32 protein-coding genes and 1 pseudogene are annotated in these 49,933 nt (G+C 71.5%); 17 read left to right on the forward strand and 16 right to left on the reverse strand.

What is annotated here, in order from left to right:
• Nucleotides 1–36: 36 nt before the first annotated feature.
• Nucleotides 37–930, forward strand: a complete 894-nt coding sequence (locus tag D7Y11_RS11545) for an isopenicillin N synthase family oxygenase (protein WP_126933715.1) — start codon at nt 37–39, stop codon at nt 928–930.
• A 7-nt stretch (nt 931–937) separates the two neighbouring features.
• Here D7Y11_RS11545 and D7Y11_RS11550 read toward each other — a convergent pair whose 3' ends face one another.
• The 3 genes from D7Y11_RS11550 to D7Y11_RS11560 form a co-directional block, all read right to left on the reverse strand.
• Nucleotides 938–1,579: an RNA polymerase sigma factor gene (locus tag D7Y11_RS11550; RefSeq protein ID WP_121752895.1), complete on the reverse strand. Its 642-nt coding sequence runs from the start codon at nt 1,577–1,579 to the stop codon at nt 938–940.
• An 89-nt stretch (nt 1,580–1,668) separates the two neighbouring features.
• Nucleotides 1,669–2,145: a redoxin domain-containing protein gene (locus tag D7Y11_RS11555; RefSeq protein ID WP_121752896.1), complete on the reverse strand. Its 477-nt coding sequence runs from the start codon at nt 2,143–2,145 to the stop codon at nt 1,669–1,671.
• Nucleotides 2,142–2,693, reverse strand: coding sequence for a carboxymuconolactone decarboxylase family protein (locus tag D7Y11_RS11560; protein ID WP_120553475.1), 552 nt, complete (start codon nt 2,691–2,693; stop codon nt 2,142–2,144). Before D7Y11_RS11560 ends, D7Y11_RS11555 begins: the two co-directional genes overlap by 4 nt.
• 276 nt (nt 2,694–2,969) lie before the next feature.
• Between D7Y11_RS11560 and D7Y11_RS11565 the strand changes: the two genes are divergently transcribed.
• From D7Y11_RS11565 to D7Y11_RS11600, 8 genes are all read left to right on the forward strand, one after another.
• A complete protein-coding gene (locus D7Y11_RS11565; RefSeq protein ID WP_126933717.1) occupies nt 2,970–3,545 on the forward strand; it encodes a carboxymuconolactone decarboxylase family protein in 576 nt (191 codons plus the stop codon).
• A gap of 202 nt (nt 3,546–3,747) precedes the next feature.
• Nucleotides 3,748–9,297 (forward strand): type I polyketide synthase, encoded by a 5,550-nt coding sequence (locus D7Y11_RS11570; protein ID WP_126933718.1) that lies wholly within the window; start codon nt 3,748–3,750, stop codon nt 9,295–9,297.
• A 2-nt stretch (nt 9,298–9,299) separates the two neighbouring features.
• Nucleotides 9,300–12,323, forward strand: a complete 3,024-nt coding sequence (locus tag D7Y11_RS11575) for a type I polyketide synthase (protein ID WP_126933719.1) — start codon at nt 9,300–9,302, stop codon at nt 12,321–12,323.
• Nucleotides 12,320–20,374 carry a non-ribosomal peptide synthetase/type I polyketide synthase gene (locus D7Y11_RS11580; protein ID WP_126933720.1) on the forward strand — a complete coding sequence of 2,685 codons (8,055 nt, stop codon included), beginning with the start codon at nt 12,320–12,322 and terminating at the stop codon, nt 20,372–20,374. Before D7Y11_RS11575 ends, D7Y11_RS11580 begins: the two co-directional genes overlap by 4 nt.
• Nucleotides 20,375–20,424: 50 nt before the next feature.
• On the forward strand, nt 20,425–21,375 hold the full coding sequence (locus D7Y11_RS11585) for a hypothetical protein (protein ID WP_120577158.1): 951 nt from the start codon (nt 20,425–20,427) through the stop codon (nt 21,373–21,375).
• A gap of 85 nt (nt 21,376–21,460) precedes the next feature.
• The gene (locus D7Y11_RS11590; RefSeq protein WP_126933721.1) at nt 21,461–22,759 is read left to right on the forward strand and encodes a hypothetical protein; all 1,299 of its coding nucleotides are present in this window, start codon (nt 21,461–21,463) and stop codon (nt 22,757–22,759) included.
• Nucleotides 22,756–24,033 carry a hypothetical protein gene (locus tag D7Y11_RS11595; RefSeq protein ID WP_199753719.1) on the forward strand — a complete coding sequence of 426 codons (1,278 nt, stop codon included), beginning with the start codon at nt 22,756–22,758 and terminating at the stop codon, nt 24,031–24,033. The genes D7Y11_RS11590 and D7Y11_RS11595 overlap by 4 nt, the downstream gene beginning before the upstream one ends.
• Nucleotides 24,030–24,725 (forward strand): c-type cytochrome, encoded by a 696-nt coding sequence (locus D7Y11_RS11600; protein WP_126933722.1) that lies wholly within the window; start codon nt 24,030–24,032, stop codon nt 24,723–24,725. The genes D7Y11_RS11595 and D7Y11_RS11600 overlap by 4 nt, the downstream gene beginning before the upstream one ends.
• A 5-nt stretch (nt 24,726–24,730) precedes the next feature.
• Here the strand turns inward: D7Y11_RS11600 and D7Y11_RS11605 are convergent, their stop codons facing one another.
• The 6 genes from D7Y11_RS11605 to D7Y11_RS11630 form a co-directional block, all read right to left on the reverse strand.
• Nucleotides 24,731–25,789, reverse strand: coding sequence for a ferritin-like domain-containing protein (locus D7Y11_RS11605; protein WP_233607262.1), 1,059 nt, complete (start codon nt 25,787–25,789; stop codon nt 24,731–24,733).
• Nucleotides 25,790–26,347: 558 nt separating this feature from the next.
• On the reverse strand, nt 26,348–27,598 hold the full coding sequence (locus D7Y11_RS11610; RefSeq protein WP_126933724.1) for a hydroxymethylglutaryl-CoA synthase family protein: 1,251 nt from the start codon (nt 27,596–27,598) through the stop codon (nt 26,348–26,350).
• Between the two features lie 42 nt (nt 27,599–27,640).
• Nucleotides 27,641–28,678: a zinc-binding dehydrogenase gene (locus D7Y11_RS11615; protein WP_126933725.1), complete on the reverse strand. Its 1,038-nt coding sequence runs from the start codon at nt 28,676–28,678 to the stop codon at nt 27,641–27,643.
• A 45-nt stretch (nt 28,679–28,723) separates the two neighbouring features.
• Nucleotides 28,724–29,467 carry a CoA-transferase subunit beta gene (locus D7Y11_RS11620; protein ID WP_121752904.1) on the reverse strand — a complete coding sequence of 248 codons (744 nt, stop codon included), beginning with the start codon at nt 29,465–29,467 and terminating at the stop codon, nt 28,724–28,726.
• The gene (locus D7Y11_RS11625; protein WP_126933726.1) at nt 29,467–30,267 is read right to left on the reverse strand and encodes a CoA transferase subunit A; all 801 of its coding nucleotides are present in this window, start codon (nt 30,265–30,267) and stop codon (nt 29,467–29,469) included. Before D7Y11_RS11625 ends, D7Y11_RS11620 begins: the two co-directional genes overlap by 1 nt.
• Nucleotides 30,264–30,965, reverse strand: coding sequence for a TetR/AcrR family transcriptional regulator (locus D7Y11_RS11630; RefSeq protein WP_121752906.1), 702 nt, complete (start codon nt 30,963–30,965; stop codon nt 30,264–30,266). The genes D7Y11_RS11625 and D7Y11_RS11630 overlap by 4 nt, the downstream gene beginning before the upstream one ends.
• 199 nt (nt 30,966–31,164) lie before the next feature.
• Between D7Y11_RS11630 and D7Y11_RS11635 the strand changes: the two genes are divergently transcribed.
• The 5 genes from D7Y11_RS11635 (at nt 31,165) to D7Y11_RS11655 (ending at nt 37,158) form a co-directional block, all read left to right on the forward strand.
• Complete coding sequence (locus D7Y11_RS11635) at nt 31,165–33,297, forward strand: ATP-binding protein (protein WP_121779954.1); 2,133 nt, start codon at nt 31,165–31,167, stop codon at nt 33,295–33,297.
• Nucleotides 33,287–34,645: a sigma-54 dependent transcriptional regulator gene (locus D7Y11_RS11640; protein WP_121760543.1), complete on the forward strand. Its 1,359-nt coding sequence runs from the start codon at nt 33,287–33,289 to the stop codon at nt 34,643–34,645. The genes D7Y11_RS11635 and D7Y11_RS11640 overlap by 11 nt, the downstream gene beginning before the upstream one ends.
• Nucleotides 34,646–34,751: 106 nt before the next feature.
• Entirely contained in the window at nt 34,752–36,185 is a 1,434-nt protein-coding gene (locus D7Y11_RS11645) for a HAMP domain-containing sensor histidine kinase (protein ID WP_126933727.1), read from the forward strand.
• Nucleotides 36,186–36,302: 117 nt separating this feature from the next.
• Nucleotides 36,303–36,665, forward strand: a complete 363-nt coding sequence (locus D7Y11_RS11650; protein WP_233597392.1) for a DNA-binding response regulator — start codon at nt 36,303–36,305, stop codon at nt 36,663–36,665.
• On the forward strand, nt 36,658–37,158 hold the full coding sequence (locus D7Y11_RS11655) for a DUF6232 family protein (RefSeq protein WP_126933728.1): 501 nt from the start codon (nt 36,658–36,660) through the stop codon (nt 37,156–37,158). The genes D7Y11_RS11650 and D7Y11_RS11655 overlap by 8 nt, the downstream gene beginning before the upstream one ends.
• Here the strand turns inward: D7Y11_RS11655 and D7Y11_RS11660 are convergent.
• The 4 genes from D7Y11_RS11660 to D7Y11_RS11675 form a co-directional block, all read right to left on the reverse strand.
• Nucleotides 37,109–38,140, reverse strand: coding sequence for an LLM class flavin-dependent oxidoreductase (locus D7Y11_RS11660; RefSeq protein WP_121752909.1), 1,032 nt, complete (start codon nt 38,138–38,140; stop codon nt 37,109–37,111). The genes D7Y11_RS11655 and D7Y11_RS11660 overlap by 50 nt on opposite strands.
• A 141-nt stretch (nt 38,141–38,281) precedes the next feature.
• Nucleotides 38,282–38,908 carry a response regulator transcription factor gene (locus D7Y11_RS44240; RefSeq protein WP_233607263.1) on the reverse strand — a complete coding sequence of 209 codons (627 nt, stop codon included), beginning with the start codon at nt 38,906–38,908 and terminating at the stop codon, nt 38,282–38,284.
• Between the two features lie 96 nt (nt 38,909–39,004).
• Entirely contained in the window at nt 39,005–39,394 is a 390-nt protein-coding gene (locus tag D7Y11_RS11670) for a response regulator (protein ID WP_120580329.1), read from the reverse strand.
• Nucleotides 39,395–39,550: 156 nt separating this feature from the next.
• A complete protein-coding gene (locus D7Y11_RS11675) occupies nt 39,551–39,961 on the reverse strand; it encodes a response regulator transcription factor (protein WP_126933729.1) in 411 nt (136 codons plus the stop codon).
• A 209-nt stretch (nt 39,962–40,170) separates the two neighbouring features.
• Between D7Y11_RS11675 and D7Y11_RS11680 the strand changes: the two genes are divergently transcribed.
• A complete protein-coding gene (locus tag D7Y11_RS11680) occupies nt 40,171–41,634 on the forward strand; it encodes a hypothetical protein (RefSeq protein ID WP_126933730.1) in 1,464 nt (487 codons plus the stop codon).
• Here D7Y11_RS11680 and D7Y11_RS11685 read toward each other — a convergent pair.
• From D7Y11_RS11685 to D7Y11_RS11695, 3 genes are read right to left on the reverse strand one after another with little or no spacing between them, the layout of a single operon-like run.
• Nucleotides 41,617–45,267, reverse strand: a complete 3,651-nt coding sequence (locus D7Y11_RS11685; protein WP_126933731.1) for a hypothetical protein — start codon at nt 45,265–45,267, stop codon at nt 41,617–41,619. The two genes, D7Y11_RS11680 and D7Y11_RS11685, sit on opposite strands and share 18 nt — an antisense overlap.
• Nucleotides 45,264–47,297, reverse strand: a complete 2,034-nt coding sequence (locus D7Y11_RS11690) for a CHAT domain-containing protein (RefSeq protein WP_126933732.1) — start codon at nt 47,295–47,297, stop codon at nt 45,264–45,266. The genes D7Y11_RS11685 and D7Y11_RS11690 overlap by 4 nt, the downstream gene beginning before the upstream one ends.
• A 50-nt stretch (nt 47,298–47,347) precedes the next feature.
• Nucleotides 47,348–48,523: a trypsin-like serine protease gene (locus D7Y11_RS11695; protein ID WP_120580324.1), complete on the reverse strand. Its 1,176-nt coding sequence runs from the start codon at nt 48,521–48,523 to the stop codon at nt 47,348–47,350.
• 186 nt (nt 48,524–48,709) lie between these two features.
• On the opposite strand from D7Y11_RS11695, the gene D7Y11_RS11700 reads away from it, so the two are divergent.
• Together D7Y11_RS11700 and D7Y11_RS11705 are read left to right on the forward strand one after the other, a co-directional pair.
• Nucleotides 48,710–49,297 (forward strand): PadR family transcriptional regulator, encoded by a 588-nt coding sequence (locus tag D7Y11_RS11700; protein ID WP_121752915.1) that lies wholly within the window; start codon nt 48,710–48,712, stop codon nt 49,295–49,297.
• Nucleotides 49,294–49,933 (forward strand): annotated as a pseudogene (locus D7Y11_RS11705) (apolipoprotein acyltransferase); the annotation flags it as partial. The gene D7Y11_RS11700 and the pseudogene D7Y11_RS11705, both read left to right, overlap by 4 nt.

Genomic DNA, 49,933 nt, shown 5'->3' on the forward strand with positions numbered 1-49,933 from the left:
GGGTGGGGCAACGCACTTCTGGCTAGAGTTCGCGCCATGGATACCGTGCCCCTCATCGATGTCCGAGCTCTCGTCGACCCCTCGTCGAGCCCCCAGGCCCGGAGGGAGGTCGCTGCTCGCATGGGCGCGGCCTGTCGGAACACTGGCTTCTTCTACGTCGTGGGCCATGGCGTGGACGTGGGGCTTCAAACCCGATTGGAGGCTCTGGCTCGGGACTTCTTCGCGCGGCCAGAGGAGGAGAAGCAGCGCGTGCGCGCCGGCACTCCGCTGCATGGACCCAACCTGTTCCCCCTTGAGCCGGACGGGCTGGGCGGCGCGGTGCTGGCGTACATGGCGGCGCTGACGTCGCTGGGACACACGTTGATGTCCGGCATCGCGCTCAGCCTGGACCTGGAGGCGGACTTCTTCGCCGCTCGGTACATGGCGGATCCGACGGTGCTGTTCCGCATCTTCAACTACCCGCCGGGCCCGGAGGTGGACGCGCAAGGGCTGCCGGTGTGGGGCGTGGGCGAGCACACCGACTACGGCGTGCTCACCATCCTCAAGCAGGACGACGCGGGCGGGCTCCAGGTGAAGACGCGCCAGGACGGGCACACGCGGTGGGTGGACGCGCCGCCGGTGGAGGACGCGTTCGTGTGCAACATCGGCGACATGCTCGACCGGATGACGCGCGGTGTGTACCGCTCCACGCCGCATCGGGTGCTCAACCGCGCCGGCCGTGACCGGCTGTCGCTGCCGTTCTTCTTCGACCCCGACTGGACGGCGGAGATCGCGGCCATCGACTCACCCGCTTTGAAGGACGCGGGCGCGGACGACCACGCGGAGCGGTGGGACCGGCAGAGCGTGCACTCTTTCCGGGGCACGTACGGGGCCTACCTGCTCGGAAAGGTGGGGAAGGTGTTCCCCGACCTGCGCGCGGAAGTGCTGTAGCGCTCGCTCAGGACTGCCGGAGGCGCTGGTCCCTGGCGGTGTCCTGCAGGGACCGCGGCGCGGTCTCCGCGGCGGCCATGTCAGGCGGCCCCGGGTCCTTCATCGCCAGCACCAGGCACTCCCGCAGGCGCTGGCGCGCGCGGAACAGGAGGATGCGGGCGTTCTCCGGCGAGATCTCCAGCAGCGTGGAGACCTCCTCGCCCGGACACTCGTCCAGGAGCCGGAGGCGGATCACCGCCTGCTGCATCTGCGACAACTGCTGGACACAGCGCACCAGGCTCACCCGCGCCTCCGCCTCCGCCACCAGCGTGTCCGCTGAAGGCAGGTCGGAGGCCACCTCGGACAATTCGATCTCGGTCGGCAGCGCCCGGCGCGCCAGCTTGCGCCGCTGATTCAGCGCGGCGTGGGCCACCAGCGTCGACAGAAGGCGCTCGACCTCGCTGGAGCGGGCCGACAGGGTCGTGGCCTCCGGCATCCGCAGGAAGGTGACGAAGGCGTCCTGGACGCAATCGAGCGCGTCCTCGGGAGGCAGACCCCGGCGCCTCGCGCTCGTCACCAGTCGCGCACGGTGCTGGTGGACGAGCAGGGTGATCCAGGAAAGGAACTGGGCGCGCTCGGTGGCGGCGTCCGGGGAGCTGTCATCAGGCATGGCTCCGCCATCCTAACCCCCTTCGGCGAAGGCCGCCGAAGGGGGAAGGCCGGAAGACCCGGATGACGCATGATGACTTGTGCCGTCGCCTAAACCGGGCGATGCGCCCCACGCGCGAGCGCGGTCATCAGCTCCTTCTCGTTGAAGCCCAGCGGCGGCAGGGCGGACTGCCTCCCGTAGACGACCTCTCGGGAGGGGGCCAGCAGCACGGTGCCGCTCGGTTGCAGCTTGCCCCAGAAGATCGGCTCCAGGCCCGCTTCCGCGTGCGTGCCCGTCCCGCTGGTCAGCACCGGCACCGGCACCCCCAGCCAGGTGGCCAGCTCCCGCGCCTCCTCGGGCCCATCCGGGATGACCGAGATCACCTTCGCCTGGTTCGCCGCGATGTCGCCCTGGCGCTTCGCCAGCGTCTTCAAGTGGTTGCGGCACACCGGACAGGCGGCGTTGCGGAGGAAGAACACCACCGCCGCCTCGCCGCCCATGGCCTCGCCCAGCCGCGTGGGCTTGCCTGCCCCGTCCCGCAACTCCAGGTCGGGAAAGCGGGCCCCGGGCTCGAAGGTCGCTGTCACGCGTGGATTCCGTCGATGACCGCCGCTGGGACCAGGTCCACGGGCGGGATGTCGATCTCCGTCTGGGCCAGGTGGTTGAGGTAGTTGCCGAAGGTGGTGGCGACGACCTGCGCCAGGATCTCCACCACGTCGCCGTCGGTCCAGCCCGCGGCACGCACCGCCGCCAGCTCCGCGTCCGTCACCGCGCCGCGCCGCGCCGCGATCTGACGGGAGAACTGGAGCGCCGCCTCCACCTTGGCGTCCGGCGCCTTGCCGGAGCGCGCCTGATCCAGCTCCTGATCAGAGAGGCCCGTCTTGCGGCCCAGCTGGGTGTGGTGCGAGACGCAGTAGCGGCAGCCCTGCGCGTTGCCCACCGCGAGCGCGATCTGCTCGCGGACGCGCGGCGTCAGCTGCCCCTGGCCCAGCGTCCCGTGCAGCGCGAAGAAGGCGCTCATCGCCGCGGGCGAATTGGCAAGCACCCGGACCGGCGGAGGCAGGTTGGCGCCCAGCTTCTCCTTGATGGGTTTGAGCGTGGCGTGCGAAGCGTCGACAAGGTTCAGACGGGACATTGAGAACTCCTGAGGCCGCATGATTGCGGCTTGCCAGTCATTAAGGTCGCGACCCCAGGCCGGCGTTACGCCGGACCTGTCGATTCTTCTCCGAGAATCGTAAGTCCATGAAATTACGTGTGATTTCCGGAGAAATAATCATACATAAAATCCCCATAAATCAGGTGCGAAGTGCGCAAGGGAAAATTGAAATGGATGTGATTCTTTGTTGAAACGGATTTCTCGGGGTGGCATTGTCAACTGAATCCAACATTCCATTTTTGGGGAGGGTGAGTCTTGGGGCGACTGAGGATTCATACGATTGAGAGCGCGCCGGAGCAGTCCCGTCCGGTGCTGGCCGCGGTGGAGAAGTCCGCCGGTTTCCGTTCGAACCTGCTGGGGCTCATCGCGGAGTCGCCCGGCGTGACGCAGGCCTTCGCGCAGATGGGGCCGCTGCTGGCCCAGTCCTCCCTGGGCGCCGTGGAGCGCGAGGTGGTCATCATGACCATCGGCTGGGAGAACGACTGTTCGTACTGCATGGCCTTCCACAGCTTCTTGTGTCGCAAGCTCCAGGTTCCGGATGCGCTCGTGGCCGCGCTCCGGTCGGGGACGACGCTGCCGGATCCACGGCTGGAGCTGCTCGCGGAGTTCACCCGGACGGTGGTCCGTGAGAAGGGGACCGTGGGAGACGACCTCTGGAGCCGGTTCACGGCCCAGGGCTTCACGAGCGCCAACGCGCTCGACGTCATCCTGGCCCTCTCCCAGCAGGTGCTGGTGAACTACGCGAACCACCTGGGCGGCGTGGAGCTGGAGCCGGCGCTGAAGGAATTCGCGTGGACCCGCCCGTCCGGGGCGGCGGCGCGCCAGGCGTAGTGCTCGGAGGCCCCGGGCCAGGTCCCAGGGCTTCCTCCCATACATCCGATGTTTCGCGCCCAGGCCCTTCGCGCTGGCGCGCGAGTCCGCGTTCGCGGTGACGGTCTTGTCGTGTCTTGAGTGGCTTCAGGCGCGGGTGGGGTCTGCCTTGCGCTGACGTGGAAACCGGGCCCTTGGGGAAGGGCTGACAGGGGGAAATGCCATGGGTGCGCCGACGAACTCTGATCCTGTGACGGATGCGTCCGTGCTGTCCGCGCTCAGGTCACACCTGCTGGAGGCATTGGCGCGCCGCAACGGCCTGTCGCCAGAGCAGATCGACTCCCGCCGGCCCTTCAGCCACTACGGGCTGGACTCGCTGGGCGCGGTGGCGCTCGGCCGGGCGCTGTCGGAGCTGGCTGGACGCGAGGTGTCTCCCACGGTCTTCTGGCGCCACCCCAGCGTGGACGCGCTCTTGCGGCACCTGTCCACGGGTGACGCGGACGCCACGGCTCACGTGGAGGTCGCCGGGCCTTCCGTGGCCCGCGACGAGCCGATCGCGGTGGTGGGCATGGCCTGCCGCCTTCCGGGCGCGGCGGACCTCACCGCGTTCTGGGAGCTGCTGCGCACCGGGCGCGACGCGGTGTCGGAGGTCCCCTCCGGCCGCTGGGCGGACGGGCGGCTGCAGCAGGCGGATCGCGGCGGGGGCAGCGCGCCGGTGCCGCGCCGCGCCGGGTTCCTGCCAGACATCGCGGGGTTCGATCCGCTGTTCTTCGGCATCTCTCCGCGCGAGGCGGCGGAGATGGATCCGCAGCAGCGCCTGTTCCTGGAGCTGGCGTGGGAGGCGCTCGAGGACGCGGGCATCGTCCCGCGCGAGCTGCACGCGACGGCGACGGGCGTGTTCGTCGGCGCCATCTGGCGTGACTACGCGGAGCTGGGCGGCGCGGAGCCGGGGCGCATCACGCCGCACACGGCCACCGGGCAGGCGCTCAACATGATCGCCAACCGGCTGTCGTACGTGCTGGGCCTCCAGGGGCCCAGCCTCGTCCTCGACACGGCGTGCTCGTCGTCGCTGGTGGCGGTCCACCTGGCCTGCCAGAGCCTGTGGGCGGGGGAGAGCACCACGGCCATCGTCGGCGGCGTCAGCGTGATGGCCTCGCCGCACACCATGGTGGCGCTGTCCCGCTTCGGAGGCCTGTCGCCGGACGGCGTGTGCAAGGCCTTCGACGCGAGCGCGGACGGCTTCGGGCGCGGAGAGGGCGGGGGCGTGGTGGTCCTCAAGCCTCTCTCCGCCGCGCTCGCCGCGGGCGACACCATCCGCTGCGTCATCCGCGCCACGGGCAGCAACAACGATGGGCCGAGCAACGGCCTCACGGCGCCCAACCCGGAGGCCCAGGAGAAGCTGCTGCGGCAGGTCCACGCGCGGTCGGGCGTGGCGCCCGGCGCGGTGGGCTACGTGGAGACGCACGGCACGGGGACGGCGCTGGGAGACCCCATTGAAGCGGGCGCGCTCGGGGCCGTGTTCGCGAAGGCGCGTGGCGAGGGCCCGCCGCTGGTCATCGGCTCGGTGAAGACCAACATCGGCCACCTGGAGGGGGCCGCGGGCATCGCCGGCTTCCTCAAGGCCTGCCTGTGCGTCGAGCAGCGCACGGTGGTGCCCAGCCTCCACTTCACGCGGCCCAACCCGCTCATCCCCTTCGAGGAACTCCGGCTGGAGGTTTCGCGTGAGACCCGCGCGTGGCCGGTGCCGGACGGGTTGGCCGTGGCGGGTGTCAGCGCGTTCGGCTGGGGCGGCACCAACGCCCACGTCGTGCTCCAGGAGGCCCCGCCATCGCGGCTCGCCTGGGTGGGGCTGGCGGCGTCCGGAGCCGAGGCCCTGAAGGCCGAGGCCCGCCGCGCGCTCGACGCCCTGCGGACCGGGGTGCCGCTCGACGCGCTCCACGCGGTGCTGGCGCCAGAGGCTTCCGGCCCGGAGCGGCTCACCGTGTGCGTGCGCACCCGGGGCGAGCTGGTGGCGCGCCTGAGCGGGTTCCTGGACGGCGCGGCGGGGACGGTGACGCTGGGGACGGCGTCTGGCCGGACTCCGAAGGTGGCCTTCGTCTGCGCTCCGCAGGGCGGCCAGTGGGTGGGCATGGGCCGGCGCATGCTGCTCACGGAGGACGCCTTCCGCGCGGCCTTCGCGCGCGTGGACGCGGCCCTGGCGGTCCACTCCGGCCAGTCGCTCCGGGAGGAGCTGTTCAAGGCGGAGGGCGTCGCCCGCTACGACGACGTGGACGTGGTGCAGCCGCTCCTCTTCGCGTTCCAGGTGGCCCTGGCGGAGCAGTGGCGCGCCTGGGGCATCACCCCGGACGTCGTCGTGGGGCACAGCCTGGGGGAGATCGCCGCCGCGCACATCGCGGGCATCCTCGACCTGGAGGAGGCGGCGCTCGTCATCCACCACTACAGCCGCCTGCAGAAGCTGCTGGCGGACCGGGGCGGCATGGCCGTGGTCAACCTGCCGCCCGACGCGCTGACCGGGCTCCTGGAGGCCACGGGTGGGGCGGTGGTGCTGGCCGGCCACAACGGCCCCCGGTCCACCGTGCTGTCGGGAGACCCGGCCGCGCTCGACGCGCTCCTCGCGGAGCTGAAGCGCCGCAAGGAGCTGTGCGCGCGGATCCGCGTGAACGTCGCCGCGCACAGCCCGCAGATCGACGAGATCCTCCCGGAGCTGGAGATGGTGCTCGCCGGGCTCCGTCCGAAGCCCGCGCGCCTGCCGATGATCTCCACCGCGCTGCGGCGGCGGATGGAGGGGCCGGAGGTGGACGGGCGCTACTTCGGCCAGAACCTGCGCACGCCGGTGTGGCTTGCCCCGGTGCTCGCGTCGCTGGTGGCCGACGGCGTGGACGCGCTGGTGGAGCTCAGCCCGCACCCCGTGCTGGTGGGAGCCCTGCAGCAGGCCGCCGAGGGCCGGCAGCCGCCCCCTGTCGTCCTGCCGTCCACCACGCGGGACGAGGACGAGCGGCTGGCCCTGTACGAAGCGCGCGCCACGCTGTTCCGTCTGGGATGCGCGGGGGCGGCTGCCCCCGTCGCCCGCGACTCGCTGGTGCCGCTGTCCGCCCATACCCCGCAGGCGCTCCGGGAGCTGGCGGCGCGCGTGGCCGGGACGCTTCGCCACGCGCCCTGGACGCAGGTGGAGGACGTCGCCGCCACGGCCGCGCTGCGCCGGACGCACCACGCGGAGCGACTGGCGGTGGTCGCGCGCGGAGGGGAGGACCTGGCCCAGGCGCTGGACGCGTTCGCCCGGGGCGAGCCCCATGAGCGGCTGGTGACCCCGGCGCTCGCGAAGGCGCCCTCCGTGGTGTTCGTCTTCCCGGGGCAGGGCTCGCAGTGGCACGGAATGGCCCGGCAGCTCTTGCGCGACGAGCCGGCCTTCCGCGCGGAGCTCATGCGGTGCGACGCCGCCATCCACGCGCTCACCGGCTGGTCCGTGCTGGAGGAACTGGAGGCGTCCGAGGCCGCGTCGCGGATGGCCCGGGTGGACGTGGTGCAGCCGGTGCTCTTCGCCGTGGAGGTGGCGTTGGCCGCGCTCTGGCGCTCGTGGGGCGTGCGGCCGAAGGCGGTCATCGGCCACAGCATGGGCGAGGTCGCGGCGGCGTATGTCGCGGGCGCGCTGAACCTGGCGGACGCCGCGCGGATCATCTGCCGCCGCAGTCAGCTGCTCCGCCGGGTGAGCGGACAGGGCGCGATGCTCGCCGCGGAGCTGACGCTGGACGAGGCCCGGGAGGTCCTGCGCGGCCACGAGGCGCAGGTCGCCGTGGCCGTGAGCAACAGCTCCCGCTCCACCGTGCTGTCGGGCCAGCCACAGGCGCTGGAGGTCATCTCCCAGGCGCTCCAGGCCCGCGGCGTCTTCTGGCGCTGGGTCAAGGTGGATGTCGCCTCCCACAGCCCGCAGATGGACGCGCTGAAGGGCGAGCTGCTGGAGGTGCTGGCGGGCGTGCAGCCCTCGCCGTCGGCGGTGCCCATCCACTCCACGGTCCTGGACGCGGTGACGGACGGCCGCGACTTCGACGCGGGCTACTGGGTGCGCAACCTGCGCGACCCCGTCCTCTTCGCCTCGGCGGTCCGGCGCGCGCGCGAGGCGGGACACGACGTCTTCATCGAGATGAGCCCGCATCCCATCCTGCTGCCCGCCGTGGAGCAGGAGCTGGCGGACGTGGACCAGCCGGGCGAGGTGCTGCCGTCGCTGCGGCGCAACGAGTCCGAGCGCGAGACGCTGCTGCGCTCCGTGGCGGCGCTCTACACGCGAGGCCTGGAGCCTGTCTGGAGCGCCGTCACCCGCGCGGGGCGCCCCGGCGTGCCGCTGCCTTCCTACCCCTGGCAGCGCGAGCGCTTCTGGCTGGACGCGGCGCCCGCGGTCCGTGCCCCCGTCGCCGCCAGCCGTCCGAGCGGTGAGGGGCTCCTGGGCAGCCACTTCCCGTCCGCCTTGGAGCCGCGGCTGCACCACTGGCAGGCCGAGTGGGGCGCGGACGTGTCCGGCTTCCTCGCCGACCACCGCGTGGGCGGTGACGCCGTGGTTCCCGGCGCCGTCTTCCTGTCCATGGCGCTGGGTGCCGCGAAGGAGGCGTTGGGGGCCGCGCCCGTGGCGCTGAGGGACATCGCCTTCCCGCAGCCGCTGATATTGGGCTCCGAGCCCGCGCCGCGCGTGCAGACCGTGCTCTCCGTGCGCGACGCTCAGCGCGAGCTCCAGGTGTTCTCCCAGGGCGAGGGCCGCACGTGGGTGCCGCACGCTCGGGCCCTGGTGGACTCGGGGCCGGCGGCGGCGGTGGGCCGGGAGCGGGCGCAGGAGGCGCTGGCGCTCCGGGACTCGCTGCGCGGCTCCGCGGCGATGCTGCTGGACTCCGTGCGGTACTACGAACTGCTGGCGGGCTGCGGGCTGGAGTACCGCGCCGCCTTCCGTGGCGTGGACTGCGTCTGGTCCCGCGAGGCGCAGGCGCTGGGGCGCATCCTTCCGCCCGCGGCCTCCGTGGACCCGGAGCTGGCGCGGGTGGCCTGCATCGACTCCGCGCTCCAGCTCTCCATCGCCACGCTGCCGCCCAGCCTGGTGTTCCGGGGACGGCAGCTCATCAGCGTCGGGGTGGACGGGTTCGCGCTCCACCGCCTCCCGGAGGGCGCCTTCCACGTCCACGCGCAGCGCCGTCCGGGCGGTGAGGGCCCGGTGTTCCTGGTGGACGTGGTGGCGTTCACCGACGCGGGCGAGCCCCTGTTCCACGTCGACGGGCTGAAGGTCCGCGTGCTCGACGTGGCGCGGCCCGCCGTTGCCCGGACTGACGAGGCCCGCCCGGCCGCTGCTTCGTCCCGGACGCTGTTCGACGAGCTGGGCGCGCTGGAGCCCTCGCGGCGGCGGTCCCGCGCCGAGGACGAGCTGCGGCAGGTGGTGGCCACGGTGCTCAAGCTGGCCCCGGCGCGCGTCCCCGTGGACCAGCCGCTGCGCACCCTGGGCATGGACTCCGTCATGTCGCTGGAGCTGCGCAACCGCATCGAGGCGCGCACCGGCATCCGGCTCTCAGCCACCGCGCTCTGGAATCACCCCACGGTGGAGGCGCTGACGGGGTTCGTCCTGAGCCAGGCCTCGTCCGCCCCAGCGGCCCGGTCCACGCCCGCGCGCGTCGTCCCGCCAGCGCCCGTGCCCGCCGCACCCGCCGTTCCCGCCGACGCGGCATTGCCTTCCGACCTGGAGCTCGAGCGGCTGTTGGAGGCCGAACTCGTCCAGGTCCACCAGCTCATCAAGGAGTCCTGACCATGACGGCCCCACTGCCCACCGCGAATGATCCCACGCTGCTCAAGCGCAGCCTCGACGCGCTGAAGGACCTCCGGGCCCGGTTCGAGGCCCTGGAGTCCCGGGGCCGGGAGCCCATCGCCATCATCGGCCTGGGGTGCCGCATCCCGGGGGGCGGGGAGACCCCGGAGACCCTCTGGAAGATGCTGCGCGGCAAGGTGGACGCCGTCAGCGAGGTGCCCGCGGACCGCTGGGACCTGTCGCGCTACTACGACGCGGACGTGGCCACGCCGGGGCGGATGCACATGCGCTACGGCGCGTTCCTGGACGCGCCCGACCGCTTCGACCCTTACTTCTTCGGCATCTCGCCCCGTGAAGCGGAGCAGATGGATCCGCAGCAGCGCCTCTTCCTGGAGGTGGCGTGGCACGCGCTGGAGGACGCGGGCCTGAGCGCGAAGGCGCTCGCGGGCACGGACACCGGCGTCTTCGTGGGCGCCAACGGGAACGACTACCTCCAGCTCCAACTCTCAGAGCCGCAGGTGCTGGGCACGTACTCGCTGGTGGGCGGCACCAACTGCATCATCCCCAACCGGCTGTCGTACCTGCTGGACCTGCGCGGGCCGAGCATGGCCTTCGACACGGCCTGCTCCTCGTCGCTCGTCGCGGTCCACCAGGCCTGCCAGAGCCTGCGCCACGGGGAGAGCTCCACCGCCATCGTGGGCGGGCTCAACCTGCTGCTGTCGCCCGTGGTGTCGGTGGCGCACTCCAAGGGCCTGCCGCTGGCGCCGGATGGGCGCTGCAAGACGTTCGACTCGCGCGCGGATGGCTACGTCCGCGGCGAGGGCTGCGGCGTCGTGGTGCTCAAGCGCCTGTCGGACGCGCTCGCGGCCGGGGATCCGGTGTGGGCCGTCATCCACGGCTCGGCCGTCAACCAGGACGGGCTCAGCAACGGCCTCACGGCACCCAACGGCGGGGCCCAGCGGGCCGTCATCCGCAAGGCGCTGGAGCGCGCGCGGCTCACCGGCTCGGAGGTGGGGCTCGTCGAGGCGCACGGGACGGGCACGTCGTTGGGCGACCCCATCGAGGTGGAGGCCCTCTCCGAAATCTACGGCGCCGCGGAGGGCGAGCGGCGGCCCTGCGCGCTCGGCTCCATCAAGACGAACATCGGGCACCTGGAGGCGGGCGCCGGCATCGTCGGCATCCTCAAGGTCGCGCTGTCGCTCAAGCACGGCGTCATCCCGGCGAACCTGCACTTCCAGGCGCTCAACCCGCACATCTCGCTGGATGGCACGCGCCTCTACGTGCCCACGGAGTCGACGCCGTGGACGGATCCGGCGGAGCGCCGCTACGGCGCGGTCAGCTCGTTCGGCGCGGGCGGCACCAACGCGCACGTCGTGCTGGGCACCCTGGAGTCCGCGCGCCCCGAGGCCGCCGCACGGCCCTCCGTGTCTGGCGCGGAGCGCTCCCACCTGCTGGTGCTCTCCGCCCGCAGCCGCAAGGCGCTGTCGAACGTGGCCCGGCGTCTGGCGGACCACCTGACCAGCGGCGCCGGCCAGCATGAAACGCTGGAGGACGTCTGCGCCACGGCCGCGCTGCGCCGGACGCACCACGACCACCGGGTGGGGCTCGTCGTCCGCACCCGCGAGGACGCACTCCAGCAACTGCGCGCGCTCCAGCAGGACGTCCGGCCCCCGGGCGCATGGACGGGCACCTCCGGAAGGCCGGGACGCCCGGTGTTCCTCTTCCCCGCGGAGCCCCGGCTGTCAGGGGCCCGGCTCGCGGCGCTGGGCCGCGACTGTCCGGTGTTCGCCCAGGCCCTGGAGCGCTGTCGCGGCGCGCTCCAGCTGGGGCAGGGCGCGGACGGGGTGGGTGAGCACTTCGCCGTGCAGGTGGCGCTCGCGGAGCTGTGGCGCTCGTGGGGCGTCGAGCCGGGCGCGGTGCTCGGGCAGGGAGTGGGGGAGATCGCCGCGGCCCACGTCGCGGGAGCGCTGTCGCTGGAGGACGCCGCGCGCGTCGCCCGTGAGTGCGGCGCCCTGCTGGCGAAGGGAGACGCGGCGGCCGGAGCGCTGACCGCGTCGCTCGCGGGACTGACGCCCCGGCTCACGGCGGTGCCCCTGTACTCGGCGGACGGGACGGTGCTGGACGGCGAGTCCCTGGGCGCTGGCGCCTGGACGCGGTGCCTGCGCCGTCCCGCGCAGGTGTTGCCGGGCATCGAGGAGTCGCTGCGCGCGGGCCACGTGCTCTTCGTGGAGCTGGGCGCGGAGCCGGTGCTGACCGCGCCGGTGGAGGAGGCCGCCGCGCGCCAGGGACTGACGGACGTGCTGGCGGTGTCCTGTCTCCGTGGGAGCCAGGATGCGCTGGGGGCGCTGCTGACGTCCGTGGCGGCGCTCCACGCGGCGGGTCTGGGCCTGCTCCTGGAGCGGCTGCTCGCGCCCCACGGGCACTTCCTCCGCCTGCCGACCTATCCCTTCGAGCGCGAGTCCTTCTGGTTCAAGGAGCGGCCCGTCACGATGCTCGCGTCGGTGCGCTCCACCAGCCTGGAGCTGCCCCGCGCGGCGGTGCGTGACACGCCCCCGGAACCCGTCCGGCGTCCCACGGAAGTCCGCGCCCCGGCCTCGCCGCAGCTGGCTGGCTGGGCGGAGCTGCCGGAGCGCGAGCGCGCCACGAAGCTGCGGAGCCTGGTGCACGCGGAGGTGGCGCGCATCCTGAAGTTCGACGCCGCCCGGCTCGACCCCAAGGGTGGCTTCTTCCAGATGGGCATGGACTCCGTGATGGCCGGACAGCTGCGCAACCGGCTGGAGCAGCAGCTGGGGCGCAAGTTCGCCGTGACCGTCATCTTCGAGAACCCCACCGTGGAGCGGCTGTCCCGGCAGCTGGGCACGTTCGTCACGCCACCCCCGGCACCCGCCACCCCGCCGCGTGAGCCGCAGCCCCTGGCGTCCCAGGGCCTGTCCCCGGCGACGGGAGGCGGCACTGACAGCATCGCCGACCTCCTGGCGCGGGAACTCGAAGAGACCTCCTCCATCTCCAGCAAGGACCTGTCATGAGCACCCCGCCGGTTTCCACCGAAGCGTCCAACCGCGACGAACTGCTCCAGCGTGCCCTGGAGCGCATCCGTGAGTTCCGCGGGAAGCTCGACGCCGTCGAGTCCCAGCGCTCCGAGCCCATCGCCGTGGTCGGCATGTCCTGCCGCCTGCCGGGCGGCAATGACGACCCCTCCACGCTGTGGCGCTTCCTGCGCTCTGGAGGCGACGGCATCCGCACCTTCCCCCAGGAGCGCGGCGCCGCGGCGACCCCGGACGGACAGCTCTTCAAGGGCGGGTTCCTGGATCAGGTCGACCGGTTCGACGCGGGCGTGTTCGGCATCTCCCCGCGCGAGGCCGCGACGTTGGATCCCCAGCAGCGCCTGTTCCTGGAGGTGAGCTGGGAGGCCCTGGAGAACGCGGCGCAGCCCTTCGACAAGCTCGAGGGGAGCATGGCCGGCGTGTTCGTGGGCATCACCAACTATGACTACTGCCAGAAGCTGATGCAGGAGACGCCCATTGATCAGCTGGACGCCTACTGCCTCACCAGCAACGCGTCCACGTTCGCGGCCGGGCGCCTGTCGTACTGGCTGGGCCTGCGCGGTCCCAGCCTGTCCGTGGACACGGCCTGTTCATCTTCCGCCGTCGCCCTGCACCAGGCATGTCAAAGCTTGCGCGCGGGGGAGTGTTCGCTAGCACTGGCGGGCGGCGTCAACGTGCTGCTGTCGCCGGAGTGGTTCGTGGTGCTGTCGCGCGCGGGCATGCTGTCGCCGGACGGCTACTGCAAGACGTTCGACCGCGACGCCAACGGCTACACCCGCGGCGAGGGCTGTGTCGTCTTCGTGCTCAAGCGCCTGTCGGACGCGGTGGCGGCGAAGGACCACATCCACGCGCTGATCCGGGGCTCGTGCGTCAACCAGGATGGCCGCAGCGGCGGGCTCACGGTGCCCAACCCCGCGGCGCAGCAGGACGTCATCCGCGGTGCGCTCAAGGCCGCGCGCGTGGGGGCGGACCGCGTCAGCTATGTGGAGACGCATGGCACGGGGACGCCGCTCGGCGACCCGATAGAGGTCCGCGCGCTGGGCGCGGCGCTGGGCGAGGGTCGCGCGGAAGGCGACCGCATCCACATCGGGTCCATCAAGGCCAACATCGGGCACCTGGAGCCGGCGGCGGGGGCCGCGGGCCTCATGAAGGTCATCCTCGCGCTCCAGAACGAGGAGCTGCCGCCCCAGGTCCAGTTCCGGGAGCTGAACCCGGAGATCGACCTGGAGGCGCTGCCGGTGGCCATCTCCACCCGGCCGGAGGCGTGGCCGCGCGCGGAGCGTCCGCGCATCGCGGGGGTGAGCTCGTTCGGCGCGAGCGGCACCAACGCCCACCTGGTGGTGGAGGAGGCCCCGGCCGTGGTGCGCCCGGCGCGGGCCTTCGAGCCCGGCACGCAGCTCTTCACCCTGTCCGCGCGCAGTCCGGCGGTGCTGGCGCGGCTGGCGGGCCGGCACGCGTTGCATCTGGCGGCGAAGCGCGACCTGCTCCTGGAAGACGTGTGCTTCAGCGTGAACACCGGCCGGGCCCGGTTCGCGGAGCGCGTGGCGCTGCCCGTGGACGACCTGGAGTCGCTCCAGCACGCGCTGTCCGCCATCGCGGCGGGGGAGCTGCCGGCGGGTGCGTCCCTGGGCCGCGCGCAGGTGGGGCAGGGGCCGAAGGTGGCCTTCCTCTTCACCGGCCAGGGCAGCCAGTTCCCGGGCATGGCGGTGGAGCTGCACGCCTCGCAGCCGGTGTTCCGGCAGGCGTTGGACCGCTGCGCGGAGGCGCTGAAGTCCCACTGGGACGTGCCGCTGCTCACGCTCCTGCGCGGGGAGGGCTTCACGGCGGGGCTGTTGGATCAGACCCGCTACACCCAGGCCGCGCTCTTCTCCGTGGAGTACGCGCTCGCCATGCTCTGGCGCAGCTGGGGCGTCGTGCCTGCCGCGGTGCTGGGCCACAGCGTGGGTGAGTACGTCGCGGCCTGCGTCGCGGGCGTCTTCGAGCCCGAGGCGGCCGTGGCGCTGCTCGCCGTGCGCGGCGCGCTCATGCAGGCGCTCCCGGCGGCGGGCGCGATGGCGTCCGTCTTCGCCAGCGAGGCCCAGGTGCGGGCGGCTTTGGAGGGGAAGGCCGACCGCGTGTCCGTGGCCGCGGTGAACGCGCCGGACAACATCGTCATCTCCGGCCAGGTGGACGCCGTGGAGCAGGTGCTCCAGGCGCTGATGGCGCAGGGTCACAAGCACAAGCGCATCAACGTCTCGCAGGCGTTCCACTCGCCGCTGCTGGATCCGATGCTGGACGCGCTGGAGCAGGCCGCGTCCGGGCTCACGTTCCATGAGCCGTCCCTCCCGCTCATCTCCAACCTGACCGGCCGGCCCGTGGACGCCGGCACGCTGGGGCCGCGCTACTTCCGCGACCACGCCCGCGAGGCCGTGCGCTTCCAGGCCAGCATGGAGTGGCTGTTCGAGAACGGCTTCGACACCTTCGTGGAGGTGGGCCCCGCGCCCCACCTCATCGGGATGGTGAAGCGCTACGCGCCCGCGGGGGACCGCGCCTTCTTGCCCTCGATGCGCAAGGGGCTGTCCGCCCAGCGCTCCATGCTGGAGAGCGCGGGCGCCCTGTACACGCGCGGCGCCGACCTGGAGTGGGACCACCTGCACGCGGGCCTCGAGCCGCGCCGGGTCCCGCTGCCGACGTACACCTTCGACCGGAAGCGGTACTGGTACGCCGCCCCCGCGCCCGGTACCGCGGCCCGGTCCTCGGCCCCGGTGCGGGAGGAGACCGCCTCGACGACGCTGCTGGGGAACCGGCTGCCGTCGCCGCTGCCCGCGGCGCAGTTCCGCGTGCGGTACGACGCGGCCCAGCACCCGTGTCTGGCGGACTGCCGGATGGGCGGGATGCGGGTGGTGAACGTGGGTGTCTTCCTGGAGGCCGCGCTCCAGTCCTGGCACGCGCTGACGCCGGGAGCCGGAGCCTGCCGCGTGGAGGGCCTGTCGGTCCGGCGCGGGCTCCTCATGGACGACGACGAGACGCGCGTCGCGCACCTGGTGGTGGAGCCACCGGACGCGAAGGGCGAGCGTGGCTTCGCGCTCCACAGCCTGCCGCCGGGGGCCTCGGAGGACTCCAGCGCCTGGGCGGTGCACGTGGAGGGACGGCTCGCGGAGGCCCAGGAAGAGAAGGGGCTGGAGTCCGCGGACGCCATCCTCGCGCGCTGCGGGCAGACGCTGGACGGCGCGGAGTTCTACGCGCGCATGGAGAAGCGCCAGCTGGTGCTCGGGCACTCGGCGCGGTGGATCGAGCAGGTCCGCTTCCGTGAGGGCGAGGCGCTCGCGACGATGCGCGCGCCCGACGCGAAGGAGGCGGAGGGCTACCGCGTCCACCCGGGCCTGGTGGACGCGCTCTTCCAGGCGGTCTTCGCGTGCCTGCCGGGCAACGTGCCCGAGGACGCCATCTACATGATCGTCGAGGTCGCCCGCTTCGTCGTCGGTCCCGCCACCCCGGCGGCCGCGACCCGGGCCCACGTGCGGCTGCGCCCCTGGAAGGACGGGGACACGACGATTGTCGCGGACGTGGACGTGGCGGACGCGCAGGGCCGCGTCTTCCTGCGCGCCGAAGGAGCGCTGCTCAAGCGCACGACGGTGCAGGCCCTCCAGAAGGTGACGCGCGCGGAAGTCACGCCGTCGGCGAGCGCCGCCCGTCCCGCTTCGTCGGGCCTGCGGGACGTGCTCGCGCGCCTGCCGGTGGCGCAGCGCACGCCCCGGCTCGTGGAGTGGCTGCGTGCCCAGGTCGCCGTCATCCTGCGCGCGTCCGCCGCGGACGTGGACGTGGACGCGCCACTGGCGCACGCGGGCTTCGACTCGCTGATGGCGCTGGAGCTCAAGAGCGCCGTCGCCAACGAGCTGAACGTGGCGTTGTCGCTCGGCGGGCTCCTGGCGGGCGCGAGCCTCAAGGCCCTTTGCTCGGAGATCCTCGGTCAGCTGTCGCTGGAGGCGCCTCCCGCGAGCAGCGCGGCGGAGCCGGCGCGGACCGCGAGCGCGGAGCCGGCCCCGGTGGAGGTGCTCGTGCATGACGGGGAAGGGCGCCACCAGCCCTTCGGCATGACGGACCTCCAGCAGGCGTACCTGCTGGGCCGCACCCGCTCCTTCGAGCTGGGCGGCGTGTCCACCTACTTCTTCCTGGAGGTGGACCTGCTGGGCGTGGACCTGGAGCGGCTGGGCTCGAGCCTGGACGTCGTCATCCAGCGCCACGACATGCTGCGCGCGGTGGTGACGCCAGACGGGCAGCAGCGGGTGCTGTCCACGGTGCCGTCCTTCGTCATCCGCACGGTGGACCTGCGGGGCCAGGACGCGTCCCAGGTCGAGCGCGCGCTCGCGGCGCTGCGCACGGAGATGGCCACCCAGGTCTTCCAGACGGACCGCTTCCCGCTATTCGACGTCCGGGCCACGCGGCTGGACGGCGAGCGCACGCGGCTGCACCTGGGCTTCGACGCCCTGGTTGTGGACGCGTGGAGCACGTCGCTGCTCTTCAAGGAATGGTCGGCCGTGTACCGCGAGGGCGCCGGGGCGCTGCGGCCCATCGACATCACCTTCCGCGACTACGTGCTGGGCGTGCAGGCGCTGGAGTCTGGCCCCGCGTACGCCGCCGCGGAGAAGTACTGGCTCGACCGCGTCCCCAAGCTGCCGCCCGCGCCGGAGCTCCCCATGGCCCGCCACCCGGGCACGCTGGAGCTGCCGCGCTTCACGCACCGCTCGTTCCGGCTGCCCAAGGCGCAGTGGGCGCGCTTCAAGGAGCTGGCGCGCGAGGCGGGCGTCACGCCCTCCATGGTGATGTGCGCGGCCTACTCCGAGATCCTGGCCACCTGGGGCCGCAGCCGCGCCTTCACGCTCAACGTGCTGTTCTTCAACCGCGTGCCGCTGCACCCGCATGTGGACCGGGTGCTCGGCAACTTCAGCGCCACCACGCTGCTGGAGGTGCAGGTGGAGCGCGCGGAGTCCATCTCCTCGCGGGCGCAGCGGCTCCAGCAGCAGCTGTGGAACGACCTGGACCACGCGTCGTTCAGCGGCGTGCGCGTGCTGCGTGAGCTCAACCGGCGCGACGGCGACATGCGGCGCGCCCGCATGCCCGTCGTCTACGCGAGCACCATCAACTTCCACTCGCGCGAAGGCGACGCCGCTCCGGCCGGCCTGGCCCAGCACCTGCTCACCATGGGCACGGGCGGCGAGGAGATCCACAGCAGCATCCGCACGCCCCAGGTGTTCCTGGATCACCAGGTGGTGGAGGACGGCGGTGGACTCGTCCTCAACTGGGACGTGGTGGAGGAGCTGTTCCCGGCGGGGATGATCGACGCCATGTTCCAGGCCTACTCGGGCCTGGTGACGCGGCTGGCGGCGGAGCCCGCCGCATGGACGGAGCGCACCCGGCTGCTGGTGCCTCCGGAGCAGCTGGACGTCCGCCGGGAGGCCAACGCGACGGCCGCACCCGTGGCGCAGGGCCTGATGCACGAGCCGTTCGTGAGGGCCGCCGCGCTCCAGCCGGACCAGCCCGCGGTCATCACCTCGCGCCGCACGCTCACCTATGGCGAACTGGACGCCGCCTCCAACCGCGTCGCGCACTGGCTGCGCGAGCAGGGGGCCCGGCCCAACGCGCTCGTGGCCCTGGTGATGGAGAAGGGCTGGGAGCAGGTCGTCGCCGCGCTGGGCGTCCTCAAGTCCGGCGCCGCGTATGTGCCCATTGACTCGCACCTGCCTCCGGCGCGCCTGCGCTACCTCCTGGAGAACACGGGAGCCCGGCAGGTGCTCACCCAGTCCTGGCTCAAGCTGGAGCTTTCGGGCGTGGACCCCAGCGCGGTGCTGGCCATCGACGGGCCGGAGGCTCAGCGGCCGTCCGCGGACGCGCTGCCGAGCGTGCAGCGTCCGGACGACCTGGCCTACGTCATCTACACGTCCGGCTCCACGGGGCACCCCAAGGGCGTGATGATTGAACACCGGTCGGCGCTCAACACGCTGCTGGACGTCAACACGCGCTACGGCGTCGGCGCGGACAGCCGGGGCTTCGCGCTGTCCGCGATGAACTTCGACCTGTCGGTGTGGGACGTCTTCGGCCTGCTGGCCGCGGGTGGCGCGCTGGTCATCCCGGAGCCCGGCGAGCTGCGCGAGCCCGGCCGCTGGCTGCACCTGGTGCGCGAGCACCGCGTGACGGTGTGGAACAGCGTCCCGGCGCTGATGGAGATGATGGCCGACCACCTGGCGGGCCTGGGCGAGACGTGGCCCCAGCTGAAGACGGTGATGATGAGCGGCGACTGGATCCCGGTGTCGCTGCCGGAGCGCATCCACGCCGTGGCGCCGGATGCCGCCGTCTACAGCATGGGCGGCGCCACCGAGGCGGCCATCTGGTCCATCGTCTACCCCATTGGCGACGTGGACCCCGCCTGGCCCAGCATCCCCTACGGCAAGGCGATGCTGAACCAGCAGATGCTGGTGCTCGACGACGCGCTGATGCCGTGTCCCACCTGGGTGCCGGGGCAGATCTTCATCGGCGGCGTGGGCGTCGCGCGCGGCTACTGGCGGGACGAGGAGAAGACCCGCGGAAGCTTCATCCGCCACCCGCTGACGGGCGAGCGGCTGTACCGCACGGGAGACCTGGGCCGCTTCCTGCCGTCCGGCGACATCGAGTTCCTGGGCCGCGAGGACTTCCAGGTCAAGGTCCAGGGCTTCCGCATCGAGCTGGGCGAGATTGAAAACGCGCTGCTCCAGCACCCGGGCGTGCGCGCCGCCGTCGCGTCCGCCGTGGGAGAGAAGCGGGGCAACAAGCGGCTCGTGGCCTACGTGGTGCTGGACGCGGAGGCGCCCCCGGCGCTGGACGCGCTGCGCGACGCGCTGCGGACGAAGCTGCCGGAGTACATGGTGCCGCAGACCTTCGTGACGCTGGACTCGCTGCCGCTCAGCGCGAACGGGAAGGTGGACCGCGGCGCGCTGCCGGCCCTGGAGGGCACGCAGCAGCCGAAGCAGACCGGCGTCAAGGTGCCGCCGCGCACCGGGCTGGAGAAGACGCTGGCCGGCCTCTGGGAAGGGCTCTTGCCGGGGCCCGTGGGCGTCCATGACAACTTCTTCGAGGTGGGCGGCAACTCGCTGCTCGCGGTGCGGCTGATGGCGCGGCTGCGCCAGGAGCTGGGCCGGGAGCTGCCGCTGGCGACCCTCTTCGAGATGCCCACCATCGCGCTGCTCGCCGAGTCCCTGGCCGGGCCGGAGGCGCCGCGGCGCGAGGGGCGTGGCGCGCTGGTGCCCATCCAGCCCGCGGGCACGCGGCCTCCGCTCTTCCTCGTGCACCCGGTGGGAGGCAGCGTCCTCTGCTACGCGGAGCTGGCGCGGAAGCTGGGGACGGATCAGCCCGTCTTCGGGATCCAGGTGCCGCCCGGCGCGCCGGCCCGGTCCATCGAGGCCATGGCCGCCGCGTACCTGGAGGCGCTGCGCGACGTGCAGCCGCGCGGCCCGTATCACCTGGGCGGGTGGTCCATGGGCGGCGTCGTCGCCTACGAGATGGCGCGCCAGCTCCAGGCGGCGGGGGACACCGTCTCCACGCTCGCGCTCATCGACGTGCTCGTCCCGCCAGCGGGGCAGGGCGGGGACGCCATGGACGAGGCGGCGCTGATGGCGCGCTTCGCCGAGGACCTGGGCGCCCTGTCGGCCCGCCGCGTCTCGGTGGATGCCGGCGCGCTGCGGGCCCTGCCCGCGGACGCGGTGCTGGAGCGCGTGGTGGAGGACCTGCGGGCGCAGGAGGCCATCGCTCCGGAGCTCGACCGCGCGACGCTGGGGGCGCACGCGGAGGTGTTCAAGGCGAACATGCGCGCCCTCACCGCGTACCAGGCCCGGCCCTACGCCGGCCGCGTCTGGTTCTGCCGGGGCGCGCAGCCCGGAGGCGCCTCGCGGCAGAACGCGGAGGCGTGGCTGCGGCTCACCTCGGGCGGCCAGCTCGTGGAGCTGGAAGGCAATCACTACACCCTGTTCAGCCACGGGCTCGACGCGCTCGTGGGCTCGCTGTCGTCCGCCCTGCGCGCCTGAGCCAGGGCTTCTGCTTCGTTCATCTCGTTTCGTTCACAAGGAGTGCAACCGTGTTTCATCGTCTGAGTCCGTGGATCCTGGGTGCGGCCCTGCTGGGCATGGCCGGCTGTTCCGATGAAGGGGAGACCGTCGACGCCTGTGTCGACAACAAGGTCCAGAAGGTCTCCGAGAAGGAGCTGTCCAAGCGGTTGAAGGACGGCGCGTACCGCGGCACGTGCGACCTGATGGAGAACCGCGTGTCGTTTGGCGACGGTTACGTGCAGTCCATCATCCACAAGAACGCGGACGGCTCCGTGAAGGCCATTGGCGTCACCGTGGATCAGGCCGCCATGGACACGCTGCCCATGCTGCCCCACCTGCCGACGAACGACGGGCAGACGTGCTGGGACATGAACAACGACGGCGTGACGGACCCGGAGAAGGAGTGCAACGGCGGCCACGAGCGCGTGCTCTGGTTCCCCAAGATGAAGGACGTCCCCTTCCAGTGGATCATGTTCAACTGGCAGGGCCGGGGCCACGGCCCCATCGGCGCGTTCGACAAGGGGCACTTCGACCTGCACTTCTTCATGCAGGACTTCGTGACGCGTAACTTCATCCGCACCGGCCCGTGCGGCGTCTACACGGACTGCAACGACTACGCGAAGGCCATCAAGGATCCGCCGGCGCCCTTCTACCCGACGGGCTTCGAGAACCAGAAGGGCGTGTCCGCGCGCATGGGCAACCACCTGGCGGACATCGCCGAGTCGCCCTTCAACGGCGAGCCCTTCACGCAGGCGTTCGTCTACGGCGCCTACGACGGCCACATCACGTACTTCGAGACCGTCGTCGAGGGCGGCTTCGCCAAGAGCAAGCCCGCCGAGGACTGCCGCCCCATCAAGGCGCCTCCGGCGATGGAGGTCTCCGGCCTCTACCCGACGCGCTACTGCTTCCGGTACCGCGAGGACAAGAAGGACTACCTGATGACGCTCGAGGACTTCGAGTACCGCAACGCGCCCAACTAAGCGTTTCCCCCACGCGAGCGGCCGTGCCCCGGAGCGCATCCGGGAGCGGCCGCTCGTTGTTTCCTCTCCTCGCTGGAGCCTCACCGTGAAGAAGACATCCATCCTCCTGTCCTGGATGCTGCCGCTGCTCCTGTCGTTGTGGGCGGCTCCGGCCGGGGCGCACTGGGGCATGCCCGACGAGGCGAGCAGCATCAGCGTGCGCCGCGGGCACGAGGACGACTGGATCATGGGTGACGCTTCCGGCGCGCTCATCTCCCGCGACCAGGGGACGACCTGGCGGTGGATCTGCCCGGAGGGCATGGGCATCGCCATCTGGCGTCCGGAGCGCTACTTCTGGCTGTCCGGCGGGGCCATCCTGGCGGCCACGGGGAGCGCGCTGATCCGCTCCGACGACAGCGGCTGCTCGTGGGCGCCGCATACCTATTTCAAAGACACGTGGGTCACCGGGTTGGCGGTGCACCCGACGGACGAGCGGTTCCTGTACGTCAGCACGGGGCGGCCGTCCCTGAACAACGGGCTGTACCGCTCCGAGGACGGCGGGGAGTCCTGGGTGCAGGCGCTGGCGCCGACGCCGGGCTCCCGCTACTCGGCCATCCGCATCGCCGCGTCGGATCCGCTGCGCCTCTACGCGTCGGGCCAGGACGCGGAAGGCCAGTTCCTGGCGCGCAGCGATGACGGCGGGCGCGTCTGGACGCGGCTGCCCCAGCCGCTCACCGCGTTGAAGCTCCCGTATGACCTGGTGCTGCTGCGAGTGAGCGACGCGTCACCGGACGTGCTGTGGGCGAAGATCTCCGCCCAGGGGCGCGACTGGCTGCTCAAGAGCACGGACGGTGGCGTCACGCTGACGTCGGTGATGGATACCTACGAGCGCATCTCCAGCGTGGAAGCGTCCCCGGACGGGCGCACGGTCTGGGTCTCCACGACGACCCGCCTCTTCCGTGGGCAGGATGACGGGGCCTTCACGGAACTCGCGGAGCCGAATGGGAACGCCTGCGCGCTGAAGCGGAACGGGACGCTCTATGGCTGTGGTTCGGGCTGGACGGGCGGCTGGGCGTTGGCGAAGAGCGCGGACGAAGGCACGACCTGGGAGTCGATGTTCAAGCTCGGCGACGTGCAGGGCGCGCACCTGTGTCCCGCCGCGACGCCCGTGCAGCAGCGCTGCCCGGCCCTGTGGCCGCAGCTGGCGCAGCTCTACGGCGCGGCTCCGGACGGGGGCGTGGGACCCACGCAGGACGCCGGCCCTTCCGAGCAGCCCGTGGCGCCAGCGTCCCCGGATGGCTGCGCCGCGTCGCCGGGCCTGGTGCCGGGCGCGCTCCTGGTGCTCGCGACGGTGTGGGGGCGCCGTTCCCGAAGGGACGCGCTGGCGCGGAGCCGCCGGTCATGACGGCCTCACTGCCTTGGACGAAGCGCGCTGTCGGGGCGCGGTCCTGGCTGCTGCTTGCCCTGTCGGTGGGCGTGCTCGGGGCCTGTGGTGAGACGGACACGGGACCGCTCCAGGTGCCGGAGCTGGAGTACGGCGTCGAAGCGCCGTGGCCGGTGTCCGCGCCGCTGCCGCCCGTGGGGCCCGCCGGACGGCTGATCATCACCAACAACCTGGAGGACACCCTCAGCCTGTTGGACCTGGACGGGATGGAGTCTCCCACCTGGGGCGAACTGGCGCGCGTCCCGGTGGGGCTCAACCCGGTGGAGCTGGAGGGGCCGCACCACTCGGTCGTCTCGCCGGAGGGTGACTTCTATTACGTGGGCATCTCCAACTACGTGCCCGGCTCCGGCTCCGGACCGCACGGGACGCATGGTTCGGGGAAGGCGGATGGCTACTGCCTCAAGCTGGACGCGGCCACCCACGCCGTCGTGGGGTCCGTGCGCGTGGATCCCAACCCGGGCGACGTCATCCTCAGCGCGGACGGGCGGACGCTCTTCCAGACGCACTTCGACCTGCTGAAGATCGCGGAGGTGGCGCGGCGGGGAGGCACGGAAGCGGAGATGGATTCACGGATGGCCATCCTCGATGCGCGGACGATGACGCGCACGGCGATGGTGCCCGTCTGTCCCGCGCCCCACGCGGTCCGGCTGTCACCGGACGGACGCAGTGCCTACGTCGCCTGCTGGTCGGACGAGGTCGCCATCGTGGACCTGGAGCAGGCGGACCGCCCGGTGCGTCGCGTGAAGGTGGCGGCCAACGTCGGCACGGCCGTGCGGCCCCTTCATCAGCCCTATGCGCTCACGGTGTCGCCCACGACGGGTGCGGTGTGGATCAGCTCACTCGCGAGCCGCGCGGTGCAGTACCTGGATCCGGAGACGCTCACGATGGATCCCCAGCGCACGGTGTGGCTGCAGGGCGCGCCGATGTTCGGTGCCTTCACGTCCGACGGGCGCACGCTCTACATGCCGTACCAGTCGGTGGACTCCATCGCCATCATCGACGCAGCCGATCCGGAGGCGGTGCCCGGGGAGATTCCGCTGGCGCCCAGCGGCTGCCTCAACGTGCACCAGCTGATGCTGACGCCGGATGAGCGCCATGCGCTCGTGGTCTGCGAGGGCGACCACGTGGGGCCGGGCACGCTCCACGTCGTGTCGCTGGAGGAGCGGCGGGTGGTGAAGACGGTCCAGGTGGGGCTCTTCCCGGACTCGGTGGCGCTGCTGCGGAGCCGGCCATGAGGTGGCTCTGGGTGCTGGGCGCGCTGCTGGCGGGCTGTGGCGGCGCGACGCCCGCGGCGGAGTTCGGTGAGACGCTGTTCCAGGATGCCCGGCTGTCGGACAGCCAGTTCAACAGCTTCTCCTGCGCGACCTGCCACGCCACGAGCGCCATGCCCGATCCGGACCGGATGCTCGCGGGCTACCCGCTGGAGAACGTGGCGTTCCGCGAGACGTGGTGGGGCGGCTACGAGACGGACCTGCTGAGCGCGGTGAACTTCTGCTACCTGGGCTTCATGCGCGGCGTGTCCCCCCTCACGCGGGAGGATCCCAAGGCGCGGGCGCTGTACGAATACCTGGTGCGGATCAGCCCGGACGCGGACGCACCCGCGCTGCCCTTCACGGTGGTGAAGGACATCCAGGACGTGCCGGCTGGTGATGCTGGAAGGGGAGTCGCCGTGTACCGCGCCGCCTGCCAGACGTGCCATGGGGCCACGCACACAGGGGAGGGACGGCTGACGACGTTCGCGTCAGTGTTGCCGGAGGTGACGGACGACTACGACGCGCTCTTCCCTGGCATTCCCCGGCGGCTGGTGGTCATCGAGAAGCTGCGCCATGGCAACTTCTTCGGAGTGGGCGGCACCATGCCGCTCTACAGCCGGGAGGCCCTGTCGGACGAGGACCTGGCGGCGGTGCTCACCTTCCTGGGGTTGTGAGCGCCTCAGGCCCAGAGCGACTGCTCCAGCGAGTCCAACAGTGCCAGTGCCACCGCCGGTGAAGGCAGCCCGGCCTCCGCGGAGAGGCGCGCGTCCAGCGGCACGGCCATCTCCGCGCGCAGCACGGCCAGCGCCTGGCGCCGGGCCTCCCGAAGGATGGAGCGGTCCTCTTCGGACAGCCTGGGCGCGGCCCACGCGTCGATGTCCCACGACAGGCCCGCGTGGCGCGTCTCGTCCTCCGCGATGCGGACCATGGCCTCGCGGATCTCCGCATCCTCCGCGTGCAGTGCCTGGTGGTGGGCCAGCAGCGCGCTGTAGGTCTCCCGCACGCACCCCTCCACGGCGTTGTCGAGCAGCACCTCGCGCAAGGACCTCAGCGGCACGTCGGCCACGGAGGGCAGGGGAGGCTCGGCCCCGAAGTGACGCGCGAGCCGGGTGGTGACCTCCGCGTGCCGGACCTCGTCCTGCGCGCTGGCGAGCGCCGCGTCCTGCAACGCCTGACCCGCACCGTGCAGGGCCAGCTCCTCGCGCAGCCGGAGGAAGGCGTCGACGGACGCAGCCTCCAGCCGGGCGGCATTGGCGAACCAGGCGCCCCGGGCGTCCTCGCAGTCCTCAGCCTGTGCCTCCTGGAGTCCCACGGGCCTTCTGCCGGGATAGCAGCCCGTGTCGCCGTACTTGACCTTGAAGGCTTTGTGCTCGACCACCTCTCCCGAGGACGAGATGCGCACCGGCTTCCGGGACAGCCATGACTGCTTCTGGTCACAATCAACGCCCAGTTCCTCCAGGATCGTGAAGCCCTCGTCGGGATTGACGCCGACCCATGGCGGGGCCTCGGTGGAGGAGCAGACCTCGTAGCCGGCCGCGAATGCCAGGAGTGCGGCCTCCTCCGCCTGCTCGATGGCACCCAGCACCTGTTTGAGCGAATCCCTCGACCTGAAGATCCTCACGTCGTCGCCCCGGGTGGTCACCACGTAATAGGAGCTACACGTCGAAAGGGCGTCGCCAAGACACTTACCTCCAAAGCCTTCCATGCCTCCGTCGTCCAGCGACTGGCGCGCTTCCACACAGGCCTCTTTGTTGACGGCCGTCTCGCAAGCGTTTCCCGTGGTGAAGACGGACTGGGAGCCAGGGATTCGCTTCCTCTCGGCACGGGCTGGCTGCCCTCCACCGGGTCGTCGGGGCTTTGACGTGTCGGCGACGAGCTCCCAGGTGTACGAATACCGCCTCACCTCGACGAAGTCCGGCACGGGCACCATCCACGCCCTGTCGATTCCGGGGACCGCGTTGTAGAAGGGATATCCCTCCCTCGGAGGAGCCTCCGCGCACCGGATCCGGCGGTAGTTCGTCGCCAGCCGGCCAGCGGGCACGTCCGGCTTTACGTGCCGTTCGCCGTGGCATCCGGCAATCACAAGCGGCGTGGCCAGCGTTGCCTTCAAGGCCCTGGCGAACAGCCGCCGCAATCGCTCCGCGTTCAATGGCAACCCCCGTGTTGGCAGCCCGGCCCCTGCGCTGCCCCCAAACCCTATCAAACCGGTTCGGGACCATGCCCATGAAAAGCAGACGGGCGATGCACGCCGCAAAGCGCGCATCGCCCGTGGGAACGACCGTGGAACAGGTGCGGCCTACGCCCCCGCGTACTTGCGGCGGAACTCGTGGATCTCCGCCAGCCGGAACGTGCCCGGCTCCGGAGCAATCGCCTCCGGCGCGTCGTAGGGCAGGTTCATCAGCCGCTCGTACTCCTCCACCGACACGCGCTCGCGCTTCGCCAGCACCGTGTCCAGGTCCGCGCGGGCCATGCGCTCCGCGGCCTTCTCACCCACGACGCCGGTGTAGAACTCCGCGCAGGAACCGCTGCCGTAGGACAAGAGGCCCATCCGCTGGCCCGCCAGCGCCGCGCCCTCCGCGTGCAGCTGGCCCGCGAGCGCCAGGTACAGCGACGCCGTGTAGACGTTGCCCACCCGCGCGTTCAGCCCCAGCGACTTCGCCACCTGCGCGTCGTAGCTGGCCTGCGACTTCGCCGCCTCGTCGCGCGCCTCGGGCGTGGCCGGCCCGTTGGCCGAGTCCTCCAGGTCGCACAGCCGCACCTGCGCGTGCGCCTTGCGCGCCATCTTGCAGAAGGGCACGTGGTAGAGGATGCGCGCCAGCTGCTCGCTGGGCAGCTTCGAGTCCCACCGCACCAGCCCCTGCTCCATGGCGCGCTCTCGCCAGCCCCGGTACGCGCCCGCCATGGCGTCCAGGTAGCAGGTGATGGAGTAGTGACCGTCCACCAGCGCCTCGCGCCGGCCCACCGGACGCCAGAAGTCGTACACGTCCGCGGTGCTCACGCCGTTGAGCCCCACGTCCACCGCCAGCAGGTCCGGCGTCTCCGACACCAGCAGCGCCACCGCGCCGCCGCCCTGCGTGGGCTCGCCCGCCGTCTTCAGGCCGTAGCGCGCGATGTCCGTGCACACCACCAGCGCGGAGCGGCCCGCCGCCGCGCCGGACGCAATCCACTCCACCGCCGCCATCAGACCCGCCGTGCCGCCGTAGCACGCGTGCTGCGAGTCGAACGTGCGCATGCCGCGCGGCAGCTTCAGCAGGCCGTGCACGTGCGACGCGATGGGCTTGGAGTGGTCCACGCCCGTCTCCGTGCCCACCACCAGCATGCCCAGCTTGGAGGTGTCCACGCCCTGCTGCTGGATGAGCCGAGCGGCCGCCGTGGCCGCCAGCGACACGGAGTCCTCGCCCGGGTCGTTGACCGCCATCTCCTTCGCGCCCAGGCCCGCGGTGAACTTCGCCGGGTCCACGCCGCGCGCCCGCGCCAGGTCCTCGATGTCCACGTACCGCCGGGGGACCGCCACCGCCAGCGCTTCGATTCCAACCCGCTTCTTCATGGGGAGCTCCTCAAGATCAAAAGGTCGCGAATCCAGACGGCCTCACGCCGCCGGGGGCACCAGCACCAGCCGGCCCGCCACTTCCCGGTTCTCCAGCCGGAAGTGCGCGCGGCCCGCGTCCGCCAGCGCCACCTCTTCCGACACGAAGGGACGGACGAGGCCCTTGGCCGTCAGCCGCAGCGACTCGTCCAGCTCCTCGCGCGTGGTCGCGTACGCGCCAAGAATCTCCAGCTCCTTCACGATGACCAGGCCCGGGTTGAGGTTCACCACCCCGGACTCCAGGTTGCCCACCACCACCACGCGTCCACCGGGCGCCATGGCCTTGAGCGTCTGATCAAAGGTGGCGCTGCCGACGATCTCCACCGCCACGTCCACGCCCTGGCCCTGCGTGCGCTTGCGCGCCTCCGAACCGAAATCCAGGCCGCGCGAGACAATCACCTCGTCCGCGCCGGCCTCCTTGAGGGCCGAGACCTTCGCCTCGCCGGACGTGATGGCGATGACGCGCGCCCCGTCCACCTTGGCCAGCTGCACGGCCGCCAGGCCCACGCCGCCGCTGGCGCCGGTGATGAGGACCGTCTCACCGGCCTTCACCTTCGCCCGCGTGCGCAGCGTGTGCACGGCGGTGCCCAGCGTGCAGCACACCGTCGCGGCCACCGCCCAGGGCAGGTCGGACGGCACGCGGCCGAGGCCTCGCACCGGGGCCACCATGAACTGCGCGTAGCCGCCCTGGAGCTCCTCGCCGAAGAAGCGGTTGTCCGTCTTGCACAGGCTGTTGCGGCCGGCGAGGCACAGCGCGCACTCACCGCAGGACATGCGCTGCAGCGTCGCCGCGCGGTCGCCCACCTTCCAGCCCACCGTGTCCGGGCCCACCTCCACCACCTCGCCCGCGGCCTCGTGCCCCAGGATGGCGGGCACATGCGTGCGGGGCAGGTTGCCGCGGCGGTTGATGACGTCGTGGTAGCAGACGCCGCACGCGTGGACCTTCAGCAGCACCTCGCCCTTGCCCGGCCGGGGGACCGGCACGGTCTCCAGACGCAGGTTCTCTGCACTCCCAAACTGGCGAAGAACGACGGCTTCCATGCGGTGCCTCTTTTCCGTGTGGCTTGAAGATTGGGGAGATGTGTTTCAGCCGCCGACGAGCGCGTCGCGCAGGTTGCGGGGGTCCAGCGCGCGGATGGCCGACACCGTGCGCGCGTCCGGAAGGGAGGTGACGGGCAGCGCGTCCGGCACCGCGAACTCGAAGCCGGTCCGCTCTGCGATGCCGTCCACCGTGGCCCACGGGTGACGCGCCAACAGCCGCGCCCCACGGGGCCCGCCCAGCTCATACGTGCCCAGGTCGGAGATGAGCCGCACCGGACGGCTGGGGTCGCGCGTCGTGGCCACCTGGACCTGCGGGACCAGGTTGCGGCGCGACTGCCGGGGCACCAGCAGCACCGGGTTCTTCACCCACTGGCGCAGCGTGGCCGCGCCCGCGACGCCAGGGAACTTGGTGCGTGGCTTCTCCAATGTGCCGGACGCCGTCATGTTGGTACGGCCCGCCGGATCCACCTCCGCCGCGCCAAAGAAGACCGTGTCCACCCGGCCGCGCCGGGCGTGATCAAACAGGTCCGCGATGCTCACCTCCGCGGACCGGCCGTCCAGGTACCGCAGGTCCTCGGACGACGGGTACAGCTCCGGCAGCTCAGGGTCCAACGAACCGACACACGCCAGGTACGTCAGCCCCGGCGCATGCGTGGCCCGGGCCACCGCGATGGCCAGGATGACCAGCGGCGACGCCACACCCGTGGCCACCACCGAGCCGTCTTCAATCTCCCGCGCCAGCAGCGACACCACCGTCTCCGCGGGCGTCGCGTCCACCGTCGTCGTCATCATGCCGCGCTCCGGGTCGCGCGCAGCGACATGAGGAAGCCCTTCGCGTCGCCCGCATCCGCCGCGGCCAGGTAGGCCGCGAGCATCGCGTCGTCATGCGGGTACTGGCCCAGGCAGCCCGTGGGCAGCGCACCGCCGGGGGCGAGCACCACGCGCTCCACCTGGAAGGCGGGGATGGTGACGCGCGACAGCTTCGGCACGCGCTCCTCCACCGTGGCGATGATCCGCTTCGCGGCGCCCGCGACGAGCAGGTCCGTGGTGGGGTCTTCGATCAGCAGGTTGCCCTTGTCGTCCGCCGCCCGGGCGTGGATGAGCGCCACGTCCGGGTAGTACGCGGGCTCCACCGGCACGCGGCGGCCCGTGAACGGATCCTCCACCGTGCGCGGCGCGTCCACCTCCGCCAGCTCCGACACGTCCGCGTCCGGCGCGGGGATGAAGGGCAGCCCCATGGACGCCGCGCGCAGCCGCTGCACCACGCGGTAGCCGTCGTGCTCGCGCCATTCGATTTCGCCCGCCTCGATGGCCCGCTTGAGGCAGGGCAGGGGACGCACGCGGTTCTCCAGCACCAGCGCGCCGAAGGGCAGCTCCACGCGCTTGAGGCACCCGCCCGCGACCAGGAACTCCGCCGGCAATGGGTTGGGCAGGGAGATGAGCTGCAGACCGCGCTTCTCCTGCGCCACCAGCTCCAGCACCAGCGCCATGGGCGCGCGGCCGAGCATGAACCCGCCAGCCGCGATCGACGCGCCGTCCGGGATGGAGGCCACCGCCTCCGACAGGGAACTCCAACGGGCGCGGTTCACTGGGGCTCTCCTCCAGAACCGGAGCTGGAACCGGAAGCGGCGCGCGGCACCATGCGCAGCGCGGGCGCGTCTTCAGCCGAAGGGGCCGGGGCGCTCACGGCCGAAGCGGCGGAGGGAAAGAGCAGCTCCACCATGCCGTCGGCGATCTGCTCCTCGGTGAGGCGCCCGTCCGGTTTGAACCACTTGTAGACCCAGAGGATCATCCCCAGGAACGAGAACGCCGCCACCGTGGGGTCCACCACGCCGCGCAGGCGGCCCAGGCGGTTGGCCTCCGCGAAAGCGTCCTCCAGGAAGCGCACGTAGCGCTTCTTGCGCCGGTCGATGTACTCGCGCGCTTCACCGGTGAGCGTGGCGTGCTCGTGGAGGATGATGATGACCTCCTTGCTGCGGCCGCTCGTCACCAGGTGGATGTTCTGCCGCATGCACTGGCGCAGCCGCTCCACCGGATCCGCTACAGCCTGAACGGGCGCGAGGACCTGCTCCTCGAACACGTCCATCCCGTAGTTCATGATGGCGAAGAGCAGCTGCTCCTTGTTCTGGATGTGGTGGTAGAGCCCCGCCTTGGTCATCCGGCACGCGGCGGCGATCTCCTGCATCGACGTGCCCTCGTAGCCGCGCTCGCAGATGAGCCGCGCCGCCGTCTCCAGGATGGCCCTGTACCGCTCGCCCTCGTCCGGTTTGCGCCCCGTGGGTGTCATGCGTGCCTTCCCTCGCCGGCCTGCCTGCTCCTGCCGGGCTGAAACCACCTACCGACCGGTAGGTCACTTCACCTACCGACCGGTAGGTAGCACCCGGCGACGCGGTCCGTCAACGGGCAAGTACCGGAGGGCTGGTGGGATAAAGGCTTTTGGAAACAAGGACTTGGGACCACCCAACGGGTTAGGTTGCGGGCCTCCCATGCGGTCCACGCTCCTGCCCATCCTCCTCTTGTGCGCCGCGCTGGCGAGCGTGGGGGTGGGGGTCTGGACCCTGGTGAAGCGCAGCCGGACGACCCTGGTGGAGCAGTTCGCGGGGGACCGGCAGAAGCAGTTGGACGAGGCCGTGGGCGGCGTCACGGACTCGCTGGAGGAGGTGGGCAAGAACCTGCGCTTCGCCGGCGAGCTGATGTCCCAGCCGGGGACCCTGGCGGAGCACCGGCGGGAGCTGCGCGCGCTGCTGGAGGCAGTGGGTCAGTACAAGGCCATCGCGGCGTACGACGGCGACGGCGCGGAGCGGCTGCTGCTGTTGGATCGCAAGCCGGACGCGCAGGTGTCGCGCGAGGGGCTGGTGGCGGAGATGGCCGACACGGCGCGCCGCGCGTTGCAGCGTCCGCCGGGCGACCTCACCACGTCGCCCAGCCTGGACGCGGCCAACGGCGGCTGGCTGCGCATCCTGGCCACGGCGCTGCCCGCGACGGACGGCAAGCCCGAGGGCGCGGTGGCGGTGCTGGTGGACACGGAGTCGTTCTTCGCGCCGCTGCGCATCGTCACGTCGGACCTGGAGGCTCGGATGCTGCTCGTGGGCACGCACGGCCAGCCCACGCCCGCGAGCGACCCGGCCCTGACGGAGTGGTTCGGCCGCGCGAGCCAGAAGGACTCGGGCGTGCCGGGCTTCGCGTTCCTGGTGTCCCGGCTGAAGGCGGGCGCGCGCGGCATGCTGCCCCTGTCCGAACTGGAGGCGGAGCGGCTGGGGCTGGGGCGCGCGGAGGTGGTGGCCGTCTACACGCCCATCCGCATGCGCGGCGGCAGTCACTGGGCGGTGGCGACGCTGGTGTCCACCGCGGCGCTGCGTTCGCATGAGCAGTCGCTGGTGGTGCGGCTGTTGGGCGCGGGCGCGCTGGTGGCGTTCTTCCTGGTGGCCTTCGCGGTGTACGTGGTGCTGGCGCGGCGGCGCGCGGTGGCGCTGATGGAGAGCCGCCGGCACGCGGCCCAGCTCGCCGCGCTCCATGATCGGACGCGGAAGATCCTCGACCATCTGCCCACGGGCGTCCTCGCGCTGACGGAGGACGGGCGGATCAGCGCCGTCAACCAGGCCCTGCGCTCGCGCGTGCCCGGCAATGTGACAGGTGCTCCGCTGGCGTCCGCGTTTCCCGGGGCGCCGGAGCCGGTGGTGGAGCGGCTGTCAGCGTTGGTGGCGTCCGCGCGGCGGGAGGACCGGCCGCTGAGCCTGTTGGGCGAACCGCTGGCGCTCTTCGGTGAAGAGGGCACGTACAACCTGCACGCGGTGCCGCTGACCGCGGAGGATCCGAAAGAGGAGACGCGCGCGCTGCTGGTGGTGGAGGACCTGAGCGACGTGCGCGCGCTGGAGACGCAGCTGTTGCGCGCGGAGAAGCTGGCCACGGTGGGCGTGCTGGCGGCGGGCATCGCGCATGAGATCGGCACGCCGCTGGGCGTGGTGCGCGGCCGGGCGGAGTACGTGCAGAGCAAGCTGGGTCCGTCGCATCCTCAAGGGCCGGGGCTGGGCGTCATCGTCGAGCAGATCGACCGGGTGAGCCGCACGCTGCGCCAGCTGTTGGACTTCTCTCGCCTGCAGCCCGCGATGGTGCGGCCGGTGGCGCTGGGGCCGCTCGCCCGGAGCGTGCACGAGCTGTTGCAGGTGGAGGCGGAGCGGCGGCGGGTGAGCTTGAGCGTGGATGTGCCGGAGTCGGTGCCGGCGCTGGCGGCCGACTCGGATCAGCTCCAGCAGGTGCTGCTCAACCTCACGCTCAACGCCTGCGATGCGTGCAGCGAGGGCGGCACGGTGGAGGTCTCGGCTTCCGCGCTGGCGGGCCCGGAGGAAGGCACGTGGGGCCTGGTCGCGCTCACCGTGCGCGACGACGGGTGCGGGATTCCCAAGGAGCGCCTCAACCAGGTGTTTGATCCGTTCTTCACCACGAAGAAGCGTGGTCAGGGCACGGGGCTGGGGCTGACGATGGTGGCCCACGTCGTGCGCAACCACGGCGGACGGGTGGAGCTGGAGAGCACGCCGGGGCAGGGCACCCGCGTCACCGTGCTGTGGCCGGTGGCAAGAGCTGTCCCAGAGGAACGAAATGCCGAGCGACTTGCCGTCTGACGCGCGCATCCTCGTGGTGGACGACCACGTGGAGATGGGGCGCATGCTCCAGGAGCCGCTGGCCGACGCGGGCTGGACGGTGGACCTGGCCACGGGAGGGCAGGAGGCGCTGACGCTCATCCGCTCGCGCGTGTACGACGCGGTGCTGACCGACCTGCGCATGGAGAAGGTGGACGGCCTGGACGTGCTGGACGCCGCCCGCGCGGTGGACCCGGAGCTGCCCGTGCTGCTGATGACGGCCTTCGGCGGCGTGGAGAGCGCGGTGGAGGCGATGCGCCGGGGCGCGTACCACTACTTCACCAAGCCCTTCCGCCTGGACGAGGTGCGGCTGTACCTGGGCCGCGCGCTGGAGGACCGCCGGCTGCGCGCGGAGCACCGTGCGCTGAAGCAGGCGTCGCAGGAGCGCTCCGGCCTGGGCGCGCTGGTGGGCAAGAGCGCGCCCATGCGCGGGCTGTACGAACTCATCGACCGGGTGGCGCACGCGGCGGCCCCGGTGCTGCTCCGGGGCGAGAGCGGCAGCGGCAAGGAGCTGGTGGCCCGCGCGCTCCATGTCGAGGGCCCTCGCGCGTCCAACCCCTTCGTGGCCGTCAACTGCACCGCGCTACCGGGGCCGCTGCTGGAGAGCGAGCTGTTCGGCCACGTGAAGGGCGCCTTCACCGGAGCCACGTCCGTGCGGCGCGGCCTGTTCGTGGAGGCGCACGGCGGCACGTTGTTCCTGGACGAGATTGGCGACATGCCCACGGAGCTCCAGGCGCGGCTGTTGCGCATCCTGGAGGACGGCGAGGTGCGCGCGGTGGGCTCGGACGCCAGCCGCACGGTGGATGTTCGCGTGGTGGCCGCCACGCACCAGGACCTGGAGGCGCGCGTGAGGGAAGGGCGCTTCCGCGCGGACCTCTTCTACCGGCTCAACGTCGTCACGCTGCGGGTGCCCTCGCTGAAGGAGCGCCGGGAGGACATCCCCCAACTGGTGGAGCACTTCACCGCCCGCTCTCGAGCGCGCAACCCGCGCTCCCGCGTGACGTCGCTGTCACCGGAGGTGGTGGCCGCGCTGGGCGCCATGCCCTGGCCGGGCAATGTGCGCGAGCTGGAGAACCTGGTGGAGCGGCTGGTGGTGCTCGTCCCTCGGGAGACGGTGACGCTGGAGGACCTGCGGCCCCACGCGCCGGTGCCCTCGGCGGAGGAGGCCACGCCCTTCGCCCAGGCTCGGGAGGGCGTGTGGACCCTGCGCAAATTGGAGGGGGAGTACATCCACTGGATGGTCCAGCACTGCGGCGGGAACAAGACCCGCGCCGCGGAGCTGCTGGGCATCGATGTGTCCACCATCCATCGCCGCGAGCGGGAGCGGTGAGCGGGCTGTCTCCTCGCGCGGGCTGACAGCCGGGCGGCCGGACGAACGTCCGTGAAAGAGCCTTCGCCGGGTTGCCGCACGGGCAGCGGGGGCCCATGGAATGGGCATGCCCACGCCTCGCCCCGCCGGGACCGAAGTGTCGTGGAAGCTGCTCTTCCTCGCCTTCGCCGCCGTCGTGGGCAGCTTCTTCGTGACCAGTTGGATCGTCCAGCGATCGTCCGGGGTCATCAGCGATCTCTCCAATAAGATCATCTACAACTCTGCGCCGAGCATCGAGCACCTCGCGCTCGTCCGCAGGGCCGTGCTGGAGGCCGAGCTGGTCCTCGCCCGGTTCATCAATGAGCCGACGCACCGGGGGGAGCTGGACCGGGAGCTGGAGACGGCCCTGTCGGAGGCGAGGGCGGGCATCAGCGAGTACCTGGACCTGACGGCGCTCCCGGGCGAGCAGGCGGTGAGGCGGGACGTGCAGGAGTCCTGGTCGCGCTTCGAAGCCGCGGTCAAGCAGGCCCGCACGGACGCGGCATCCATGCGGGAGGGGGAGGAGGGGGCGCTGTTCGAACAAGAAGTCGAACCCCCGGGCCGGCGCCTCCTTGAGGACATCACGCGCTCCATCGAATGGAACGCGGTCCGGGGACGGGAGCTGGCGGAGCGCATCCGCGAAGCGCGCCGCGAAGCCGTGTGGCTGAGCACGAGCCTCCACGCGCTGTGCGGCATCCTGGCCGGGGTCGTGGCGTGGTTGCTCCATCGCGAACTGCAAGGACGCCGCGCGCTCGCGGACGCGCACACGAAGTTCGTCGAAGCGCGAGCAGAGGAGCTGGAGCAGTTCGCGGGCCGCGTCGCGCACGACATCCGCAACCCGCTGTCCTCGGCCCGGATGGCCGCCGAGCTCGGCTTGCGCAAGACCCCGGAGGAATCCTCTCGCGCGCCCTTCAAGCGCATCATCCGGAGCCTCTCACGGGCGGATGCCATCACCGGCGCGCTCCTGGACTTCGCCCGCTCCGGAGCCCGGCCGGATCCCGGTGCCCGGGCCGAACCCCGGGCGATCATCACCGACCTGCTGGGCGGCTTCGCGGTGGAGGCGGAGCAGGCCGGCATCGAGCTGCGTCACGAGCCCGTTCCGCCGGTCCTGGTGGCTTGCAGCACCGGCGTCTACCTGAGCCTGCTCGGCAACCTGATCCGCAACGCCATCAAGTACATGGGCGATGCGACGACCCGGCGGGTCACCCTCCGCGTGGAGGACACGGGGGCCTTCATTCGCACCCGCGTCAGCGACACGGGGCCGGGCATCACGCCGGAGCTCCTGCCCTCCCTGTTCGAGCCGTACTTCCGCGTCAAGGGGAGCAGCGCCATCGCCGAAGGGCTCGGGCTGGGGCTCGCGACCGTCAAGAAGCTGGTGGAAGGGCACGGGGGCCGGGTGGGTGTCACGTCCACGCGCGGGAAGGGGAGCACGTTCTGGTTCGAGCTGCCGCGGGCGGGCTCTTCCTCCTGGGACGTCTCCCCGCCGCCGCACGACGCTCCAGGCACGAGCCCCCTGAACTAGGCCCGCGTGGCAATCCGCCACGGGGGGCTGGCGGATTGCCACGGTCCACGGGTGATCACTCGGTGGCCCCGGGGGACGGTGGTTCCGGCATGTAGCTTGCTGTGACGTGGGACCGTGGTGTCCCTGCGCACAACCCGGGCCTTGCTGCTCGGTGCGGATGAGTCCCTGGCCTCGCTGCTGGCGGACGTGCTGGGCGACCTGGGCATCGCCCTGTTCCTGGACGCGGAGGACGCGGCCCGGCCGGACCTGGTGCTGGCGCACGTGGAGCGCGGGGAGGCCATCCTCCCGGTGATGACACGCGCTCGGGACTGCGCCGCCACCGCGCCCGTCGTCGTCCTCCTGCCCTTCGCGGACGAGCGCCTGGTGTCCCGCGCCCTGTGTCAGGGGGCCCGGGCATGTTTCGCGCTGGGCAGCCCACTCGATGAGCTTCGCGCCCTCCTGCGCTCGCACTTCCCTCTGTTGGAGACCACCCATGGGTGAACCGATGGCCGTCGTCACCGTGCTGCGTCCCGTTGTCCCCTTGCGTGAAGTGGAGCGCCGCCCGGTGGCTCCGGTGTTGGACTCGGGGGAGCCCTCCCTCTTCCAGGCCGGCCAGGTCCGCGTCACCGCCGAGCGGCTCGTCGTGGGCGGCCAGAGCTGGGCGCTGCGCGACGTGCTCCAGGTGGAGACCGCGCGCCGCACCCCGAAGGTGTGGCCCTACCTGCTCGCGGTGGGCCTGGCCGGGGCGCTGGGGCTGCCGCTGTTGTCCTGGCTGTCCATCAGCGTGACGGCGCTGAAGGGCGCCTACGAGGCGGGGCTCGTCCTCACCGCCCTGGGCCTCTTCACGTCCATGGCCGCGCTGCTCGTGGTGGAGGACACCCACTACCTGGTGCTGGGGCTGCCGGGCGGCTCGCGCCGCGTCTTCGGCAGCCACGACGCCCAGCTCATCGCACGGCTTGCGGGGACGGTGCGGGCCGCGTGTCAGCGGCCGTGAGCTGGTCGCGCACCCGCGAGACGATCTCGTAGGAGCGCAGGCGCGCCGCGTGGTCGAAGATCTGCGCGGTCACCATCAGCTCGTCGGCTCCGGTCTGCTCGATGAGGGACTGGAGGCCGTCGCGCACGCTGTCCGGCGAGCCCACCACGGTGCACGCCAGCATGTGTTCGATCTCCGCCAGCTCCATCTCGTTGAGCTGACCGTCCATGCTTTCCACCGGCGGCAGCAGCGGGCCCGGCCGGCCCCGGCGCAGGTTGATGAAGGCCTGGAGCAGCGACGTGAAGAGGCGTTGCCCCTCCTGGTCCGTGTCCGCGGCGAAGACGTTCACGCCAATCATCGCGTACGGCTTCTGGAGCACGTCCGACGGGCGGAACTGCGTGCGGTACAGGTGCAGCGCGCTCATCATCTGCGCGGGCGCGAAGTGCGACGCGAACGCGAAGGGCAACCCCAGGGCCGCGGCCAGCTGCGCGCTGAAGGTGCTGGAGCCCAACAGCCACAGCGGCACGTGCAGGCCCGCGCCCGGCACCGCGCGCACGGCCTGCCCCGGCACCGGGTCCTTGAAGTAGTTCTGCAGCTCCACCACGTCCTGCGGGAAGCTGTCCGCGCCCCCCAGGCCCCGGCGCAGGGCGGCGGAGGTGCGCTGATCCGTCCCCGGCGCGCGGCCCAGGCCCAGGTCGATGCGGCCGGGATAGAGCGTCTCCAGCGTGCCGAACTGCTCCGCGATGATGAGCGGCGCGTGGTTGGGCAACATGACGCCGCCCGCGCCCACGCGAATCGTCTTCGTGCCCCCCGCCACGTACCCGATGACCACCGACGTGGCCGCGCTGGCGATGCCCGTCATGTTGTGGTGCTCGGCCAGCCAGAAGCGCTTGTAGCCCAGGGCTTCCGCGTGGCGGGCCAGGTCCAGGCTGTTGTGGAGGGCGAGGCCGGCGTCGCCCCCGGAGATGACGGGGGACAGGTCGAGGACGGAGAAGGGGATCATCGGGGGGACCCTCGCGCCACGGGGGCGGAAAAGCCCTTCGATAGCCAGGGCCCTCGGGGTTTTCACGGCATTGACGCACCGCTCGGGCGCTCGGGCCCTCCGGACCGCCAGGCGGAGGCCATCCCACCCATCAGCCTGGCTTCAGGCGTGCGGGGGGCCGGCCTTGCGCTCGGACTTCGCTCGAACCAGCGCGGCGTGCGCGCGGTCCAGGGTGCGGTGCGGATCCTCCTCGCCCCGCACCGTCACGGCGATGGACACGCACGCGGGCTGGCCGGGCACGTCATGGAGCTGCTGGCGCGCGGCCTCCGCGCCCACGGCGTCCGCCCCGGGCAGCGCGAGCAGGAGGGTCCCCCGTCCAGCGCACCACGAAGCCCGGGGGAGGACAGAGGCCTTCCGCGTGCCGGGCCAGCTCGCGCCGCGCCGCGTCGCCTCTGGTCCCGCGCGCCGGCTGAGCAGCGCGTGGATGCCCAGCGCGTCCTTGAGCTGCCAGGCGCGCACGCGCAGCTCGTCGAACGCCGTCACCACCACCACCGCCGTGTGGCGTGCGTCCGAGCGGCCTCTCAGCCACGCCAGCAACGCGAACCCGTCCACCCGGGGCAGCGCCAGGTCCGTCACCAGCAGCGTGGGTGAGCCGCGCTGACGCACCAGCTCCTGGGCCTCCGCGCCATCGCGCGCCACCACGCCTTCCAGTCCCTCTTGTTGCGCGAGCGCGAGCAGCCCCGCGGCACGGTGGCGATCCGGTTCGGCGATGAGGGCGTAGCGGGGCATGTCGGTCCACTCATGCTGCCATGCGTGCCGCGCTTGCGTACCCTGGCCCTTTGTCCAGGAAAGGGCCGCCCGTCCATGGGCCGACGGTGCGAGGCGCTAGCGCGGTACTTCCAGCAATTGCGAGACGTGCTCCGCCAGGTCCGGCAGCGGCTGGGGCTTGCTCAGCACCAGGTCCACGCCCAGTGCCTGCGCACGCGTCCCCAGCTCCGGCGTCGCGAACGCCGTCAGCAGCACCATGCGCGTGGCGGGCGAGGACTCGCGCACCCGCTCCGCGATGATGAGCCCTTCCTCGGACTGCGTTCCGCTCAGCCGCAGGTCGCTGATGACCAGGTCGTACCGGCTGCGCTTCATGTGCTCCAGGGCCTCATTCAGGTCCGTGGCGGAGTCGACCTTGTAGCCGGCGCTGGCGAAGAAGCGGCCCAGGACCCAGCACAGGACCGTTTCATCATCGACGATCAGCAGGTTCCGGGGCACACACGAAGGCATGAGCAAGTGAGGGGCCAGTGCCCCCGAGGATAGAGGAAGGAAGTCATTACAACGACTTGGCCCGGTGGAAGCACGTCCGCCGCGCGCGTCTGTCCAGCTTGCGGATCCACTTTCCAGAATCCGGACTGAATCAGGCAATGACGGCAGCCTGGAGGCTCACCGCATGGGGATGGGCTGGGGCTGGTCCTCATTGGCCGCGGCGGGAATCAGCGCGGACAGGTGGAGGATGAGCACCGGCATCAGCTGCGGCTTGGGCAGCAGCCTGGTGATGCCACTGGTCCACGCCGAGTGCCGCACCTCGTCCAGGGGCAGCGCCGTCATCAACAGGATGGGAATGTGCGCGTCCTGCAGGCGCAGGTCGCGCGCGAAGCGCAGACCTTCTTCCATGCCGGGCCGGCCGAAGGGGTGGTCGATGAGGATCGCGTCGAACAGATTCGCATCCAGCAGGCCGCGAGCCTGGGAATCCGTGCGAGCGGTGAGGACGGTGAAGCCCGCGGCCGTCAGGTGACGCGCCGTTGCCCCACGAACCGGGGGCTTCGAATCGAGGAGGAGGATTTTACCGTGCATGCACAACAACAGTGCAGCTGTTGTGCCGGGCAGGGCGTCATACGCCCATTCCAGTCATTGCAAGGGATTGGAAGGGAGGGGGCGAGCGAGGATGGGCCCGTTTTCCAATTCCTGGACCAGTCTCCGGAATCTGGACGAAAAAAGGTCGTACCCTGCCGCGTCCGCGGGCCGTGAATTAATAGAACGCAGGTCCCACCGGGAGCCGAAAGATGCCCGAGCCCGTGAAGGATGAATCACTCCAGCTCCTGCTCGCGCGCGCTGACGACCGCCGGCCGGTGCTGGAGGACGGGCTTCCCGCGGACTCCACCCGGGATGCCCCCAGGCCCGCGCCGCTTCCTCGCCGTGCCGAGGGCATGACGCTGGAGCGGCCCGACGCGAACCCGAATGACCTGCCCGCGCAGCGCTGGGGTGTCATCGCGCCCCTGGGCACGGCGGGCGACGCCATGCTTCGCGCCATCGAGCCGCTCCTCCAGCACCGCGAGCAGGAGCAGGGCGCCGCGGTGATGCGCTACCGCGTTCCTCCCGGCATGGACGCGAACGCGGCGGTGCGCTGGAAGGAGTCGGTGCACCGGGCCGAGGACGTCCCCGAGGAGGAGCGTCCCAGGTACCTGCTGCTGCTCGGGGACCTGCCCGACGTGTCCATGGAGTTGCAGCACGTGCTCGCGCATGGCGCGTTCGTGGGACGGCTTCACGTAGGGCTGCCCGACGGTGAACCAGACCTCGCGGGCTACACGTCCTACGCGGGGAAGGTGATCGCGGCCGAGAAGCAGGGCGCGCCTCCGGAGTCCCCCGACATGCTCCTGTACACGGCGCGGGACGGGACGACGGCCACGACCTCCGGACACCACCTGCTGGTGGAGCCCTGCCGGCAGGTCATGGAGACGCGGTGGAGGCAGAAGCGGCCCGCGTTGAAGGTCCAGGAGGTTCCCTATGACTACGCGGACGCGGACGCGCTCCTGGAGGCCGCGGCCGCTGCGCGCTCGGCGGTGATGCTCACGGTGGCGCATGGGTTGGGGCGGCCCTCGATGGGCTGGGCTTCTGCCCAGGAGCAGCGGGCGATGCAGGGCGCGCTGACGCTGGGCGGAGGCCCACCGCTCACGGGAGCCATGCTGCGGGACACGCCCTTCCTGCCCGGAGGCATGTGGTTCAGCGTGGCGTGCTTCGGCGCGGCGACTCCACCGGACAGTGCGTTCCATGCATGGCTTGCGCAGATCGCCGCGGCTGGCGGGTTCGCGGGCCGTCCTGACTCCGTGCTGCACAGCCTGCCCAGGGCAGGGGAGCGTCCCTTCGTGGCGGCGCTGCCCCAGGCCCTGCTGGCGAATCCGCGCGGCCCGCTGGGCATCATCGGCCACAGCGACCTGGCGTGGACGCTCGGGTTCCTGGACTCGGAGGACATGACGCGCGGCCGTGCCTCGCGTGTCCTCTCCGCGCTCCAGATCCTGTCCAACGGCAGCCGCGCGGGCGTCGCCCTGGACGCGTTGATGAGCGCGTACCGGGGCGTCAACGACGCGCTGCTGGCGGGCTACCGGGCGCGGCAGGACGCGCAGGTGTATGGCATTCCGGATCCTGTTGACCCGAAGCGACAGGGTCATCAGTGGATGCAGCGCAATGACTTGCGCGGCTATGTGTTGCTCGGAGACCCCGCTGCAAGGCTTTCAGGGCAGCAGCCGTAGCGTCGGGGGCGGCGTCACGAGCGGATCCCGTCCCTGGGCCCTCTCACATTCCGCATAGCCGCTGCGCGCCTGCTCCTCGCGTTCATCCAGGTAGCTGCGACGGACGTCCGGAGGAAGGCAGTCCTTGTTGACGGCCCGAAGCCGCCGCTGGAGCTCCGAGACATCCAGGGGCCAGAGCTGTGCCTGTCCATCGGCGCACACCGTCAGGACCTGCTGTTGCCCGGCCGGACTGAACTCGGCGGATGCGACCTCCGACTCACAGCCCTGGATCACCAGGGGCACGCCCGTTCCGTCCGCCCTCCACACCCGCGCGGTCTGGTCAACCGAGGTCGTCACCACCCACAGGCCATCCGGGCTGAAGCTCGCGGAATTGACGACGTTCAGGTGTCCCTTGAGCACGACGGGCGTGCCCGTTCCGTCCGCCCTCCACACCCGCGCGGTCTTGTCAGCGGACGCTGTCACCACCCACAAGCCATCCGGGCTGAAGCTCGCGGAATAGACGTCACCTCCATGCCCTTTGAGCACGACGGGTGTGCCCGTCCCGTCCGCCTTCCACACCCGCGCGGTCTGGTCCTCGGACGCCGTCACCACCCACTGGCTGTCCTGGCTGAACTCGGCGGAGAGGACGCGGCGCTCATGGCCCTGGAGCAGCACGGGCGTGCCGGTTCCATCCGTCCTCTGCACCTTCGGGACCCGGACAAACGCGGTCACGACCCACTGACCGTCGCGGCTGAACCGGGCGGAGCGTGCATCGTCGGACTTCAGCACCCGCGGTGTCCCGCTCCCGTCCGCCCTCCACACCTGGGGCTCGCCCCCGGACGTGATCAACACCGACTGGCCATCCGGACTGAACTCCGCGGACCCGATGGGCCTGAGCGGATTCTTCAGCATCACCGGAGGGCCCATCCCATCCGTCCGCCACACCCGCGCACTCCCGTTCTCGAAGACAGTCACCAACTGGTGTCCATCCGGGCTGAACGCGGCCGACAAGACGGGACCCGCGCGCCCATCGAGCACCACGGGGGCGCCCGTCCCCTCCGTGCGCCAGACGCGTGCCGCTCCGTCGGCGCCCGCCGTGACGACCCGCTGCCCATCCGGGCTGAACCGCGCGGACCGGACCGCGTCGGCCGCCTCTCCGGGACCCTGGAACACCACGGGAAGCTCCGGCCCGCCCGCCTTCCAGACCCGGAGGGCTCCATCACTGGACGCGGTGATGATCCGCTGGCCGTCCCGACTGAATCGCGCGTCCGCGACCCAGCCCTGGTGCCCCTGGAGCGCCCGGGGGGAGCCTCTTCCATCCGCCCTCCACACCCTTGCGGTCCCGTCGAACGACGTGGTCACCACCCACTGGCCATCGGGGCTGAACTCCGCGGAGGTGATGGGGTCTGTATGGCCATTAAGGACGGTGGGAGAGCCCGTCCCATCCGCCTTCCACACCCGCGCCGTCTTGTCCTCGGAAGCCGTCACCACCCACTGGCCATCGGGGCTGAACGTGGCGGAGTTCACGCTCCCCTCATGCCCGTTGAGCACGACGGGCGTGCCCGTTCCGTCCGCCCTCCACACCCGCGCCGTCTTGTCCTCGGAAGCCGTCACCACCCACTGTCCATCCGGGCTGAACTCGGCGGAGAAGACGGGCTTCGTGTGCCCCTTGAGCACGATGGGCGGGCCCTTCCCATCCGCCCGCCATACCCGCGCCGTCCTGTCCCAGGAGGCGGTCACCACGCGCCGCCCCTCCGGGCTGAAGCGCGCCGACAGGACCGAGGCCTGGTGTTCGCCCAGCATCACGGGCTCGCCGGTTCCATCCGCCCGCCGCACCTGCACGCTCATGTCCGCCGAAGCCGTCACCAGCCACTGGCCATCCGGACTGAACCTCGCGGAGTGGACGGTGTCCTCGTACTTCCAGAGCGCCTCGGGCGTGCCCGTCCCATCCGCCCGCCACACCCGGACGGTGGCGTCCCGGCTGGCGGTGGCGACCCATTGCCCGTCCGGGCTGAACTCGATGGAGTCGACGATGCCCTCATGGCCCGTCAACGCCACGGGGGTGCCCGTCCCGTCCACGCGCCATACCCACGCCGGTCCTTCCCGGGAGGCCGCCGCCACCCGCAGGCCGTCCGGGCTGAACGCCGCGACGTTCAGCGGAGCCGTTCCCTGGAACGTCACCTCCGGGAGGGGTTCCTTCAGGACGTCATGCGCCAACTGCGTCCACCACCGCGCCTGCTCGGGCTCAGGCACTTCGAGCAGCAGCTTCGTGGCCATCGCGGCGTAGCCGCGGCCCTGCAGGTCGCGAGCCCCCGCCATCAACGCCAATCCCCGCGCGTCTCGCGCCTGCTTGACGGCCTCCTGCTTCGCGCCATCCGCGGCCGTCTTCGCCCGCTCCGCATGGGTCCGCTCCGTCCAGGCCCAGATGAGCAGCAGGGCCATCAGCGCCGCCACGCCCACCGCCACCGAGGCCAGGATGATGAGCCTGCGCCGCTCGGCCGCTTCACGCCGGCGCTGTCGCTGCCCTGACTCCCGCTCGATGCGCTGCTGCTTGAGGTCGAAGACCTTGCGCGCGAGCCAGTCGTGTCCCAGTTCGAAGTACCGGCTGCCCTGGTGCTGCTCCGCGTGCAGCACCGCCGCCGCTTCCAGGTGCGTCAGCACCTCGTCCGCGTGCTCGGGTGGCAGCTCGGCGCGGGCCTCCTGCTCCGTCAGCAGGGTCCGGCTGCCGTCGCTCGCGATGAGGTGCTGCTCCAGCAACCGGCGCGCCGCCCGCTTCTTGTCGGAGCCGAGCGCATCCAGCGTCGCCTCCAGGTAGCGGTGCACCATCGGCTCCGCGGCGACAGGCTCCACGGCCTGGCCCCGCGCCCGTTCGTCCCACAGCGCCCGGCAGACGATCTGCGCGAACGCGGCCTGCACCTCGGCGTCATCGTCCTGTTCGCCCTGTCCCGCCATGCGCACCTGCCGCATCAGCGCGCGCACCTCCTGCTCGGACCAGGGCTGCGTGGGCAGGCCCTTCTCGGTGGCCAGCCGGCACGACACCCGCACCATCTCGCCCACGGTGAGCGGCCCCAGCCGGAAGCCCTGCTCCAGCAATTCGCGCCGGCCCCGCACGCGGTCACGGAAGCGCCCCAGGTAGTCCTCGCGCATCGCCAGCACGAGATGCAGCCCGCGCACCGGCTTGCGTGCCAGCGCGTCCAGCCCCTTCAGCAGCGCGCCAGTCGCCTCCACGTCGCGCCCCGGAAGGAAGAGCTGCTCCAGTTGGTCCAGGTAGATGAGCACCGGCCGGTCCGAGCGCTGCGACGCGAGCTCCAGCGCCGAGTCCAGCGCCTCCACCGTCCCCGCTTGCTCCGGTGGAGGCCCCAGCTCCAGCTCCGCGTGCATCGTGCGCACGAGCCGCGCCAGCGGAGCCTCCCCCGCGAGCCACCCGTCGATGCGCACCGTGCGGAACTCGTGCGCCTCCTCCAACAGCGGAATCACGCCGGCCTGCATCACCGACGACTTCCCCGCGCCCGAGGGGCCAAAGAGCGTGAGGCACGGGTGCGCGAGGATGCGATTCACCAGCCGCTGCGTCACGGTCTCGCGGCCGAAGAAGCGCTCGCGGTCCGCCGCGCGGTAGGGCTGCGGCCCGAGGAAGGGATTCACCAGGCCGTTCATCGCGAACCTCCCTGCGTCCCCGTGCCGAGCGACTCGGCCACCGCGCCCGCTTCCGCCTGCACCACCTGGATGCCAGCGCCCGCGGGCAGGCCCCGGCCTGACTTCCAAGACTCCGCCTCATGCACCCCGGGCTCCAGCAGCACCAGGCTCTTGCGAGGGAGCGGCCGGCGTCCGAACAACCGAGACAGCAGCATGCGGTGGTTCCATGCCAGCAATGACAGTCCAATGAGCAGCGCGGGGCGGCTGTCCAGCGTCCCCAGGATGGCGTCCGCCAGGTCCGGAGGCAGGACGGACTCCAGGTCTCGCACGCCGTGCAGATAATCGTCCTCCGTGAGCAGGGGCGTTTCGAAGACGCGGTCGGGCAGGTAGCCCCGGTACAGCCTCACCAGCGCCACGTCGCGCGACGGGTCGAAGTCCAGGGGCAGCGTGTCGATCGGTTCCCAGTCCTGCCCTGGCAGGCGCCGTCGGATCAGCGCGGAGCCCTCGTCGGGCGTCGACGGCTGGATGACATAAAGCGGCAGCTCGGGCCGGTGCAGCGCGAGTGCCTGCTCCAACACAGGCATGCGCAAGAGCGTGATGTGCACGCCGGGCCTCAGCCGCCGCGCCAGCGCCTCCACCAGCGGAAGCGTGGGCATCGCATCCCGGAACACCTCCTGGAAGTGCGAGTCCAGCGTCTTGGGCCCGAAGCGCAGCGTGAACCGCTGCGCCAGCGCGCTCATCGGCAGCGCCTCCGGCACGGCCCAGGGCGTGCCCCGCATCCGGCCGTGCAAGAGCTCCCGCAGGTCCTCGTCCGTGGTGCCCCCGTGGTCGCCCAGCACCAGGGAGAAGGGACGTGAGACCAGGTCCAGGAGCCCGCGCAGGGACGGGTCCTCCGTGCGCACCGGTTCGGACCGCACGGGAGCACGGGGCGTGGCGTTCACCCGGGCGGGCCGGAAGGAGAAGAGGGTGGTGTCACTGCCTCGCAGGTACAGGACGGGGGAGAAGGCCTCGGCGCTCTCGCCGAACTCCGTGAGCACCGTGCTGCGCGCGTCATGGAGGCAGCGGGCCACGTCGCCCCGGTGCCGGGTGTCTCCCACCAACGCGCGATAGAAGGCCCGCGAGCACGCGCGCGCCACGTCTGTCTTCACCGGCCACAGGTGCGCCACCACCGCGTCCGCGCCGCCCTGCGCGAGCAGCTCCGCCGCGCTCGTCAGCGCCCCCGGTTGAGCGCCCTGACAGGCTTCGAGCACCACCAATCGCAGGTCGCCCCGGAAGGCTCCCGCCAGCTCCTTCGCCAGCAGCTCCACGGAGAGCCCCGCGGACGCGCCGTCCGCATCCGTGAGTTGCAGGACCGGAGCCCCCTTCGCGTCCACGCCGCCATGACCGATGAAGTGCAGGATGTGCGGCGCGGGCTCCGAGCGGAGCCGGTCGATGACGTAGTCGCGCCGCGAGCGGGCCCCCACGAGCGGCTCCATCCACTCCAGCGCTCCGGAGTCGATGGCCGGCTGGAGCATGGCGCGCAGGCGGGCCGGTGCCTCTTCGTCCAGCGGCGAGACGACGAGCAGCCGCACGGCCCCAGTGACCTCGCGAGGAAGCCAGGGCTTCGTGGACTGCACCCCGCGCACGATGCACAGCTCCGGCGAGATGCCGAGGAAGTCGAGCGGCCCGGACGGTCCACAGAGCGCCTCCCAGGGAAGCGCCTGGAGCTCGCGGTCCCGGGGCAGCAGGCGCAGCAGCAGCGGCTTCTTGCTCCCGATGTTGCGCGACACGCCGCGCAGCTCGAGCAGCACCTCCTGGAGCCCCTCGCGGAAGAGGGCGGAGTGCAGCGCCCGCGCCTGCTCGGCGGACTCCAGGGGTACTCCGCGCACGGCTGCGTCCCGCACCCACTCACCGAAGCGGCGGAGGGACTCGCGCGAGTGCGCGGGCCCCAACCTGTGCGGCGCGGGCTGTTGGCCTCCGCTGCCCCGCGCTGTTGCGCTGACCTCATCGCCAGTCAGCGCGAGGTCGACCTCCAGCCAGAATCCGGGCGCCGTCGTTCCGCTCGTGCTCATGCGAGCGGAAGCCTACTCCGTCCTCATGGCACCTGGAGCAAGCGGCCGTATCAATAGAAAGTACGTCCGAGCATGGAGGCCTCGACGACGGCCGTTTCGCCATACACCGAGATGTACCAGGTCCCCTGGCTCGGGTAGTAGAGGGAGCAATACTCCAGGTTGCTGTCCGTGGCACCGGAGCGGCAGTCGTAGTTCGTCAGCGTGGGCGCTGCGTTGTAGCGCACGTAGAGGGTGCCATTGCCGGTGCCCTTCTGGAGCGACACGGTGAACGCGGGGATGCCCGACGGCAGGGTCAGGGAGTAGTGCTTCCAGCCGCCCTGGGCGGCGCTCACATGCTGCAGCGTCGCCCGCGGCGCGGTGCTCAGCCGCGGGGTCATGTAGTCGATGAACCCCTTGAGGTACGCAGCCCGCTCGAAGATGTTCGGCGCCGAGCAGCCCAGGTTGTAGCTGGCGACGCCCACCAGCTTCTTCCCGGAGGGGCCGTCCACCACCAGCGGGCCTCCCACGTCCCCCGTGCAGAAGGCGTTGCCCTGCGCCGAACCATCCGCCCCCAGTTGGTCGGTGGTGAGGGGTTGCCCCAGCGCCAGGGAGGCATCCGCGTTGGACATCAGCGGCACGCTCATCTTCATCAACGCGTCTGGGATTGCACTGCCGGGGGTTGTCTGCCCCCAGCCCGAGAGCGTGGCGATGACGCCCGGATCGGTGTAGCCGGCGGAGACATCCGCCGCCGTCGCCACCGGCAGGGCCGCCACCGTGGTGCCATTGAGCGTCAGCGGGGTCATCAACCGCAGGAGCGCCGCGTCCTTGCCCTGCGTCGGATCCCACGAGCCAATGAGGGGAATGATGTCCAGCAGCGTACTCACCTGACCCGCGCTGCTCATCGCCGCCAGGCTGTTGCTGCCCGCCGCGACGCGCAGGGTGCTGGGATGCGGGGGCGTCACGGTGCCGGTCCCCAGCACGCACTGGCGTGAAGTGAGGACCCAGTGGGTGTTGATGATGGTGCCGCCACACAGGTGGTTCCCGGCCGCGTCCTGGAGGGACACCATCCAGGGGAACTCCCCGGCGGCGGCGGGCGTGGCGCCCAAGAGAGGCCGAGCGGTCTGCGCCACGGCGGGTGGATCACCGACCGCTTCAGGGCCACAGCCAGCACCCAGGGACAGGAAGCCCAGCGCGACGGTGGCACGCAGGGAAGGGGACCACGGGAAGGCCGAGCGGGGAGAGGTCATGCAGCCACTCTACGGTTCGTCCTCTGGGGGCGAGCAGGCTTGTTTTCACCGCTTGAACTGGGTCCGCGACCAGGTCTGGCGCTCCTTCAACAGAGACAGCGAGCGGCGGCGCCTCCTCGAATGAGCACGCCGAAGGGCTGGTGGCCGGATATATCAGTCTGATATATCTGGGTGGAGGAGGCAGTCATGGCGAGGGAGAGCACCTGTCGGTTCGCCATCCTGGGGATGCTGTGCCGGGAGCCGATGAGTGGGTACGACCTGCGAAGCACCATCGAGCGGTCGGTGGGCCACTTCTGGCAGGAGAGCTACGGCAACCTGTACCCGACGTTGGAGCGGATGGCGGAGGAGCGGCTCGTCGAGCTCGAGCCGGAGGAGCGCTCACGGGGCGGACGGATCCGCAAGGTGTACCGGGTGACGGCGGCGGGGCGGAAGGCGCTCGCTGAATGGCTGAGGCGGCCGGTGCTCCCCCACGTCGAGCGCAACGAGCTGTTGCTCAAGCTCTTCTTCGGGGCCCAGGTGGGGCCCGCGGACTCCCTGGCGCAGGTGGAGCGCAGCCGCGCCGAGGCCGAGGGGCTGCTGGCGGTGCTGCGCCTCATCGACGAGGACGTACGCCACGCCCGGCAAGACGATCCGGAGTTTGCCTACCAGCACTTGTCGATTCGCGCGGGGCTGCTCGGGCTGGAGGCGCACCTGCGCTGGTGTGACGAGGCGCGCGAAGCACTGGGGCGCATGAAGCCGACGACAGGTTCGACGAAGAAGAGGGGAGCGCGATGAGCGGTCATCCGGACGAAGGAGCGCGGCGTCTGTCCATGTTCATGCCGTGGCTCGCCCTGGGCGTCGGGGCTGGACTGGTGCTGTTGCTGAACACGGAGTGGGCGGTGCTGCCCGGCTGGCTGATGGGCGCCCTGTTCCTCTTCTTCTCCCGGAGGCAGCGGCCCGCGGTGGGCTTCGTGGGGCTGCTGGTGGCCAACACCATCGCCGTTTACGTGGCGAACCTGGGAGTGTTCCCGGGCTCCGCCGCGAGCGCCTTCGGCATGGCCTTGGGAGGCGCGGTGGTGGTCGCGCTGCTGTACCTGGCGGACCGGCTCGTCGTGGGGCCACGGGGCACCTTCGTGGGGACGCTCTTCCTGCCAGCGGCGACGACGGGGCTGGAGCTCTTCAGCAGCCTGGGCAATCCATTCGGCACCTGGGGCGTGCTGGCCTACACCCAGGCAAAGGTGCCGGTGCTGGTGCAGCTGGTATCGGTGACGGGGTTGTGGGGCCTGACGTTCGTCCTGGTGTGGTTCGCCACGGTGGCCAACTGGGCGTTCGAGCACCGGGATACGGGGCGCCGCGTCCTTCCCGGGCTGGCGGTGTACGCGGCGGTACTGGTGGCCATCCTCGGCTTCGGAGCGCTGCGGCTCGCGGGGG

This window comes from Corallococcus sp. AB018 (assembly GCF_003986945.1).
GTDB lineage: Bacteria > Myxococcota > Myxococcia > Myxococcales > Myxococcaceae > Corallococcus > Corallococcus exiguus.

What these genes read in the sequence shown, in the direction of transcription:
- D7Y11_RS11545 (WP_126933715.1), top strand. Translation starts at nt 37, where the DNA reads ATGGATACCGTGCCCCTCATCGATGTCCGAGCTCTCGTCGACCCCTCG.
- D7Y11_RS11550 (WP_121752895.1), bottom strand. Translation starts at nt 1,579, where the DNA reads ATGCCTGATGACAGCTCCCCGGACGCCGCCACCGAGCGCGCCCAGTTC.
- D7Y11_RS11560 (WP_120553475.1), bottom strand. Translation starts at nt 2,693, where the DNA reads ATGTCCCGTCTGAACCTTGTCGACGCTTCGCACGCCACGCTCAAACCC.
- D7Y11_RS11570 (WP_126933718.1), top strand. Translation starts at nt 3,748, where the DNA reads ATGGGTGCGCCGACGAACTCTGATCCTGTGACGGATGCGTCCGTGCTG.
- D7Y11_RS11575 (WP_126933719.1), top strand. Translation starts at nt 9,300, where the DNA reads ATGACGGCCCCACTGCCCACCGCGAATGATCCCACGCTGCTCAAGCGC.
- D7Y11_RS11580 (WP_126933720.1), top strand. Translation starts at nt 12,320, where the DNA reads ATGAGCACCCCGCCGGTTTCCACCGAAGCGTCCAACCGCGACGAACTG.
- D7Y11_RS11595 (WP_199753719.1), top strand. Translation starts at nt 22,756, where the DNA reads ATGACGGCCTCACTGCCTTGGACGAAGCGCGCTGTCGGGGCGCGGTCC.
- D7Y11_RS11600 (WP_126933722.1), top strand. Translation starts at nt 24,030, where the DNA reads ATGAGGTGGCTCTGGGTGCTGGGCGCGCTGCTGGCGGGCTGTGGCGGC.
- D7Y11_RS11610 (WP_126933724.1), bottom strand. Translation starts at nt 27,598, where the DNA reads ATGAAGAAGCGGGTTGGAATCGAAGCGCTGGCGGTGGCGGTCCCCCGG.
- D7Y11_RS11615 (WP_126933725.1), bottom strand. Translation starts at nt 28,678, where the DNA reads ATGGAAGCCGTCGTTCTTCGCCAGTTTGGGAGTGCAGAGAACCTGCGT.
- D7Y11_RS11620 (WP_121752904.1), bottom strand. Translation starts at nt 29,467, where the DNA reads ATGACGACGACGGTGGACGCGACGCCCGCGGAGACGGTGGTGTCGCTG.
- D7Y11_RS11630 (WP_121752906.1), bottom strand. Translation starts at nt 30,965, where the DNA reads ATGACACCCACGGGGCGCAAACCGGACGAGGGCGAGCGGTACAGGGCC.
- D7Y11_RS11635 (WP_121779954.1), top strand. Translation starts at nt 31,165, where the DNA reads ATGCGGTCCACGCTCCTGCCCATCCTCCTCTTGTGCGCCGCGCTGGCG.
- D7Y11_RS11645 (WP_126933727.1), top strand. Translation starts at nt 34,752, where the DNA reads ATGCCCACGCCTCGCCCCGCCGGGACCGAAGTGTCGTGGAAGCTGCTC.
- D7Y11_RS11655 (WP_126933728.1), top strand. Translation starts at nt 36,658, where the DNA reads ATGGGTGAACCGATGGCCGTCGTCACCGTGCTGCGTCCCGTTGTCCCC.
- D7Y11_RS11660 (WP_121752909.1), bottom strand. Translation starts at nt 38,140, where the DNA reads ATGATCCCCTTCTCCGTCCTCGACCTGTCCCCCGTCATCTCCGGGGGC.
- D7Y11_RS44240 (WP_233607263.1), bottom strand. Translation starts at nt 38,908, where the DNA reads ATGCCCCGCTACGCCCTCATCGCCGAACCGGATCGCCACCGTGCCGCG.
- D7Y11_RS11670 (WP_120580329.1), bottom strand. Translation starts at nt 39,394, where the DNA reads ATGCCTTCGTGTGTGCCCCGGAACCTGCTGATCGTCGATGATGAAACG.
- D7Y11_RS11675 (WP_126933729.1), bottom strand. Translation starts at nt 39,961, where the DNA reads ATGCACGGTAAAATCCTCCTCCTCGATTCGAAGCCCCCGGTTCGTGGG.
- D7Y11_RS11680 (WP_126933730.1), top strand. Translation starts at nt 40,171, where the DNA reads ATGCCCGAGCCCGTGAAGGATGAATCACTCCAGCTCCTGCTCGCGCGC.
- D7Y11_RS11685 (WP_126933731.1), bottom strand. Translation starts at nt 45,267, where the DNA reads ATGAACGGCCTGGTGAATCCCTTCCTCGGGCCGCAGCCCTACCGCGCG.
- D7Y11_RS11690 (WP_126933732.1), bottom strand. Translation starts at nt 47,297, where the DNA reads ATGAGCACGAGCGGAACGACGGCGCCCGGATTCTGGCTGGAGGTCGAC.
- D7Y11_RS11695 (WP_120580324.1), bottom strand. Translation starts at nt 48,523, where the DNA reads ATGACCTCTCCCCGCTCGGCCTTCCCGTGGTCCCCTTCCCTGCGTGCC.
- D7Y11_RS11700 (WP_121752915.1), top strand. Translation starts at nt 48,710, where the DNA reads ATGGCGAGGGAGAGCACCTGTCGGTTCGCCATCCTGGGGATGCTGTGC.